This window comes from Kluyvera huaxiensis (assembly GCF_040149365.1).
GTDB lineage: Bacteria > Pseudomonadota > Gammaproteobacteria > Enterobacterales > Enterobacteriaceae > Kluyvera > Kluyvera intermedia_A.
Window position 1 is genome coordinate 1 of sequence record NZ_JBEFLV010000014.1, and the last position, 57671, is coordinate 57671.

Consider the following 57671-nt stretch of genomic DNA (forward strand, 5'->3'; position numbering starts at 1 on the left):
CGGCGAAGGTGAGTTGATGGCTCATGATGTCCCTCTGGGATGCGCTCCGGATGAATATGATGATCTCATATCAGGAACTTGTTCGCACCTTCCCTAAGTATCAGCAAAGCAGCCGAAATGTTGTTTATTACGCCATCCGCAGTGAGCCAATCGCTACAGCGGCTGCGCACGCAACTCAAAGATCCGCTGTTTGTGCGTTCAGGAAAAGGGATTACCCCAACCACCGTTGCCGTTAATTTACATCAGCACCTGTCTAAAAACCTTAATCAACTCGAACAAACGATTAATATGATGGGTGATATCGAACTTGAAAAAAAGTTTGTTATCTACGGACCTGAACTGAATTTTACTCCGCGCCTGGCCAGTTTTATGAATGCAATACTGGCTGAGCCAGACCTGCAGATTGAATACCATGACTTCACTACGACTTCTGACAGCGTAGAGAACCTGCTACACCATCGTAAAGCGGATATCATTTTCACCACCACGCCGGTCCACAATCGTTCGTTTGTGTGCGAGAAGTTTCTCGAAGCGAGGATAATTCTCGTCTGCCGGGAAGATCACCCGCGGCTAGGCAACCACGCCACATTAGATGAAGTGCTAAAAGAAAGATTCACACTTTATGACGTACCTGACTCGGGGATAAAACAGTACCAGTACGATATGGACAGCATCTGGGCAGAGCGTAAATATGCTTTTCGTTCATCATCATTTATATCAATCATTAATGCTATTCACAAAACTGATTTAATAGGCGTTATGCCATACTCTTATTTTACCCTGATGAAGGAGTCACTACACTTAAAAGAAGTCGTACTATCCACTCCGCTACCGCCGACGAGCATCTACACGCTCTACAACCGTGCCTCACTCAATTCCGAATTATTCACGAGAGTAATTGGTAAATTATCAAGCGGCTCTTCTGATATGGATTAATTCAATACAAAGCCGATGCGGAAAAACATTCTGTAAATAATTATTTATGCCCGCAATTCATATTGGCAGTATTGTATAGAATTCAACTTTATTGGTTACAATCGTAAACAAGGATGGCCTACGAATGTCCATGATCAAACTCCCGCTAACCCAGTCGGTACTGGAAGCTACACATGATCGCATCGCCTGGACGTTGGATAATTTCTCTCGTATTTGCGTTTCATTTTCCGGCGGTAAAGATTCTACCGTCATGCTGCATTTAACGGCGCAGCTTGCCCGTGCGCGAAACAAGAAAATCTGCGTACTATTTATTGACTGGGAGGCGCAGTTTTCTTACACCATCACTCATTGTGAAAAATTACGTGAACTGTATAAGGACATTATTGAAGACTTTTATTGGGTCGCTTTGCCGCTGACGACGCAGAACTCACTGACCCAGTTTACGCCTGAGTGGCAATGCTGGGAGCCAGGTGTGAAATGGGTGCGACAGCCGCCAGAAGATGCCATTATCGATCCCAACTTTTTCCCCTTTTACCAGCCAGGCATCACCTTCGAAATATTTGTGCAGAAATTTGCTGAATGGTTTTCCCAGCAGCGACCGGCTGCGGTGATGGTGGGTATTCGCGCCGATGAGTCCTATAATCGTTTTTTGACCATCGCGTCCCAGCGCAAACGTCGTTTTGCCGATGATAAGCCCTGGACCACCGTCGCCCCGGGGAATCACGCATGGTACATCTACCCTATCTACGACTGGAAAACCGCCGACATCTGGACGTGGTTTGCCAAAAGCCAGCAATCCTACAATCCGCTTTACAATCTGATGTTTCAGGCTGGCGTCCCGCTGCGCTATATGCGTATCTGCGAGCCGTTTGGCCCTGAACAACGCCAGGGGCTGTGGCTTTATCACGTCCTGGAACCAGAACGATGGGCGGATATGTGCCAGCGGGTGAGCGGCGTACACAGCGGCGGTATCTATGCCGGGCAAGATAATCAGTTCTACGGGCATCGTAAAATTGAGAAACCACAAAACTATAGCTGGCGAAGCTACGCGCATTTCTTGTTGCAAAGTATGCCGGAAGCCACCGCTGACCACTACCGCAACAAAATTGCCGTCTATCTCCGCTGGTATCAAAAGCAGGGCTGGGAAGATATTCCTGATAGCCAGGAAAAAGATCTGGGTTCAAAGGATGTGCCATCATGGCGACGCATTTGTAAGGTACTGTTAAATAATGACTACTGGTGCAGAATGCTGTCATTTAGCCCCACCAAGTCCAGCCACTATCAACGCTACCGCACACGGATGGAACAAAAACGCCAGCAATGGGGATTATTATGCGACAAGAACTAATAGAGAAAATGCATCACTATCTGCAAACGCTCACGCTTGATGAAAAAATCGACGCGCTAAATCAGTTTCGTCAGGCGCTACATGAAGAGAGCCCGTTTAAAGATCAGCCTGTCGACTGCGTGCTGTGGGTCAAAGATGAGTTGGTTTCGCCCAACAACTACAACCCAAACAACATGGCACCCCAGGAAAAACGCCTGCTAACAAAATCACTGGAAGCGGATGGTTTTACCCAACCCATCGTCGTGGTTAAGAAAAACGACAGGCACTTTGAAATCGTCGATGGCTTTCATCGCCATCTGCTTGCGCATTCAAAAGCGGTGTTGAAAACACGTTTTCACGGCTACCTCCCGGTAACGCAAATGGAGCAATCTAACTGTTCACTGTCAGCGAGAATGGCCGCGACGATTCGCCATAATCGCGCACGCGGGCGTCATCAAATAAACGCGATGTCAGAAATTGTGCGTGAACTCAGCCAGCTCGGCTGGAGCGATGAAAAAATGGGTCTGGAACTGGGGATGGATGCCGACGAAATCCTACGCTTAAAGCAGATAAACGGCCTGTGCGAAATGTTTGGCAATCGCCAGTTCTCACAGGCCTGGACGGTGAAATAACTACAGGCGGCACAGGCGTTCGGCAGCGGCCAATAGCGTTGATTCCTGCTTGGCAAAACACAGTCGAATCAGCTTATGTGGGAATGGATCTGCACAGAATACCGATAGCGGTATCGCCGCCACGCCAACTTCTGTGGTTAGCCACTGGCAGAAGCTCACATCATCCGCAGAGGAAATTGCGCTGTAGTCGGCAAGCAGAAAATAGGTGCCTTCGCAGGGTAGCAGCTGCAATCGGCTCGCGCTTAATGCATCAATAAACAGATCGCGCCGCGCGCGGTAAAAATCAGGCAGTTGCCGATAATGCTCAGGCTCGGCGCGCAGCATATCCGCTAGCGCCAGTTGTGCCGGGGTGTTGACGGCAAAGGTCAGATACTGGTGTACCTTGCGCAGTTCGGCGCTAATTGCCGCAGGCGCAACGCAGTAACCCACCTTCCAGCCGGTCATATGATAGGTTTTACCAAACGACGACACCGCGACCGCTCGCTCGCGAAGCGCCGGGTGCGCCAGCACGCTGGCGTGGCCCTCGTCGGCAAAACAGATGTGCTCATACACTTCGTCACTGAGTACGTAAATCTCCCGCTCGGCGATTGCCTGCCAGAGTGCGTCAAAATCCGCAGACTGCCACACCGTCGCCGACGGATTATGCGGCGTATTGAGAATAACCAGCCGGGTCTTATCACTTAACAGTGCGGTAAACGCCTGCCAGTCGACGCGAAAATGCGGTGGCTGTAGCGCAATACGCTTCACGATGCCGCCAGAAAGTTCGACCGCCGGGGCATAGCTGTCGTAGCTCGGATCAAAACAGATAACCTCATCACCCTCACGCACCAGCGCAGTGATTGCCGCATACAGGGCTTCTGTCGCACCCGCAGTAACTGTGATGTCGCTATTCACGTCCGGAGTATGGCCATATAGCGCCGTCGTTTTCTCGGCGATAGCCTCACGCAGCGCCAGCGCGCCGGTCATCGGCGCATATTGATTCGCACCGCTGGCCACATGATGTGCAAGCCGTTCCTGAAGATAGCTCGGGCCGTCGAAATCCGGGAATCCTTGAGAAAGATTAATCGCCTGATGCTGCTGGGCCAGCGCGCTCATCTGGGTAAAGATGGTCGTACCGAGAGTGGGGAGTTTACTTTGGGGGATGAGTTGCTTTGTTGTCATTTGTTATCTGCCGCTCGTAGAACCAATGTTAACAGCAATATAACACGGTGAGCGGACTTGGCAATCAAGACGTTTAGATGTCCAAATGCATTAACAGCATTTAGCGCCACCCTTGCCACCATAGCGCGCTTCCTGGCGATCGCGGAAAAAGGCTTCGTAGGTCATTGGCGTCTGATCGGGATGGTTAATGCGCATATGTTCGACATAGTTGTCATAGTCCGGCACGCCGATCATCATCTTTGCGGCCTGGCCGAGGTATTTCCCGGCTTTAGAGAGGGTATCGAACATCGTTTTTTCCTTGTTGCATCAACCCGGCCTCGCATCACGAGACCGGGTTACGGATGACATTAATGGGCACGTTTCGCCGCGGCAACCAAATTCTCCGCATCGGCCGGCATCGGCTCATACGGGGTCTCTTTCGCCGTCGGTTTGTCCTCTTTCAGCGCCGCCAGTGCGGTTTTAATTGAGAACACCGCCAGTACCACGACCACCACCATAAAGAACATCGTGAGGCCCGCGTCGAGACGGTTGTTAAACACCAGCTGTGACAGCTGCGATTCAGTGTACTGCGGAGGGATATTACCGCTGTCGATCATCGCCTGGAACTTATTGGCAATCGCCAGGAAGCCCACTTTGGTATCGGCGCTGAACGATTTCTGCCAACCCGCCACCAGCGTACAGATTAGCAACCATGCCGTTGGCACCAGGGCCACCCACGCATAGCGCTGACGTTTCATCTTGAACAGTACCACCGCACAGAGCATCAGCGCCATACCTGCCAGCATCTGGTTAGCAATACCGAACAGCGGCCACAGGGTATTAATGCCGCCCAGCGGGTCAACCACCCCTTGGTGCAGGAAGTAACCCCAGGCCAACACGCACAGCGCCGTCGCCAGTAAGTTGGCTGGCAGCGAGTCGGTACGCTTAAGCCCTGGGCTGATAACGCCCAGCAGATCCTGCAGCATAAAGCGCGCCGCACGGGTACCGGCATCCACCGCCGTCAGGATAAACAGCGCTTCAAACAGAATGGCGAAGTGATACCAGAACGACACGTCCATCAGTCCGCCCAGCGCGCCGTGAAGGATGTAGGCCATCCCTACCGCCAGCGTTGGAGCACCGCCTGCACGGGAGACAATTGACTGCTCCCCCACTTCGTTGGCAATTTGATGCAGCAGATCCGGCGTTACCGCAAATCCCCAGCTACTCACCACCTGAGCGGCAGAAGCCACGACGTCAGCGGTCCCCGCAGGTGCCAGCACTGCCATCGGGCTGTTCATCGCAAAGTAGACGCCCGGGTCGATAATACAGGCAGAAACCAGCGCCATAATGGCGACGAAGGATTCCATTAACATGCCGCCGTAGCCGATAAAGCAGGCCTGGCCTTCGTTCGCCAGCATCTTGGGCGTGGTGCCGGAAGCGATCAGCGCGTGGAAGCCTGACACCGCGCCGCAGGCGATAGTGATAAACAGGAACGGGAACAGGTCGCCGGTCCATACCGGGCCGGTGCCATCGATAAATTTAGTCAACGCAGGCATGGTCAGCGTTGGACGCATAATCAGAATACCAATCGCCAGACCGACGATGGTGCCGATTTTCAAGAAGGTTGAAAGGTAGTCACGCGGTGCCAACAGCAGCCACACCGGCAGCACCGAGGCCACGAAACCGTAGCCCACCAGCATCCAGGTCAACTGTACACCGGTATAGTCGAACCACGGAGCCCAGGTTTCGCTCGCCGCCACCCAACCACCAGAAATAATGGCAAACACCAGCAACACGAGGCCAATCACCGACACTTCACCAATACGCCCCGGACGCAGATAGCGAATGTAGACGCCCATAAACAGCGCCAGCGGGATAGTAAAGGCCACGGTGTAGGTTCCCCACGGGCTGTGGGTCAGCGCTTTCACCACGATCATCGCCAGCACAGCCAGAATGATAACCATAATCATAAAGGTCGCAATCAGCGCAATCACGCCGGCCGTTGGTCCCATCTCTTCTTTGACCAGCTCACCCAACGAGCGTCCGTCGCGGCGAGTAGAAACGAACAGCACCATAAAGTCCTGCACCGCCCCCGCCAGCACCACCCCTGCCAACAGCCAGATCATGCCCGGCAGATAGCCCATCTGCGCCGCCAGCACCGGCCCTACCAGCGGGCCTGCCCCGGCAATCGCCGCAAAGTGGTGGCCAAACAGCACCTTTTTGTCCGTTGGAACATAGTCGAGACCATCGTTATGACGCACAGCGGGCGTCATACGCGTTGGGTCAACCTGCAGCACATTTTTCGCAATGTAGAGACCGTAAAAACGATAGGCAATGAGATACACGCAGACCGCCGCAACGACTATCCACAGCGCGTTTATCTGTTCACCTCGATTGAGGGCGATATAGCCCAGAGCAAAGGCTCCAACAATGGAGAGCAATGCCCATATAAGGTATTTCCCTGAATTGTTCATAGTTATTATCCGTATCAGTAGCAGAGGATGTTACATTTTGTGTCCGTAGCAACACCCCTGATTTAACATCCTTGAAACCGATATGAACAGGAACAAAACCTAACATTTACATCACATTGTTAACGAGATCACTTAACGAGGGAAAATGGCTGAATTAGCGAGGGAAAAAGGGTGAACTGCTCATGATATGAATGAATTGCAGGACAGGACGGATGGCGTAGCGCGTATTCGGCCTTCCCCTCCGTCCCATCCATTTGATGCTTAGCCCAGGACCGCGGTCCCTAAACGACAGGTGCAGCAGCGCCGCCCCTGCTCATCAAACACCACAATCTCCCAGCTCTGGCTCTGACGCCCAAGATGCAGCGGCTGACATACCGCACGAACCTGCCCCTGCGATACCGGGCGATGGTGCGATGCATTAAGTTCAGTCCCCACCACGCACTGGCCGTCGCGGGTCATCAGGAAACCGGCCATCGACCCTAACGTCTCCGCCAGCGCCGCCGACGCGCCGCCGTGCAGCAGGCCAAACGGTTGATGCGTCCGGCTATCAACCGGCATCACCGCTTCCAGGCTATCGTCGCCGATATGGGTATAAACAATCCCCAGATGCGCCACCATAGTGTTATTGCTGGTCGCGTTCAGCTCGTCGAGCGTTAAATGACGTTTCCAGATCATCTTAAGCTCCCAGCGTAGAACCGCCATCCACCACAATATCCTGCAGCGTGATATGGCTAGCGCTGCTGGAGGCGAGGAACAGGATGGTATTGGCTATTTCCTGCGGATGGGCGATTTTACCCAGCGGAATACCCAACTTGAACTGTTCGGCAAAACCACGGATCCGCTGCTGCTCGGCGTCATCACTCACCCACAGCACACGCTGCATATCGGTGTCGGTGGAGCCCGGCGAGACGATATTGCAGCGCACCCCGGAGCTCGCGAGCTCAAGACCGACGGTCAGCGCCAGGCTTTTCAGTGCCGCTTTCGATGCGCCGTAGGCGCTCATGCCGATGCGCGGCGTATGCGCGGCGTCAGAGGCAACGGTGACAATCGCGCCTCCTTGCTGGCGACGAAACTGCGCCATCGTCTGCTGGAATAGGTTGAATGCGCCACCCACGTTCACCGCAAAGGTCTGCTGCCAATCGGCAAGACTCAGTGCATCCGTTGCGCCCATCCGCAAAATACCGGCGGCATTGACCAGCACGTCCAGGCGCTCGGTCTTCGCCAGCACACGCTCGCACACCTGCGCCACCTGCTGCGCATCCGCCACGTCCAGCACTTCGGTGGCAAATGGATAATCATCGCCGTCAAACGCCAGATCGAAGCCAGTGACCGCTGCGCCCGCGTCAACAAACGCCAGCGCGGTAGCGTAGCCGATCCCTTTTCCAGCCCCCGTGACCCATACGGTCTGGCCGTTAAAATCGAACCCGGCCATTATTTCACCTCGCGGGAGAGCATCGCCCACCAGGCATCGATGGTCGGATTTTTCGCCAGCATCACAAAATCGATATCGCCGTACGCTTTCCGCCAGCGAGCGGCCAGCGCCATCATACGTACCGAGTCGAGGCCGTAATCAATCAGATTATCGTCGTCGAACGGCTCGTCAGATTCATCCAGCAGCGGCAGCACCAACGCCCGCAGCGCTTCTTTGCTGGCCGGGATAGACGGTAACAGTTCGTCCGTCATCACTACGCGACCGCTGCGACCAGCCACATATTTCAACGACATCAGGTGCTCATCGCGGCTGAAATCTGCCAGCGCATCGGCGACAAAGAACGGTTTAATATCGCGCATAAAGGCGTCGGTAGCGGTGGTCATGCAGCCAATGTGTGCATACACGCCGGTGATAATGAGCTGGTTGCGGCCGCTCTCTTTGAGCATCTGCTCCAGCGGCGAACGATGAAATGCGCTGTAGCGCCATTTCACCAGTACGGTGTCCGCATCGTCCGGTGCCAGCGCGGCAATTACCCGCTGTTGCTCAGGCGAACGGGTCAATCCCGGTCCCCACATATCGTTTAGCAGCGCACGATCTTCATCGCTCTGCTCTTTTGGCTGCGCGGTGTAGTACACCGGAATGCCGTTCTTTTTGCAGAAATCACGCAGCGCGGCGATGTTGGCGACCACCGTCTCCATCATCTCGCTATCGTCACCCCAGAAGTTGAGGAAATACTCCTGCATATCGTGAATCAACAGCGCCGCACGCGCCGGTTCAAACGCCCAGTCCACCTTGTTTTCGGGAAGATCCAGCGCGGTTGGCAGCGCATAGCCCTGTAGTTTTGGAATCGCCATGTTGTTTTCTCCTTCAGCCCTGCGAGCGGCTGGCCAGCCACTGACGTAATTGTTTTTTATCGACTTTACCGACGTGGGTCAGCGGCAGTTCATCCACACACTCCACTCGGTCCGGCAGTTTAAATTCGGCAACGCCCTGCTCGCGCAGGAAGCGGCGAACCTGGACTGCGCGCAGCGGCTCTTTCACCACCAGATAGGCGCAGCTTTTTTCACCCAGCAGGGTGTCTTCCATACTGACCAGCGCCGCGTACACCACCGATTCATGGCGCAGCAGCAGGTTTTCAATCTCTTCGGCGGCAATTTTCTCGCCGCCGCGGTTAATCTGATCTTTCTCACGCCCTTCCACGGTGATGTAGCCGTCTTTATCGATGGAAATGAGATCGCCGGAGCAGTAAAAACCGTCGGCGTCAAAGGCGCTGGCGTTGTGCTGCGGACTTTTGTAGTAACCACGGAAGGTGTACGGGCCGCGGGTCATCAGTCGACCAACCTCGCCGCGCGGCAGCGGATTGCCATCGGCGTCCGCCACCCAGACCTCATCGTCCGGACACATCGGATAGCCCTGGGTGTTGAGGATTTTTTCTTCGCTGTCATCCAGACGGGTGTAATTCACCAGCCCTTCCGCCATGCCAAACACCTGCTGCAACTGGCAGCCAATTTCGGCAGGAATGCGCGCCGCTAGCGTCGCTGAGAGGCGAGCGCCACCCACCTGTAATAGCGTCAGTGAGCGAAGCTGGGCATTGCTGCCCCACTCGGCAATCGCCTGTAGCCACAGACTAACCGCCGGGGGCACTAGCGCCGCGACGTTAACCTGATGCTGTTCAATCAGCGGGAAGCACTGCGTTGGACTAGGGTCTGCCGCCAGCACCACCGTGCCTTTGGCGAGGAACACACCCAGCGCACCCGGCGAGCTCATGGCGTAGTTATGCGCCGACGGGATCGCACACAGATAACGCGTTTGCGCATCAAAACGGCACACCTCATTACTGCGACGAATGCTGTAGTAATAGTCATTGTGGGTACGCGGAATAAGTTTCGGCGTGCCGGTGCTGCCGCCCGAAAGCTGAAAAAAGGCCACTTCATCGGCGGCGGTCGGCGTCGGGACAAAATCTCCCGCCGGATGCGCTATTGCCGCTTCCAGCGCGTGTTCCTGTGTGTCGTTACGCAGCAACACCACGCGCACGGAGCGGAACTGCTCGCAGAAAGCATTCAAAAACGCATCGTCGCTAAACAGCGCATGGCTGCGGTCGGCAATCAGCGCGGCCGGGGCAATCTGTTCGGCGTAGGCGTTCAGTTCATTACGCTGATGGCTGAACAGCGCATTCACCGGCGCGACGCCGATTTTCAGCAGCGCAAACAGCGTCGTATAAAATTCAGCAATATTGCCCAGTTGCACCAGCGCGGTTTCCCCACGCTTAAGCCCCTGACGCTGCAATGCGGCGGCAAGGTTATCGACAGACTGGTTTAACTGGCGGTAGCTAATCTGGCGTTCGCCATCAATCACCGCAATCGCGTCGCTGTCCGCATGGCGGGTCAGCATTTCGGTCAACGGCAGATCCTGCCAGTAGCCTTTTTCGCGATAGCGCGCCGCGAGCGCGTCCGGCCAGCGGGTAAATTCCACGGTCATAATAGAAGTCGGCTCCTAGTGCAGGCCAAATACGTTTAGCATGGTAGAAAGTTTGACGCCGGTTTCGCGCCATTCAGACTCCGGCGATGAAGCAGGGACAATGCCCGCTCCGGCAAACAGGCGCACGCCGTTATCCTTCACCCGCGCGCAGCGGATAGTGACCACCCACTCGCCGTTGCCTTCGCTGTCGCACCAACCCACGATGCCACCGAACAGGTCGCGTTCGAACGGCTCCAGTTCAGCAATCACCTGTTTGGCCACCTGATGCGGAAAACCGCTCAGCGCTGGCGTTGGGTGCAGAAGACAGGCCAGCGACAGCGCGTTTTCTTCAGCTTTGGCCTGGCCTTCTATTGGCGTAGCGAGGTGCCACAGGGTTGGCGTGTTGACCAACTGCGGGGTTTGCGGCAGCGAGAGTTGCAGGCTGCGCGGTGCCAGAGTCTGTTTCATCGACTGGGTCACCAATTCGTGTTCGTGGCGATCTTTTTCCGACGCCAGCAGACGATTTCCCGCTTCACGATCCAACACGTCATCCGGCTGGCGACGAGCGGAACCCGCCAAAGGCAACGAACTGTAATGGTCGCCCTCTTTACGCAGCAGCAGCTCCGGGCTGGCGCCCAACAGCACGCCGCCGTCGGGCAACGGAACGTGGAAGTTAAAGCTCGCCGGGTTCTGCGCCACCAGGCGCTCCAGCAACGCACCGCTGTCTAGATTCTGATCGGCGGTAATATCAATCAGACGCGAGAGCACCACTTTATCGACCTGCGGCGTCGCCGTCAGCGCAGCCGCTTGCGCGACCATATCGAGGAATATCGGGTGCTCGGGGATCTCCTGACGCGCGGTCACGGTCATCGGCTCGCGTGAAACGCTGTAGCGCGACGACTTCTGTTTCGCTGTCCGCGAAAACGTCTCGCAGCGCTCAGGAATAAACAGTGCGGAAGGCTGGCGGGTATCGAATGGGATCGCACCTACCATCACCGGGTTTTCAATCCCGGCAGATTTTGCCGCAGCAAATGCCGACGCTAACCCTTGCTGGAAGGCACTGTCGGACGCGTCGCCCCCTTCCGCCGGGCAGGTAAAACGAGTGAAGCAGCCAGACGTAGTAAAACTGCGAAACGGCGACATAAAGAAAAAGCTGTCGGCCTGGATCGGGGCCTGATGCTGCTGTTGTTGCGTTTCCGCGGCCAGTGACGTTTCCATATCATTCTCCAAAAACGATAAAGATATTACGAATAATTATCATTTATATTTTGGCTCCGTAACCTAAAAGTAAACGCCTCGTATGTCAACAGGACGAAGCAGCATCTTGTGCTTAATAGCATCGTCGTATGCCCGATGTTGTTCTTCAGCATCGTGGGCAGAACGCTTGCATCGGGACGGGACAATAGTTGAAAATGAGAAGCATTAACCAACCATAACCAGGACTTGTCCGTGAACTTCACCGCCCTGTGGCGTACCGCCGCACTCATCGCAGGCTTTAGCGTTTTGGGATTAACCTCAGCACAGGCCGCCGATTGGCCGCGACAGATTACCGACAGCCACGGCGTCCATACGCTGGAGCACAAACCGACCCGCATCGTCTCGACCAGCGTAACCCTCACCGGATCGCTGCTGGCCATTGACGCACCGGTTGTCGCCAGCGGTGCGACCACGCCAAATAACCGCGTCGCCGATGGCCAGGGTTTCCTGCGCCAATGGGGCGATGTGGCTAAAGCGCGCAAGCTGACCCGCTTGTATATCGGTGAGCCAAGTGCCGAAGCCGTCGCCGCGCAAATGCCGGATCTCATTTTGATTAGCGCTACCGGCGGCGACTCGGCGCTGGCGCTGTACGACCAGCTCTCCACCATCGCCCCGACGCTTATCGTCAACTACGACGATAAAAGCTGGCAGGCGCTGCTAACCCAGCTCGGGCAGATGACCGGCCAGGAGAAACAGGCTGCCGATCGTATTGCCGCCTTCGACAAACAGCTCGCGACGGTGAAACAGCAGATTAAACTGCCGCCGCAGCCGGTGAGCGCGCTGGTCTATACTGCCGCCGCCCACAGCGCAAACCTGTGGACCAGCGAATCCGCTCAGGGTCAGTTCCTTAAGCAGCTCGGCTTCACCCAGGCCGCGCTACCGGCTGGCCTGCATGCCAGCCAGAGTCAGGGCAAGCGCCACGACATCATTCAACTTGGCGGTGAAAATCTGGCGACCGGCCTGAACGGTGAAAGCCTGTTCCTGTTTGCTGGCGATCAAAAGGACGTTGACGCGATCTATGCCAACCCGCTGCTGGCCCATCTGCCGGCGGTGAAAAATAAGCACGTTTACGCGCTGGGCACCGAAACGTTCCGTCTGGATTACTACAGCGCCACCCGAGTGCTGGAACGCCTGTCGGCACTGTTTGGCTAACCGATTATCCGGCCTGCGCGACGCTGTAGGCCGGACAAATCCATCGTAATCAGGCTTCTGTCGACGCCGGTATTTCGCGTCTAAACCGGCGAAGCTCACCCAGCACCAACAGCAAAATCCCACCGACAATTGCTAATCCCCAACCGCTGACGCTGGCGGAAGCCACCGGGGTCAGAATCGCCCCCAGCCCGCCCAGCAGCGCCGCACCAATGGCATCGCCGGTGACGTTCTGCGCCGTCCACAGACCGTTAATACGTCCCAGCATCGCTTCGGGCGTCTGGGTCTGAATCAGGGTGTATTGCAGCAGAGAACTGATGGCGCTCAGCCAACCGAACAGCGCCAGACACACCATTGCCAGCGTCCAATGCGGCATCACGGCAAACAGGCCAATAGCAACAAAAGCCCCGACGGTTGCCAGCAGCATAATCCAGCCTGGACGCTCATTTTGCGCCAGCCGCCCGCTGGTCAGTGCGCCAAAGGCTGCCCCTAGCGGAATTGCCGCATACAGCAGGCCAATCTGCGATGCCGATATCTGCCAGCCCTGTGCCAGCGCCGGATAAAGCACGCGTACGGCGCTGGCCATGGTGACCAGCGCGCCCAGCAGCGCAATACCGCCAATCAGCGGGCTACCGAGCAGAAAACGAAAACCGGCCACCAGCGATTTCAACGGATGTTCACGCGGCTGCGGTGGCGGCGGCAGCTGCGGTAAACGTAGCAGGGTCAGGGTAGTGATAAAGGTGCCCAGCGCCGCCAGCAGGTAGTTCCACGACACGCCTCCAGAAGCCAGCAGCAAACCGCCGACCATCGGTGAAATCACCGAGCCCAGGCGCACGGTGAGCATGGTAATTGCTCCGGCCTGCATCAGGTTTTCACGCCCGACCAGCGCCGGCGTTGCCGCCAGCAGCGCGGTCACGCCCAACGAGGCGAAGAAACCGTCCCACAGCCCCAGCAGATAGATAGCCACCAGCGAAGGTTCCGGCAGCAGCGCGTTCAGCCACAGGCCGATAAAACCTACGCCGCAGGTGCCGCGCGCCAACAGAATCAGTTTACGGCGCTCATAGCGGTCGGCCAGCACGCCGCCGACCATCAGGCCGACAAACATTGCGCCACCGGTCAGCGTCACCGATAGCCCAACCTGCCAGGTCGAATGGGTCATCATTTGGATTTGGACCGGCACGGCTACGCCGAGCAGACCCAGTGAAAGAATGGAGATAAAACGGGCGATAAAGACGGCGCGGAAAGCCGGATGCGTTTTGAGCAGGCTCAGATCAAGGAGCCGGGATTGTCGGTTCATTACAAGGCCTTGTATTTTTTTCATACCCTTTCCAGGGGCGCTCATGCTACCATAAACGAATAAGATAGATAACGATAATCACTATCATTATCACATCAGGGATGTCACCATGTCGTTTTCCACTCCCGTGCTGCGTGCCATAACGTTGCCCGGTTTGTTGATACTGCTGTTTCTCGCCGTTACCCTCAGCTTATTAATTGGCGCTAAACCACTACCGATTTCCGTCGTTGTGGATGCTCTCAGCGGCACCTGTCAAAGCGCCGACTGCATTATCGTGCTCGACGCCCGTCTGCCGCGTACGTTGGCCGGACTGCTCGCCGGTGGCGCACTAGGTCTTGCGGGTGCGCTGATGCAAACTCTCACTCGCAATCCCCTTGCCGACCCGGGTATTCTCGGCGTTAACGCTGGCGCGAGCTTTGCCATCGTCCTCGGGGCGGCGCTGCTCGGTATCTCTTCGCCGCAAGAACAGCTGGTGATGGCCTTTTGCGGCGCGTTGGTCGCCTCGCTCATTGTGGCCTTCACCGGCAGCGCAGGCGGCGGCCAGCTCAGCCCGGTACGCTTAACGCTAGCGGGCGTGGCGCTCGCCGCGGTACTGGAAGGTTTCTCCAACGGTATCGCCCTGCTCAACCCCGATGTTTACGATCAGCTGCGTTTCTGGCAGGCCGGTTCTTTGGATATTCGCACCCTGCAAACGCTGAAAACGGTGCTGGTGCCGGTGCTTATTGCCGGTGCCATAGCGCTGATGATGAGCCGCTCGCTCAATAGCCTGAGCCTCGGTACCGACACCGCTACCGCGCTGGGTAGCAAAGTGGCGCGGACGCAAATTACCGGGCTGCTGGTGATTACCATTTTGTGCGCCAGCGCCACGTCGGTGGTGGGGCCTATCGCCTTTATTGGCCTGATGATGCCGCATATCGCCCGCTGGCTGGTCGGCGCGGATCATCGCTGGTCGCTGCCGGTCACTCTGCTCGCCACCCCGTCGTTGTTGCTGTTCGCCGATATTATTGGCCGCCTGCTGGTGCCCGGTGAACTGCGCGTCTCGGTGGTCAGCGCCTTTATTGGCGCGCCGGTGCTGATTTTCCTTGTTCGTCGTAAGGCGAACGGAGGTGTCCGATGACCACACCTTCCCGCCGTTTAATCATTAGCTGTCTACTGCTACTCGCCGCATGCTTGTTGCTCACGCTGTTGAGTCTGCGTAGCGGCGCGGTGACGCTGGAATTGTCACAAATTTTCGCGGCTCTGTTCGGCAATGCACCCCGCGCTATTACCATGGTAGTGACCGAGTGGCGCTTGCCGCGCGTAATGATGGCGCTGCTGATTGGTGCCGCACTCGGTGTGAGTGGCGCTATCTTCCAGTCGTTGATGCGCAACCCGCTGGGGAGCCCGGACGTGATGGGCTTCAACACCGGCGCGTGGAGCGGCGTGCTGGTGGCGATGGTCTTCTTCGGCCAGAGTCTCACCACCATCACGCTGGCCTCAATGGCCGGTGGCATTGTGACCTCGCTGCTGGTGTGGGCGCTGGCATGGCGAAATGGGATCGACACCTTCCGGCTGATTATTATCGGCATTGGTATCCGCGCGATGCTGATGGCTTTCAACACCTGGCTGCTGCTGCGGGCGTCGCTGGAGACCGCGGTTTCCGCCGGTTTGTGGTTTTCCGGCTCGCTCAACGGGCTAACCTGGGCCAAAATCTGGCCCGCCGCACCGCTGATGGTGATTGCGCTGGCGTTCTCGGCGTTACTGGTACGCCGTCTGCGCCTGCTGGAAATGGGCGATGACAGCGCCTGTGCGCTGGGCGTACGCGTAGAATATTCCCGCCTGCTGCTGATGCTTATTGCGGTGGTGTTAACCGCTGCCGCCACCGCGCTGGCCGGGCCGATTTCGTTTATCGCGCTGGTTGCACCGCACATCGCCCATCGTCTTAGCGGCACTGCCCGCTGGGGGCTGACCCAGGCGGCGCTCTGCGGCGCAGTTTTGCTGGCCGCCGCTGATTTCTGCGCCCAGCAGCTGTTCTTGCCTTATCAACTTCCGGTGGGCGTTGTGACCGTCAGCCTTGGCGGTATCTACCTCATCGTGTTGCTTATTCAGGAGTCTCGCAAAAAATGACCGACCATGTAGCCCGTTTGCGCGGCGACCAGTTAACCCTCGCCTACGGTAAAAAAACCATCGCCGAGTCGCTGAACGTCACCATCCCGGATGGTCATTTCACCGCCATTATCGGCCCGAACGGCTGCGGTAAATCGACGCTCTTGCGCACGCTCAGCCGTCTGATGACGCCGACGCAGGGTCACGTCTACCTTGATGGTCAGGAGATCCAGCATTACGCCAGCAAAGAGGTGGCGCGACGGATTGGCCTGCTGGCACAAAACGCCACCACGCCGGGTGATATTTCGGTTCAGGAATTGGTGGCGCGCGGCCGCTACCCGCACCAGCCGCTGTTTAGCCGCTGGCGTCAGGAAGATGAAGACGCGGTGCAAAACGCCATGCAGGCTACCGGGATTGTTAATCTGGCGAGTCAAAGCGTGGACACCCTTTCCGGCGGGCAGCGACAGCGCGCGTGGATTGCGATGGTGCTGGCGCAGGACACGTCGATTATGCTGCTCGACGAGCCAACCACGTGGCTGGATATCAGCCATCAGATTGATCTACTGGAACTATTGAGCGAACTGAACCGCGAGCGCGGCTTTACGCTGGCCGCCGTGCTGCACGATTTAAATCAGGCCTGCCGCTATGCGACCCATTTAATTGCCCTGCGTGACGGGAAAATTGTGGCGGAAGGTGCGCCAAAAGAGATAGTCACCCCGGAGCTTATTGAAGCGGTGTACGGGCTGCGCTGCATGATTATCGATGACCCGGTGGCGCATACGCCGCTGGTGGTGCCGCTGGGAAGGCGCTGAGATTTTATGACCTGCGAACCTGCCCCCTCACCCTAGCCCTCTCCCCACGGGGGAGAGGGAACGGTACGGAGCATATTGTAAAGTTCAGACTCAGCCTGCCCCTTCCACCATCGGGAAAAGGGAACCGTACGGTGCATATTGTAAAGTTCAGACTCAGCCTGCCCCTCCCACCATCGGGGAAAGGGAACGGTACGGTGCAAATTGTAAAGTTCAGACTCAGCCTGCCCCTCCCACCATCGGGGAAAGGGAACCGTACGGTGCAAATTGTAAAGTTCAGACTCAGCCTGCCCCTCCCACCATCGGGGAGAGGGAACGGTACGGTGCCAATTGTTTCTACTCGCTAAAGCTCAGGCTCAGTCTGCCCCCTCTCCCTTTTTAAGGGAGAGGGTTGGGGTGAGGGTTACTGCACGGTACCCTCACCCGCTCACAGCAACGAACCTACCCCAGTATCTCGCGGATCACCGGACCAATCGCTTCAAATGCCGCTGGCGTGATGATGTCTACGTGCGCGCAGTTCTGGCTGTATACCTCCAGTTCTCCCACCCACGGCCCCCAGGCCACCAGCGGATCGGCCTGACGCGTTTTCTCGGCGACAAACAGCGTCGCCTTACCGTCAAACTGTGCGCTATGTGCAGTGGTGAGCAGACGTACCGCATCGGCGTAGTTACCTTCGATGGCGGTAAACAGTTCGCTGGAAGCTTGCCCCTGCTGTGCGGCAAGGAAGGCTTCACGTTCGCGATCAATCTCGGCCAATACAGCCGGATCGAGACCGTTAGCCTCTTTTTCCGCCCAGTTTTGCGTTTCCGGCGGCCAGGTATCCAACAGACCGAGGAACGCCACCTCTTCGCCTTGCTGGCGCAGACGCGCCGCGATGCCCTGCGCCAGCGTGCCGCCCAGCGAATAACCTAACAGATAATACGGCCCGCGCGGCTGCTCGCGTCGCAGCGTCGCTAGGTGATGTTCGCAAACCTCGTCCAGCGTGGAAGCTGTTTGCATCGGCCCCTGAGGACGCGGCGACTGAATACCGGTAATTGACCAGCGCGGCGACAGATAGCGCGACAGTACGCTGAACTGCCAAGCGAAGCCGGAAGCCGGATGGAAGCAGAACAACGTTGGCCCCGTCCCGCTGCGCAGCGGCAGCAAAGGCTCATAGCCCAGACGCTGCGCCTGTTCATCATCATTGGCATCCAGCAAAACGCTGAGTTTCCCGACCGTTGATGAGACCATCACCTGCCCCGGCGTGACCTGACGCCCCACACTGCGGCTCAGCATTGCCGCCAGCCGCATCGCCAGCAGCGAATGGCCGCCAAGCGCAAAGAAATCGGCGTCGATATCGTTGATATCGCAGCCCAACAGCTCGCTGAAAGCCGATGCAACCAGAATCTCTGTTGCCGATTGCGGCGCGCGACCCGCAGTTTTCTGCGTCAGAGACGGCAGCGGCAACGCTTTACGATCGAGCTTCCCGTTGGCGCTGAGCGGCAATGCGCTTAATTGCAGGATAACCACCGGCACCATATGCGGCGGTAGCTGTTCGCGCAGGCGCGCCAGCAGGGAATCCGTCTCTAAAGGCAGCCCGGAAGCGGACACCACATAGCCCACCAGCTGGCGCGCATCGCCGCCGGTGGCCGCCGCCTGGTTAATCACGCAGGCATGGGTCACCGCCTGCTCGACGTCCGGCAGCGTTTGCATCATCCGGTCAATTTCGCCCAGCTCAATGCGCTGGCCGCGGATTTTCAGCTGGTCGTCGCTGCGGCCTAAATACTCCACCGCACCGTTGTCCAGCCAGCGCGCCACGTCGCCAGTGCGATACATGCGCTCACCGGGGGCAAACGGATCGGCGATAAAGCGGCTGGCGGTCAAATCCGGTCGCCCCAGATAGCCTTGCGCTAGCTGAATGCCGGTCAGATACAGATCGCCTGCCACGCCGAACGGCACCGGCCACATCATCGCATCCAGAATGCGCAGCCCGGTGTTCCACACCGGGAAACCAATAGGCACGCTGTTGCCGGTAACCGCCGCCAGCGCCTCGCCGTAGGCCGGGTACCAGCTCACGTCTACCGCCGCTTCCGTCGGCCCGTATAAGTTATGCAGCGGGACATGCGTTAACTGTTCCCACTCGCGGCACAGCCCGGTTGGCAGCGCTTCACCGCTACAGAACACCTGTTTGAGTGAACGACAGCACGCGGCCGTTTCCGGCGTCAGCGAGGCCACAAACGCCGCCAGCATCGAAGGCACAAAGTGGGTCGTGGTGACGCCATATTCGGCAAAGAAACGCTGCATCGCCAGCGGGTCACGGTGCGCTTCCGGCTCCGCCATCACCAGGCTTGCGCCGGTGATAAACGGCCACCAGAATTCCCACACCGAGACATCAAAACTGCACGGCGTTTTCTGCGCCACCACGTCGTCGGCGGTGAGCGGATAGTGGTCCTGCATCCACAACAGGCGATTGACGATGGCCTCATGGCCCACCATCACCCCTTTCGGGCGTCCGGTGGAGCCGGAGGTAAAGATGATGTAGGCCGTCTGTTCAGGCTTAGCCAGATTCAGCGGCTGCTCGTCCCCCGCCGGTAATGGCGCATTCAGGCACAGGCTTTCGATATTCGGGAAACGGTGCAACTGGTCGTCGGCGGTGATCAGCAGCGAAGGCTGCGCATCCTCCAGCATCATCTGCAAGCGATCGTCCGGGTAGCCGGTATCCAGCGGCAGCCAGGCAGCGCCTGCCTCGACGATAGCGTGTAACGCCAGAGTCAGGAACACGGAACGAGGGAGCGCCACGGCGACGCTGTCACCGGGTTTGACGCCGCGCTGACGCAGCACGTTGGCCAGCGCAACCACCTGCTGGCGCATTTCGCGGTAGGTAAAGCGATACTGTGCATCAGCCAGCGCCACGGCGTCCGGCATTTTCAGCGCCTGCGCTGCCACCAGCGAGCTTAAGGTTGCCGAAGGCAAAACTTTCTCGGTGGCGTTTATCTGCGCCAGGCGCTGATATTCCGTTTCCGATACCAGTTCAGCATCAGCGCAGTTGAGCGCGGGATTGTCGGCGAACTGCTGTAAAAGCGCGGACAAACGGGCGATATGTTGCTGCAATATCGCTTTATCATAACGCTGCTGATTGGCGAGAATTTCCAGCGACAATCCACCGTCTTCATCCGGGAACAGCGCCAGTTCCAGATCGTTGACCGGGCCAGTAGCCAGCGTGTGGGTAGTGAAGTCAACGCCGTCGAAAGCAAGGCGATAATCAAACATTTTAACGTTAAATACCGGGCCAAATAGCGCCTCGTCTCCGGCGGCTTTTCCGGCATCCCGGACGATTTGTTCGGCATCATAACGCTGATGGCGGCGCATTTTCTTCAGTTGACCGGAAAGGCGCGTGGCCAGTTCTGCCAACGTCTCCTGGCCGTTCAGCGTAACTGCCAGCGGCAGCACGTTCAGTACCGGCCCGGTGGCAGTAAGCGCGGCGGAACCCATGCGACGCATAAAGATAAATCCGGCAGCATATTCGCTGCGCCCGCACAGACGTCCCAGCCACAGCGCGGCTAAGGCCAGCGCCAGATCGGCAGGCTGACACTGCGGCGCAGCGGCGCTCAAGCGGGAAAATGCCCGGCGGTCGGCGGTGAGCTTCAGGCGCCAGATTGCCGTGCTCTCGGCTCGCCCCGGCAGCGGTGCGGGGGATAAAGAGGCCGGAGAAGGCAGCACTTGTCGCTGTTCGGCCCAGAAGGCCTTATCGCGCTGGCAGGCCTCGCTATCGCGATAGCGCTGGTACTCCTCCACCACCTCGGCGAACGGCGTGAATACCGATTCTGGCGTCGCGTCGCCTTGCTGCCAGGCCTGATAAATCAGGCTTATCTGGCGGGTGATTGCCGGGAAACTAAAGCCATCAACCAGCAGGTGATGATAGCGCTGATACCAGAACCAGTGGTTGTCTCCCACCTGGAAAAGCTGGTGGCAGAACAGCGGGTTGCCGCTGTCTACGCGGCTGTTCTGTGCGAGATCGGCCTGCATTTTCGCGAGCGCCGCCTGCTGCGGGTCAGCCTGATGGCGTAAGTCAAAAATCGGCGGTTCAGCAATCACCGCACCTTCGTCCACCCACTGCCAGACGTCGCCGTTATCCTCAGTAAAACGCAGGCGCAGCGTGTCGGCCTGCATCATCCCGGCGGCAATGGCGCGTGCCAGCAGCTCACCGTCAATATCCCCTTTCAGTTCAACGTAGTGCGCCACGCTCCAGGCGTTAGGCAGCGTGGAGAGGGCTTCCGCCATCCAGATCCCCGGCTGAGCGGCGGTTAACGGTAAACGGGCGCTCATGACTGGCCTCCGGCGGTGGCAAAATTAGCGGGAAGGAGCGTGTTCCAGTTGGCCGACAGCCAGGCATTGCATGCCTCAAGCGGCTGTGGCTCGCAAATCACCGTCCAGCCAGCGGGCAGCAAGCACTGTTGTGGCCAGAGACTGAACTGTTGTTTAGGGTTTTGCAGAAGATAAAACTGCCCTTGCGCCACGTCGAAGGGGTTACTGACTTGCATACCAAACTCCTGTCGTTAATCCTGCTTTGCGGCCTGAGTATCCCAGAGCGCCATTAGCCCAGCGGTAAGCCCGCCGCGCCAGCAAAGCGCATCATGTCCGCCGTCAACCTGACGCCAGAAAACGGGCTGCTGCATGCGCTGTAATTGCGTCAACAGCGCATGATTGGCGTGAAAAATGATAGGCTCGCGAATTCCGGCTTCCAGCACGATCCGCAGGCCCTGAGGGTTGAGTTCACCGCGTTGAAGCTGTTCCAGAATCTCGCCGGTTTGTCGCCCACCGCGATGCGGCCACCAGTACGATCCCGATTGGCTGAGCACGCAGCCAAAACGCTGCGGCCAGTGCAGACCGGCGTACATCGCCGACAGGCCGCCAAAGCTCTGCCCCGCCACCACCGTGCGCTCAGCGCGGTCGCTAAACGGTGCAATCGCCCGCACCTGCGGCAGCAGCTCCTGCTGTACCGCCAGCCAGAAATCCGCGTTGCACGGCAGCTCCCGGCTGCGATGAGCGTTGTCGATAACATCGATCAGCAGGTAGACCGCCGGAGGGAGTTTTTGCGTTTCGGTCAGTGCGCTAAGCGCTGGCCAGACCGGCATGCTTTCGGCCCAGAATTGACCGTCCAGCAGCACGGCCAGCGGGCGTTCGCCGTCAAACGATTCGCCGGTGCTGAATACCCATACCCGACGCTGATTGCCCAGCCGTTCGCTGCGCCAGGTCATGCACTGCGGTTCAGGCCATTCGGCGGCTGGCGTTGACCAGCCGGGCTGCTCGGGCGCCTGCGGCAGTTCAAATGCCGAAACCGCATGCCCGCGCCCGCCCTTCCAGCTTTGCGAATTCAAAGGATCGGCAATCGCACACGGCAACAGCTTGCGCCAGCCTTCACGCAGCAGCATGCGGTCGGGCTCATCAGCGGTAAAAATTTCCGCAGAAAAATCATCTTCGCGCTCGGAAGGAACAAAGCAGTAGCTGCCGCGCCAGGTTGGCGGGAGGGTCGTTGTCCAGCACCAGGCATCGGTGTGAGGGATACGTTGCAGGGTCTGCGGGGCGGAGTTGTGATGGTGGTCGGTGACGCCGGTGATGTAAATCCAGACCCGCTGAATCGGCGATGTGGTTTCGTTTCCAGCCGGGTCGCGCCACCAGAAAGTCACCTGAAAATCATCGCTAACCTGTTCATATTGAGGGCCTTTTATCATCTCCCACCATGCGTCACTTCCTGTCACTAACTTTCCCACCACGTTAACCCCATGTTTATTGTGGAATTTCTTTTTACACATGAAAATTTATTGATAATATTATTGATAACTATTTGCATTTGCAATAGCGTATTGACGCGCAACTTTCACATGCTTAATACCCTAAATAATTCGCGCTGCATGAAGGCGGCAAGAGAGCGAGTCCCAGGAACGTACATAAGTCCGTGACGGGGGTGAGCGAGCGCAGCCAACGCACCTGCAGCGTGAAGTATGACGGGTATGCATATAACCACGTCGTAGCGTCCCCCTTGGGAATGGATACACACAGCATACGGCGACGAAAAGCAGGACACACAATGAATAATAAAATCAAATCCCTGGCCTTCCTGGTCAACTTGGGTATTTATGGCGTCGCGGCTCCGGCTTTTGCTGCTGAGACCACCACCAAAGACGCTGACGGGGAAACCATGGTGGTCACCGCCGCCGAGCAGAACCTGCAGGCACCGGGCGTTTCAACTATCACCGCCGATGAAATTCGCAAGCGCCCACCGGCACGCGACGTTTCTGAAATCATCCGTACCATGCCGGGCGTTAACCTGACCGGTAACTCCACCAGCGGCCAGCGCGGTAACAACCGCCAGATCGATATTCGCGGTATGGGCCCGGAAAACACCCTGATTCTGATCGACGGCAAGCCGGTCACCAGCCGTAACTCCGTCCGCCAGGGCTGGCGCGGCGAGCGTGATACCCGCGGTGATACCGGCTGGGTGCCGCCGGAAATGATTGAACGCATTGAAGTCCTGCGTGGCCCAGCCGCTGCCCGTTACGGTAACGGCGCGGCGGGCGGCGTGGTCAACATCATCACCAAAAAAGGTGGCGATGAATGGCACGGTTCATGGAATACCTACCTGAACGCGCCTGAACACAAGGAAGAAGGTTCGACCAAACGTACCAACTTTAGCCTGAACGGCCCGCTGGGCGGGGACTTCAGCTTCCGTCTGTTCGGTAATCTCGATAAAACTCAGGCCGATGCGTGGGATATTAACCAGGGCCATCAATCTGAACGTACCGGCGCATACTCCGACACCATGCCAGCCGGTCGTGAAGGTGTTGAAAATAAAGACATTAATGGTCTTGTGCGTTGGGACTTCGCGCCAATGCAGTCGCTGGAGTTCGAAGCAGGCTACAGCCGCCAGGGCAACCTGTATGCGGGTGACACGCAGAACACCAACAACGATAACGCCAGCAGCGGTCTGGTGAAAAAATACTACGGTAAAGAAACCAACCGTATGTATCGTCAGAACTATGCGCTGACCTGGAACGGCGGCTGGGATAACGGCATCACCACCAGCAACTGGGCGCAGTACGAACATACCCGTAACTCTCGTCTGGGTGAAGGTCTGGCCGGCGGCCTGGAAGGATTGTTCAACAGCGACCAGTTTAGCGATACCGATCTGGCCGACGTGATGCTACACAGCGAAATCAGCATTCCATTTGAGCTGTGGGTTAATCAGAACCTGACGCTGGGTACCGAGTGGAACCAGCAGCGTATGAAGGATTCCAGCTCCAACACCCAAACCTTCATGGGCGGCAACATTCCTGGCTATAGCACGGATGCCCGTAGCCCGTATTCTCAGGCAGAGATCTTCTCACTGTTCGCCGAGAACAACATGGAAGTGACCGACAGCACCATGCTGACGCCTGCACTGCGCTTCGATCACCACAGCGTCGTCGGCGACAACTGGAGCCCATCTCTGAACCTGTCTCAAGGGCTGGGTGACGATTTCACGCTGAAAATGGGCATTGCGCGAGCGTATAAAGCGCCAAGCCTGTACCAAACCAACCCGAACTACATCCTGTACAGCAAAGGCCAGGGTTGCTTCGCGACCGGAGCCACCAGTGGTATCGGCTGCTACATGCTGGGTAACGACGACCTGAAAGCAGAAACCAGCATCAACAAAGAGATTGGTCTGGAGTTCAAACGTGATGGTTGGCTGGCCGGCGTGACCTGGTTCCGTAATGATTACCGCAATAAGATCGAAGCGGGCACAACGCCGCTCTACCGTATCACCAAAGGTACAACCAAAACTGATATCTATCAGTGGGAAAACATCCCGAAAGCAGTAGTCGAAGGCCTGGAAGGGACGCTGAACATTCCAGTTAGCGAGACCGTTAACTGGACCAACAACATCACCTACATGCTGCAGAGTAAGAACAAAGAGACCGGCGAACGTCTGTCGATTATTCCGGAGTACACGCTGAACTCAACGCTGAGCTGGCAGGTACATCAGGATGTTTCTCTGCAATCGACCTTCACCTGGTACGGCAAACAGCAGCCGAAGAAATATGATTACCAAGGTAAACCGGTGACTGGTTCGTCCACCAGTGAAGTAAGCCCTTACAGCATTGTTGGTCTGAGCGCGACCTGGGATGTGAACAAAAACCTTAGCCTGACCGGCGGCGTGGATAACGTCTTCGACAAACGTCTGTGGCGTGAGGGTAATGCCCAGACCGTGAGCGATACCAAAACGGGTGCTTATATGGCCGGTGCAGGTGCGAACACCTACAACGAGCCAGGCCGTACCTGGTATATGAGCGTTAACACTCACTTCTGATAAGCTGTATTTCCCTCTCCCGCCCGGGAGAGGGTTCTTCAGGAGCCACATGCTTACTCATCACCGCACCCTCAACGCCATTCAGCGCATCGATTTTAAGCCCGACACCTTTACCCCAGGCGATCTGCTGTGGCTACCGCATCACGCCCAACTGGCAAAATCAGGTAAAAAGCGCCAGACCGAACATCTCGCCGGACGCATTGCCGCCGTTCATGCGCTGCGTGAATTCGGTGAAAAAGGCGTGCCGGGTATTGGCGAGCGTCGTCAGCCACTGTGGCCCGCAGGGCTTTACGGCAGCATCAGCCATAGTGGTAATACGGCGGTGGCAATAGCGTCCACAGCCCCCGTCGGTATCGACATCGAAGCGATTTTTACTCCTCACCTCGCTGATACGCTCGCGCATCAGGTTGCCACGGATAGCGAATTGGCCATACTTCGCGCATGCCCGCAGCCCTTCCCTCTGGCGTTGACGCTCGTCTTTTCGGCAAAAGAGAGTCTCTATAAAGCCTTAGCGGAACACCATCCAACGTTGGCTCATTTTCATGACGCCACCTTCCAGCAGCTTGATGAAAAAAGTATCACCCTGGCGGTTCCCGCCCTCTCACTCACCGCGCGCCTGAGTTGGTTCGCGATTGAACCTCATATCATCCTGACCCTCTACACCCAGCCATAAATATGACCGGAAATCGAAAATACCGAACCAACAACCAGCTATAAACTGATTGCCAGAATAAATAATCAATAAATGTGGTTTCTGTCAGTTTTATCAGCCATAAAAATATAGTTTCCCTCCGCAATTACCCCTATTATTCGTTTGAAACATTCACACAAACAATGAAACAATTGTTATGAGTTAAGGAATCGAATGAATACGCAAACACGGACACGGAATGAAGTGAGCGAAAGCCGCTTGATGAGCGGCTTCCTGAACGCCATCGAAAAAGCGGGCAACCGTCTGCCTGAGCCAGCGATTATCTTTTTCTACTTTTTACTGGCGGTGATGGGGCTATCGGCGGTGCTGTCGATGATGACCTTTGACGTCATCAACCCGATGACCCAGGAAGCGGTCAAAGTTAACAACCTGCTCTCCGCCGAGGCGTTAACCAATACGCTGGCGAATATGGTCACCACCTTCACCGGCTTTGCGCCGCTGGGCATCGTGCTGGTGGCAATGCTGGGCGTGGGGGTGGCTGAAAGCTCCGGTTTTATCAACGTGGCGCTGAAAAAGATGCTGCGCGTGACGCCGAAAAAGCTGCTGACGCCAATGCTGATTTTTGTCGCCATGTTCAGCCACGTGGCAGCCGATGCGGGCTATGTACTGGTCATCCCGCTGGGTGCGATTATCTTTATGTCCGCTGGACGTCACCCGCTGGTGGGGATTGCGGCTGCGTTCTCCGGCGTCTCCGGCGGTTTTGCCGCCAACATGGTGCCAACCGGTAACGATGCGCTGCTGCAAGGTTTTACCCAGGCCGCGGCCCAGCTGCTGGACAGCAGCTATACCGTCAATACCCTGTGCAACCTGTTCTTTGGTATCGCCTCATCAATCATCATTACGCTGGTCGGCTGGTGGGTCACCGAGCGCATCGTCGAGCCACGCGTCAGTAAAATGGCCATCGACGGCGATTTTAAGCACGATGAAGATATGTCCAACGTGACTCCGCAGGAGAGCCGCGCCTTTACTCGCGCCTTGCTGGTGATGCTGCTGGGTCTGGCGGCGCTGGCCGCTGCCGCCTGGCCAGAAGGTTCCATGCTGCGCGGTACCGACGGTTCATTAACTTCCTACAGCGCACCGATTATGAAATCCATCGTGCCGCTGATTTTCCTGATCTTTATCCTGCCGGGTATCGTCTACGGCTTCGCGTCCGGCACCTTTAAAACCGGTAAGGACGTAATTGGCTCAATGAATGATTCCATGAGTAAGATGGGGTCGTACATGGTGATGGCCTTCTTCTGCGCCATGTTTATCAAAGCGTTTAGCGACTCCAACATCGGCACGCTGTTTGCCTTAATGGGGGCTGACGGTCTGAAAGCGCTGGAGCTGCCGGGCCAGGCCACGATTATCGGCATGATTGTACTGACCGCGGTGGTGAACCTGCTGATTGGCTCCGCGTCGGCAAAATGGGCGCTGCTGTCGCCAATTATGGTTCCGATGCTGATGGCAGTTGGGATTTCCCCGGAGCTGACCCAGGCGGCGTTCCGTATCGGTGATTCCTGCACTAACATCATTACCCCGCTGATGGTCTTCTTCCCGCTGATCGTTATCTACTGCCAGCGCTATGTGAAAGGTGCAGGGGTCGGTACGCTGGTATCGATGATGATGCCGTATTCCATCGCTTTCTTCGTGGCGTGGAGCATCCTGCTGCTGGTGTGGTGGGGCGTAGGTTTACCGCTGGGTGTGGCGGCTCCGTATACCTGGAGTCCGAGCTGATATTTCCGTAATGCGAAATTCCGCTCACTTGATGTTTGGCAGAACATGAAACTGTTTGGCTGTTGAGTGCGGTATTCCGTTCACCTTATGTTTTGTAGAATATGAAACAACTTTATCAGTGAACGGGCTAAGGGGGGCGCCGCGCCCCCCTTTGCAATCCCCGCGGCCCCGCAGCGAAATCGGTGCTTCGCACTGCGTTCGCCTCCGAACTCCAGCCTGCGGCACGGCTCAACTCGACGCTACTCGTCCCATCCCTGGGACTCGCCCTTCGGGCCAACGCAAGCGTTGTTCAAAATTGCTCCCGGCAATTTTGTCGTGTCTCGGTTCGCCTCAGTCCGCCATCCCTGGCGGACTGACCTTGTCTTCCATTCTCCGGCTCACCGATTTCAAGCGGGGACTCATCGGTTTCAGCAATATTGGCGTTGGCTTTTAGCTGAAAACTTGCAGCGACTTTAGGTGGCGTCTGAATCGCCGAGGCGTTGCCTGGAGGCCGGGGCAGCCCACAGGGATGTGGGCTGAGGGCGCGGTTTTACAGGGATGTTACCTCGCGCCCGACCCGAAAGCCGGAAGGCATAAGCTGAGGGCACCGCGAAGCGGCGATTCTGCCGCCAGAGCCTGGGGGTGCAGGGGGCGGCGGCGATTGGCCGCCCCCTGCGCGCTCCTTGCGCCACTCAGGTTATAGGGCATGTGATGAACAAGGAGCGCAACCGGCTGAGTAGCTAAACGTAATACCCCTTAGCTGACCAGCACGATAATTAATCGGGCTTTTTGCCCATCACGACTTCGCCAGATGGGCAAAATTCCCCAACACACCGTGCAAAATCCCCAACCCTTTTTGCACCTGCTCTGCGGTAATGGTACACGGCGGCACCACGTGAATACGGTTCTCCACCACAAAGCTCAGCAGCCCGGCTTCGGTTAGCGCCCCTTTGATTTCCGCCATATCGCCTGCCGCCAACGGCGTTTTCTTCGTCTGGTCGCTCACCAACTCCAGCGCCTGGAACACTCCGCGACCGCGCACCTGGCCAACCAGCGGCGATGATGCCGCCAGCGCTTCCAGCCCCTGGCGCAGTACGCCGTTACCAATACTCGCGGCGTTCTCGACAATGCGTTCCTCTTTCATGGTATCCAGCGTGGCAACAATTGCCGCCATCGCCAGCGGATGGCCCGAATAGGTCAAGCCACCGGCAAAGAAGTGATCGTCAAAATAGTGGGCGATCGCCTCGCTGATGATCACCCCGCCAGCTGGAACATATCCGGCGTTGACGCCTTTGGCGAAGGTGATCAGATCCGGCACGATCCCATCTTGTTCAAAGGCAAACCAGCTGCCGGTGCGGCCAAAACCGGCCATCACTTCATCAAGAATCAGGATAATGCCAAACTCATCCGCCAGCGCCCGCACGCCCTTCATATAGCCGTCAGGCGGTACCAGAATCCCGGCGGTACCGGGGATCGACTCCAGCAAAATCGCCGCGATCGATGCCGGGCCTTCGCACTCGATCATCCGCCGCAGATGCGCCAGCGCGCGGGTGCACTCTTCCTGCTCGGTGGTCGCATTAAATTCGCTACGGTAAAGATACGGGTTAAAGAAGTGTACGTGTCCGCGCGAATATTCGTTTGGCACGCGGCGCCAGTCACCGGTGGCGGCAATCGCGCTGCCGGTGTTGCCGTGATAGGAGCGGTAGGCCGACAGCACCTTATCGCGTCCGGTATACAGACGTGCCATGCGAATAGCGTTCTCGTTGGCATCGGCTCCGGCGTTGGTGAAGAACACTTTGCTAAACCCTTCCGGTGCGAGATCAATAATTCGCTTCGCCGCCTCGCCGCGCGCCAGGTTTGCCGTGGCCGGGGCGATCGTCACCAGTGATTCGAGCTGCGCTTTCATCGCTGCCAGCACTTTCGGGTGCTGATATCCCAGGTTGACGTTCACCAGCTGACTGCTGAAATCGAGATAGGTTTTCCCCTCGTAATCCCACAGCTCACAGCCTTTTGCTCCGGCTATCACCAGCGGGTTAAGGTTGCCCTGCATCGTCCAGGAATGAAAAACATACTCTCTGTCCAGTTGGCGTACCGCTTTGTTATTCAACTCTGTCATGGTCATTCCTCGCATACCGTTGGCTGTGACTCATCATGTCGCCGGCGAAAAAGAAAGTGATAGAGCCAGTGTAGTCTTGCCGCCGTGACACCGGTGTCACATCACCACAGGCCGACTGTCTCTCGGCAGGTTGGCCCACGGTTTTTATAGTGGTCTGAACAACCTGCACTGGAGAGCACAATGCAAAATCGTAAAGTGGTGTTTATTACCGGGGCGACCTCCGGATTTGGGGAAGCAGCGGCGCATGTTTTTGCCCGCGCCGGCTGGGCGCTGGTGTTGAGCGGCCGTCGGCTGGCACGTCTTCAGGCTTTACAGGCCGAACTGACGTCATTGGTGCCGGTACATGTGATGGAGCTGGACGTGCGGGATAGCGATGCGGTAGCGGCTGCCGTCGCCGCCCTGCCTGCGGAATTTGCCGATGTGACTGCGCTTATCAACAACGCCGGTCTGGCGCTGGCGCCGCAGCCGGCGCAAAAGGTGGATCTGACCGACTGGCACACCATGATTGATACTAACGTCACCGGCCTGGTCAACGTCACCCACGCTCTGTTACCGACGCTGATTCGCCACGGTGCCGGGGCCAGCATTATTAATATTGGTTCGATTGCAGGTCAGTGGCCGTATCCGGGAAGCCACGTCTATGGCGCGAGTAAGGCGTTTGTGAAGCAGTTTAGCTATAACCTGCGCTGCGACCTTTTAGGCACCGGTGTGCGCGTGACCGACCTCGCACCGGGAATTGCCGAGACGGAATTTACGCTGGTGCGCACCAAAGGCGACCAGGCCGCATCCGATGCGCTCTATCGCGGCACCACGCCGCTGTCGGCGCTGGATATTGCCGAGCAGATGTTTTATATCGCCACGCTGCCGGACCATATGAACATTAACCGCGTTGAAGTGATGCCGGTACGCCAGGCCTGGCAGCCGTTTGCGATTGATAGGGATTAAGTTTGCCACGGACACATCCCCTCACCCTAACCCTCTCCCCAAAGGGGCGAGGGAACCATTCGGCGTTGTGAATTGAGAAAGGTGAGGTTCGCCATACTCCCTCTCCCGCAGGAGAGAGAGCTGCTCAGCGGAGTTTATTGAGACAGTTTTTTTCGATTGAAGATTGATAGGGAGTAGGTTTGCCGCAGACACATCCCCTCACCCTAACCCTCTCCCCAAAGGGGCGAGGGAACCGTTCGCGTTGTGAATTGAGAAAGGTGAGGTTCGTCGTACTCACTCTCCCGCCGGAGAAAGGGCTGCTCAGCGGAGTTTATTGAGACAGTTTTTTTCGATTGAAGATTGATAGGGATTAAGTTTGCCGCAGACGCATCCCCTCACCCTAACCCTCTCCCCAAAGGGGCGAGGGAACCATTCGGCGTTGTGAATTGAGAAAGGTGAGGTTCGTCGTACTCCCTCTCCCTTCCAGGGAGAGGGCCGGGGTGAGGGTCAAACCCGCACATTCTTAGCCCCCCTTAGCGGCTACTTTGCAAAAACTGTTTCACCCTCTCAGACTTCGGCTGGGTAAAGAAAATCTCCGGCGGTGCCTTCTCAATCAAAATCCCTTTCTCCAGAAACACCACTTCATTGGACACCTGACGGGCGAACTCCATCTCATGAGTGACGACCACCATGGTGTAACCCTCCGCCGCCAGCGATTTCATCACGCTCAGCACTTCATTCACGCGCTCGGGATCGAGCGCCGAGGTCGGTTCATCAAACAGCAAAACCTCCGGTGACATCGCCAGCGAGCGGGCAATCGCCACTCGCTGTTTCTGGCCGCCGGAAAGGGTTATCGGATAGGCATCGGCTTTATGATCCATCCCCACTTTGGTCAGCTGCTGGCGGGCAATTTCCCGCGCCTCATCGCGCTTCATCCCCTTCACATGCAGCAGCGCCTCCATCACATTCTGTTCCACAGTCAGGTGCGGCCACAGATTAAAGCTCTGGAACACCATCCCCACCCGCTCGCGGATTTTCGACAAATCGCGATGCGACATTGCTTTCCCCGAGCGGTCATCCACGCCGATACGCTGCCCGCCAATGTGAATTTCCCCACGGTCGGGTTGTTCAAGCCAGTTCATACAGCGCAGCAGCGTCGATTTTCCCGAGCCAGAAGAACCCAGAATGCTAACCACCGTCCCCTTCTCCACCGTCAAATTAATATCGCGCAGCACTTCAACGTTATCGAACTGCTTGGAGACATTTTTGACGCTTACCGCCGTGATATCAGACATGGCTCATTCCTCTTTTGGCGCTATAAACAGTCAACCGTTTCACCAGCAGTTCAAGCACAATGCTGATAGCCCAATACAGCGCGATAGCGACAATAAAGGCATTAAACGGAATGAAATAGGTCGCCTGCACGCTGTTCGCGGCGGCGGTAATTTCCTGCACGGTGATAATGCTCAGAAACGCGGTATCCTTCAGACAGATAATCAGTTGATTACCCAACAGCGGCAGCGCGGAGGAGAAAATATTCGGCAGGACGATTCGGCGAAATATCGTGTAACGAGAGAATCCCTGCACCACGGCAGCCTCAATATAGCCGTTGGAAAATACCCGCCGCTGGCTGCGGAGAATCTCAAAGAAATAGGCCCCGTGATAAATAATGAGCGCCAGTAATCCAGCGGTCCACGCTTCCAGGCTGATGCCCAATTCAGGCAGCCCGTAATACAACAGATAGGCCAGAATCAAAAACGGCACAGCGCGCATCAGATTCACAAAACCCATGATCAGGTTATTAAGCACCCGTTTTTGATATTCGGTGAAATAGCACAGCAGCGTGCCGATAAAAAGCCCACAAACCGCGGCAATAATAAAGAGCTCTAAGGTCGCCAGCAGCCCGGCAATAAAATTATCGTGCTCGGCCCAGATAATTGCCCATTGATTCATCGTTCCTCCCGGGACTTAGCGCGCCAGTCGTTTTGCTTTGCGTTCCGCCATGCTTTGCAACTTCAGCAGCAGGCCAATAATCACCACATACAGCAGCCCGGCTGCGAGGATGGGAGAAAGCGGTTCATAGGTAACGGAAGAGATTCGGTTGGTGACGCGGGTGAGATCCACCACGCCAATCACCGCAATCGCCGGGCTACCTTTGATGAGAAAAGACATCTCATTTACCAGCGCTGGCAGGCTCTCCAGCCACATTTGCGGCAACATGATGTAGCGGAAATAGGGCCAACGACGCATGCCCACCGACTCGGCGGCTTCACGCTGCTCGCGAGGAAAAGTGCGGAACGCGTTGCGCCAGATTTCCGCATTAAACGCAGAAGTGTTGAGCGTCAGCGCGACAATCGCCGCCACCGTTTTATCGAGGTTAATGCCGACAGTCGGCAGCGATAAAAAGAGGAACAGTACCAGCGTCACCAGCGGCGTGGCGCGAGCGAGGCTGATATAGACCACCAGAATCTGGTCGATGACCGGAATTTTCATCATCCGTACAAAAGCGATAACCAGCCCGATAACCACGCCGAAAGCGATGGCAATGGCGGAAATCCAGAGGGTCGTCCATGCGCCTTCAAACAGTAACTGCCATGCGATTGAGTCCATGTAGCCCTCCTTTAGTCAAACGGGCTGCGGTTTCCCGCAGCCATCATTACTGCCCGGCTAACGTGTGGAACTGCGCGGCGCTGGTGATAGGCTCGGTCGGCAGGTCGTCATAGGTTTCGCCAAACCATTTTTTCTGCAACGCCGCCAGTTGCCCGGTTTCGCGCATATGGTTGGTAAATTTGGTCATATAGGCCAACAGCTCCGGCGAGCTTTTCGGCATCGGCCAGGCCATATAACCCGGTCCGGAAACCGCCAGCCCTTTGGCGAAGACTTTTGGCTTGGCTTTCACCAGGTCGTTGACGGAAATCACCACGTTAATCACATAGTCGAGACGCTTATTGGCTAAATCGGCGTAGGCTTCCGGGTAGGACGGATATTCCACCACCGGTCCCAGCTTGCCGCCGGTTTTTTCAATCATCGCTTTCAGTTCAGGTAAACGGGCTAATAACGCGCTGCCCGCCTGGAGACCCACTTTTTTACCGCTTAAATCGGCAATGGTATTTAACGAGGTGTCGCCAGCACGCTTGACGAAATAGTGCTGGGCCGATGCCCATGGAGGAGTGAAATTAAACACGTTGAGACGTTCATCGGTGACAACGGCACCGGTTAAAGCCATATCGTATTGCCCGGTCGAGACCGCCGCTAATAATCCGGTCCACGGTAAAATACTTTGCGTCACGTTAAATTTGGCGTACTCGCGCAGCGCCGCCAGCATATCCTTGTTAAACCCATCGGCATTGCCGTTATTCATAAAGTTAAACGGCGCGTAGTCATCCTCGGTCGCCACTTTTAAGGTCCCGGATTTTTCAATTTCCGGCAGGTCGGCCGCCGCCACCTGCAAAGAAAAGGTCATCGCCATCACGGCGGCCAGATAATACGAACCCATCGTTTTTTTCATCGTGTGACCCCTGTTTAAATGCCCGATACGTGAATTCCAGATGCCCTGGAAGCGTTGCAAGATATGTGCCGACAGCGGCAAAATTGCACAGTCGCTGGTGACGTTTTTACTGTAGGGAGACTTTTTGCATTCTGAATAGAGCCAGTTTTCGCACGCCGTTGTGTCAGACGATTTCAGGCTGGTACAAAAATTGCTGAGTGCTAAGAAAGCGGATACTGGAAGGAGCAGCGTATGATTCGGCACTTACTGCACGTAGATTTTGACCATCATCGCGGTTTGCAAGAGCAGGTTCGGGAGTCACTGGTGAACGCCATTTTAGGCGGTATTTTCCCGGCCGACACGCCGCTGCCCTCGTGTCGCCAGTTGGCAAGCCAGCTTCAGGTTTCGCGCAATACCACCGCGCTGGTATTTGAAAGCCTGGTCAACGAAGGCTACCTGATTAGCCGTCCGCGCAGCGGATACTACCTGCATCCGGACTACGCCACCCCGCGCCTTAGCAGCGCGACGCCTGCACCCATTGCCGGAGAGCATGCACCATCCTGGGGCAAACGGCTCAACATCACCCCAAGCCAGCAGGAGTCCATTTTAAAACCGGCGGGCTGGATGCACTATCGCTACCCGTTTATCTACGGCCAGCCGGATGCCCGTCAGTTCCCACTGGTCAGCTGGCGCTCTGCCGCCAACTGGCTGCACGGCGGTGCGCGCGATCCGTCCTGGGTGGTGGACCATATCGACCAGGATGTCCCCATGCTTATCGAGCAAATCCGTACCCGCGTGCTGCCTAAGCGCGGCATTGTCGCCGCGCCCGATGAAATCCTGATAACCCTGGGATCGCAAAACGCGCTATATCTGCTCACCCGCCTGTTGATGTCACGCCAGACTCGCGTCGGCGTTGAGAATCCCGGTTTTCGCGAGGCCATCAATACCTTCATGCTCGGCGAAAGCCAGATTGTGCCGCACCCGGTCGATGAGCAGGGCATTATCCTCAACGACACACCCTGTGATTATTATTACGTGACCCCGGGGCATCAGGTGCCGACCGGCGTCACCATGAGTAAAGCCCGTCGCAGCCAGCTGCTGGCCTATGCGGCGCAGCATGATGCGGTGATTATTGAAGATGATTACGATTCGGAGAGTAACTTCCAGACCAACCCGCTGCCGGCGCTGAAGGCCAGCGACCGTAGCGGGCGGGTGATTTACGTCAGCAGCCTGTCAAAAGCGCTGTCGCCGGGCCTGCGCCTGGGCTTTATGGTCGCCGACCCGGATTTGATTGATGAAGCGCGGGCGCTACGCCGCCTGGTATACCGACATCCGCCGACCAACATTCAGTATCAAATGGCGCATTTTCTGGCTCAGGGACATTACGAAACCCATCTGCGGCGCTATCGCGACGACTCCGCGCGCCGCTGGGAAATGCTCAACAATGCCCTCTCCTCGCTTTTGCCTGAGTGTCAGCCGCTGCCCGGCAGCGAGCACGCCAACGCCTTCTGGCTGCGCACGCCGGCGCATATCAGCACCCAGCAGTTGACCTGGCGCGCAGCGCATACCGGGGTACTAATTGAACCCGGTGCGCGGCATTTTCTCGATGCCGCGCCGCCGGATAACTTTTTCCGCATGGGCTTTCACGCTATCAACCCCGACGCCATTGCGCCGGGGGTCGATGTGCTGCGCCACCAACTGGCGCAGATGGGTTAGCCCGCCCGGCGGTGCGCCCACTCGCGCAGCCGCTGGAACAGCACGTACAGCGATGGGATAAACAGAATGCCAATCACCGTCGCCACCAGCATGCCGCTGAACACCGTGGTGCCGATGATACGGCGGCTCTGCGCCCCGGCCCCCGTGGAGAACATCATCGGCATGATACCGATAATAAATGACACTGCGGTCATCATCACCGCCCGGAAGCGGCGCGTCGCCCCTTCACGCGCAGCGTCAACAATGGACAGCCCGGACTGACGCCGCTCGCGGGCAAACTCAACGATCAGAATCGCGTTTTTTGCCGCCAGGGCTATCAATAGCACCAGCCCTATCTGCACGTACACATCGTTGGCGTAGCCCGCTATCCACAGCCACAGCAACGCGCCGCCGATGGCGAACAGTACCGAGAGCATCACGCTGGCAGGCAGCGTCCAGCTTTCATACTGGGCGACGAGGAATAACCACGCCATCGCCACCGCCGCTAGCACAATCCAAATAGCCTGATTGCCGGTCTGCTGCTCTTGCCAGGAAAGCCCGCTCCACGCGTAGTCGTAACCCTGCGGCAGGTGCTCGGCCAGCAGCGTTTCCATCGCCGCCATCGCCGTGCGGCTGCTCACCCCTTCCGCCGCAGAACCACTCACCGATACCGACGGGAACTGGTTGTATTGCTGGACAAACGGCGCACCAACGGTTGGCGTGATGCTGACCAGGTTGCTCAGCCGCACCAATTCGCCGTGGTTGCTGCGCACGAACAGTTCGCTGATTTGCTCCGCGCGCTCGCGCCATTGCATCTCGTTTTGCATCACCACGTGGTAGACACGATTGTTAAGACTAAAATCCCCGGCGCGCGCGCCGCCGAAGGCAGTTTGCAGACTGTTGAAAATACGCGATACCGGCACATCCAGACGCGCCGCCTGGTCGCGATCCACCGTCAGCGTTAGCTGTGGAACGTTGCTGCTCCAGGTGGTAAACACCCGGCTCAGCTGCGGATGCTGGTTGGCTTTCATTAAGATCCCACGGGTCACCTGCTCAAGCTCGGCGGAGGATTGCCCGGCCTGCGCCAGAATACGCAGATCAAAGCCCGCCGCGCTGCCAAGCCCAGGCAGAGTCGGCGGCGCAAACAGCATAATGGTCGCTTCCGGCAACGCCTGAAGCTGGCGCTGCAATTCCCCCATCACCGACTCCAGCGGCGCTCGCTGCGACCAGTCTTTCAGCATCAGCGAGATAAAGCCGCTGTTGGAAGCGCTGGTGCCGCTGAGAATGCTAAACCCGGAAACCTGAATCACATCTTCCACCGCCGGGTGTGCGCCCAGAAGCTGTCGCGCCTTCGCCATCACCGCCTCGGTACGTTCAAGCGAGGCCGACTCCGGCAGCTGCACGTTGGCAAAGACGTAGCCCTGGTCTTCCTGCGGTAGAAAACCTTTCGGCATCGACGAGAAGCTCCACGCCACCAGCAGCGCCGCCAGAGATGTCGCCGCCACGGCCACCAGCGGGCGATGATTCATCCATCCCACCAACCGACCATAGCCGTCGCGGGTGGCACCCAGCCCACGGTTAAATCCGCGGAAGAAAGCGGCCGGTTTTGCCGGACGTGGGCGCAGCAGCAGCGCGCAGAGCGCTGGCGTCAAGGTCAGTGCCACGATGCTCGACAGCGTGACCGCCGTGGAGAGCGTGACCGCGAACTGACGGTACAGCTCGCCGACGATCCCCGGCAGCATCGCCACCGGCACAAACACCGCCAGCAGCACCAGCGTGGTAGCAATCACCGGCCCGGCAATCTGCCGTAGCGCCAGCGCGGTGGCTTCGGTACGACTTAATCCTTCCGCCATATGCCCTTCCACGCTTTCGACCACCACGATGGCGTCATCCACCACCATGGTGAGTGCCAGAATAATGGCAAACAGGCTCAGGGTATTGGCGCTGTAGCCGAGCAGGTAGAGCACCGCAAAGGTGCCCACCAGCGAGACCGGAATTGCCAGCGCCACAATCAGCGTCGCGCGCAGGCTTTGCAGGAACAGCGACACCACCGCCACCACCGCCAGCAGGGTCAGGGCCAGCGAAGTACCAATCTCTTTGATGGTCGCCGATACAAAACGGGTGGTATCAAACTTGACCTCCCACTTCAGGTCGGCCGGGAAGCGGGCTTGCAAACGCGTTAGCTCGGCGCGAACGGCACTCGCCACCTGCAGCGCATTGGCGGTCGGGGTGGGATAAATCCCCATATAGGCCGATTCCACGCCGTTTAATTGGGCGCTGGAACTGTAGCTTCGCGCGCCCAGCTCGATGGTCGCCACGTCGGCGAGGCGGACTAATTGCCCCTGCGCACCGCTGCGCACCACAATCTGGCCGAACTGCCCGGCTTCGGTCAGTCGCCCGAGGCCATTGATAGTCAGGGTTTGCTGTTGGCCGTTAAACACCGGCGGCGTACCAATCTGCCCGGCGGCCCCCTGCACGTGCTGCTCGCCCAGCGCTTTAGCAATATCATCGCTGGTGATATTCAGCGCATTCATGCGATCCGGACGCAGCCAGATACGCATGCTGTAGTCGCGCGCGCCAAACATCTGCACCTGGCCGACGCCCGGCAGACGCGCCAGCGCTTCGCGGATCTGCGTGCTGGCATAGTTGCTGACTTCCAGCGGCGGCATCGTCCCCTGCGGCGAATAGAGGCTGACCCCCATCAGCAGATTGCTGGCGCGTTTACGCACCTGCACACCATTTTGCTGCACCGCAGAAGGCAACTGCGCCACCGCCTGGGCGACGCGGTTTTGCACATCAATCGCCGCCATGTCCGGATCGGTTCCCGCCGCGAAAGTCAGATTCAGGCTGTAACTACCGTCGTCGGAGCTGGTCGACTCCATATAAAGCATTTGGTCAACGCCGTTAAGCTGCGTCTCCAGCGGCGCGGCGATGGCCTGCGCCACGTCCTGCGCGCTGGCGCCCGGCCAGCTGGCGCTGACGTTAACCACCGGTGGAGTAATTTGTGGGTACTGCTCCACAGGAATAAGTTTGAGCGCCACGGCCCCGATAAAGGTCATCAGTAGCGCAATCACCATGGCAAAACGCGGACGGCGGATAAAAAACGTCAGCATCCTGTCTCCTTAATTAATTCAGCAGTTGAACGGCTGCGCCGTGGGTCAGACGCTGCGCGCCCTCGGTGACAACGCGCTCGCCGGCGTTTAATCCCTTCGCCACCGCGAAGGACTGTCCCTGCTGGCCGCCCAGTTCAAGACGACGCTGATCGGCGGTGTTCTCCGCCGTTAGCACCCAGCTAAAGTAGCCCTGACCGTCTTGCTGAACCGCCGAGGCGGGGATCATCACGCGGTCATTTGGCGTCTGCGGACGCAGGGTGACATTGACGTTACCGCCCGGCAGCAGCCGGTGCCGTGGGTTGGCAAACTCGGCGCGCACCGCCACGCTTGCCGTACGCGTATCAATCCGGTTATCCACCGAAGTCAGCACGCCGTCTTCACGCTGGCCATCGAGCGTTATCTGCGCCAGCCATGCGGCTTTCAGCGCGCGAATATCGGTATGCTGTCCGGCTTTGCTGTAAAACGCCGATTCATCGAGCGCAAAGCTCACCCGCACCGGATCAAGCTGGACAATTTCCACCAGCACGCCGCTGGCAGGGTTCACCAGGCTGCCAACGTGAAAGGCGCTGTGCCCCACGCGTCCACTCACCGGCGAGGTTATCCGGGTGTAATCGAGGGTGATTTGCTGTGCGCTGACCCGGGCTTTGCCCTGTTCAACGGCGGCGGCGGCCACGTCGCGCTGCATCTGAGCGGTATCAACATCATTACGGCTGATCGACTGGTTAGTTTTCAGGCTCTGGTAGCGCGATAGCAGCTGCTGCGCCTGGCGCAACGATGCCTGAGCGCTTTTCAACTCGGCCTGCGCTAGCGCCAGCGCCGCACGAGGCTGCGCATCATCGAGGGTAAACAGCAGATCGCCTTTGTTAATCTCTTGCCCATCCAGGAAGTGGCGCTTGACGATAGTGCCCTCGGTACGGGCGCGAATATCAACGGCGTGGATGGCCTCCACGCGGCCCGGTAGCTGGCGTTCAGCCGCATGCGGCGCACGTTCAACGGTGACGATACGCACCGGGACCGAAGCAGAAGCGAGCGTGCAGTAAGCCAGCCCGCATGCCATAAGGGCAAAGCGGAGTTTCGTTTTCATCGGGAGTCCTTGCGAGATAAGCGCCCCTCTGCGCGAGGAGAGGGGCGCGTTATTGCTAAGCGGTTTTACGGAAACGGCGGGTCAGGCGTTTTTCAACTTCCACCACCAGGAACATCACGGCACCAATCGCCAGCGTTATCCCCCAGTAGCGCAGCGGCAACGCTTCGGTGCCAAACAACGTCTGCATCAGCGGCAGGTAGATGATTGCCAGCTGCAGCAGAAGCAGCACGCCGGTTACCAGCCAGATGCCTTTGTTCTTCAGCAGGCCGCTATTCAAGGAGAAGCGGTCGCTGCTGCGGCAGTTAATCATGTAGACCCACTGCGCGGTCACCAGCATCTGCAGCAGCACGGTGCGGATAAACTCGGCGCTGTGGCCGCGCGGGGCCAGCCAGGCTTCGAGGATAAACGCGGCGATGGCAATCATCGAGCCGACAAAGGCCACGCGCCAGACGGCGAAGGCATCCATCACGTGCTGGCCGGTTTTACGCGGCGGACGGTTCATCACGTTACGCTCGGCGGCCTCAAAGGCCAGACCGAAGGAGAGCGTGGCGGAAGTCGCCATGTTCATCCACAGAATCAGTACCGGCGTCAGCGGAATAATATTGCCCGCCAGCAGCGCGATAATAATCAACAGCCCCTGAGCCAGGTTGGTCGGCATGATGAACAAAATGGTCTTTTTCAGGTTGTCGTAGACACGACGCCCTTCTTTCACCGAGCTGGCGATGGTGGCAAAGTTGTCATCGGTCAGCACCATGTCGGCGGCCTCTTTGGTCACTTCAGTGCCTTTAATGCCCATGGCAATCCCCACATCCGCCTGACGCAAGGCCGGGGCATCGTTGACGCCATCACCGGTCATACCGACGATTTCACCGCTCTCCTGCAGCGCTTTAACCAGACGCAGCTTATGCTCCGGGCTGGTGCGTGCAAAGATATCGTACTCAACTGCCGCTTTAGCGAGCTCAGCATCATCCATGTGCTCTAGCTGGTAGCCGGTCATCGCTTCGCTGCTGTTGCGGATCCCCAGCATCTGGCCAATGCTCATCGCCGTCTGCGGGTGATCGCCGGTGATCATCTTCACGCGGATCCCTGCATTCTGGCAGGTGTGGATAGCGTCAACCGCTTCCGGACGCGGCGGGTCCATCATCCCGGCAATACCGAGGAAGACCAGGCCTTCCTGCAGGTCGCTATGGTCGAGGGTTTTCTGTCCAGCGTTCGCCGGCTTGGTTGCCGCCGCCACCATGCGCAGCCCCTGGCTGGCAAAGCGCGCCATTTCCGCCTCCCAGTAGCCACGGTCGAATGGCATCACGCCGCGCGAAGTCTGCTGCTGCTGGCACAGGGCAAACAGCACATCCGGCGCACCAGTCACCATCACCGTCTCCTGCTCGCCGAGCAGGAAATGGGTGGCCATGTATTTGTACTGAGAATCAAACGGGATCTTGGCAACCAGTTGGCTACGCAGCGGTTCAAGGTTGGCTTTCGCCGCCAGCACCTTCAGCGCACCTTCGGTTGGGCCACCGGTAATGCCCCAGTGCCCCTGCGCATCCTGGATCAGCTGGCTGTCGTTACACAGGTCGATAGTGCGCAGATAGGTTTCCAGCACGGTATAGGGCTGTACTTTAACCGCGGTGTCACAACCTTCCAGATAGATATTGCCGTGCGGCTCGTAGCTGTTACCGTCCACGCGGTAGCAGCAGTCGGCGGTAATAATCGCCTTCACCGTCATTTCATTCATGGTCAGGGTGCCGGTTTTATCCGAGCACACCACGGTCATCGCCCCCAGGGTTTCAACGGTTGGCAGCTTGCGAATAATCGCCCGCTTACGCGCCATTGCCTGCACGCCCAGCGACAAAATAATGGAGATAATCGCCGGTAAACCCTCAGGCACCGCAGCCACCGCCAGGCTAATCAGCGACAGCAGCAGCTCGCCGAGCGGAATGTCACGCAGCAGCATGCTGAAGACAAACAGCGCCGCCATCATCGCCAGAATAATGGCGAAAATAGCCTTGCCGAGCTTGTCCATCTGCACCAGCAGCGGCGTACGGTGCTTTTCAATGCCCGCCATCATCTGGTTGATGTGGCCCAGTTCGGTCTCCTGACCGGTGGCAACCACTACGCCCTTACCGCCACCGGCGCTCACCGTGGTGCCGGAGAACAGCATATTGGTGCGATCGCCCAGCGATAGCTCGCCGTGCAGCGCATCGGTGTGTTTATCGACGACGGTCGACTCGCCGGTCAGAATGGCCTCTTCCACGCGCAGGTTGTGCGCTTCAATCAGACGCATATCCGCCGGAATACGGTCACCGGCGCGCAGTACCACGATATCGCCCGGCACCAGTTCAGTGGTGGCCACCGTCATGTGGTTACCGTCACGAATCACCTGCGCATCGCTGGAGAGCATATTGCGAATGCTTTTCAGCGATTTCTCCGCATTGCTTTCCTGAATGTGGCCAATCAGGGCGTTAATCACCGTAACGCCGAGGATCACGGCGGTATCAACCCAATGGCCCATCACCGCGGTGAGCGCGGCAGCGGCCAGCAGGACGTAGATCAGGACATCATTAAAGTGGGCGAGGAAACGCAGCCACGCTGGCTTGCCTTTCTTTTCCGGCAGCGCATTCGGGCCATAGATATGCTGACGCTTTTCTGCATCGCTGGCGTTAAGCCCCTCGGGCTGGCTATTCATCTGCGCCAATACGTCCTGCGCAGAAAGCTGGTAGGCGTGCTCTTGCGGGTCACGACCCGCGTGCGGCACATTCTGGGAGTTCATCATTTTTGACAAGTTTGCAGTTCCTTTTAAATTCCTGCTAGCGGAAAGCCTGAATTCATTTCTGGCCAAGGCGACGTCGTTAAATAATATTTTTAAGCAAAAGATATTTATTCGCATATAAAATATCTTGCGCTATAAAATCAAAAACGACATTAAGTTGATTTACTAATACTAATATCACAGAATGTTCTTAAACCCTATCTAAATGGAGGTCGTAATGTTTGGAATCTATCGCGGACGCCGACTGGCGCTGTACATCGCACTAGCCATCGTGGTTGCCACGCTGGTTGGATACAGTACTTATACTTTTGTAAAAATATTATCGTAAGCATGACGTTTATTTACGAAATAATAATTTAATTTAATCCAAAGTATTATTTAACCTTTCTCATGCGATTATTCTCGTAGCGATTGGTTATTTATTACATTGACTAATGGGGATACTTATTAAATTAGAAACATTGCGTTCCATTAAAAATTACCGGACAATAATATCTTTAACTAAAGATTAACATCGCATGAAGCATCCGCTTGAATCTCTGATGACCGCTGCCGGAATTTTATTGATGGCCTTTCTCTCCTGCTTACTGCTGCCAGCGCCTTCGTTGGGGTTGACGCTGGCACAAAAGCTGGTTGAGACCTTCCATTTTATGGATCTGAGCCAGCTCTATACCGTGCTGTTCTGCGTGTGGTTTTTGGCGCTGGGTACCATTGAGTATCTGCTGATGCGCTACGTTTGGCGGCGCTGGTTTTCACTGGCAGATTGAGGACTGGGGACGTTGTCATCGCCCCAGCCTTCTCCCTGGCTGGGCGATAGCGCAAATCAATGCGCTCGTGGACGATGGTTTTCCTTACGGTAGGCTCCCGGCGACTGGTTAAAGGTGCGGGTGAAGATACGCGTAAAGGTCTGTTGGGAATCAAACCCATACTTCAGACAGATATCGTAAACCTTTTGATCGGTGGTACACAGCTCGTCCGCCGCCAGATTTAGCTTACGCGTGCGGATGTAACGACCCAGGCTCTCCCCTTTGTGCTGTAAGAAAATGCGCTGTAGATGCCATTTTGAATACCCCGCCCGGCGGGCAATTTCATCAATGCGCAGCGGTTGATGCAGATTGTTGTCAATCCATTCGACCAGTGTGTCGATCACCTGAGTGGCTAATTCGGTCATACACCCCTCCCCTCGTTTATCTACAACCGGTGGTTATTCCCACCAGGCCCGAAATGTTTGCGTTGCGTCGGCAGGCCAAACCGGCTCGCCCTGCATCGGCGTCAGCAGCCGATACGCTTTGTCTTTAGATGCCTGCGCCAGCCGTTTGTACGGATCGTCCCAGGTATGTTTCGCCAGCACGAAGCGCCCGGCATGGCCTGGCAGCACGCGCTGCGCGTTAAGATCTACCGCCGCCTGCGCGGTCTGCTCCGGCATCATATGGATGTAGCGCCAGTCCTGGTCATACTGACCATCTTCCAGAATGGCGATGTCCACCTTGCCAAACTGTTCACCAATCGCTTTGAAGTGCGGGCCGTAGCCGCTGTCGCCGCTGTAGTAAATCTTCTGCGTCGGCGTGACGAACATAAAGCTGGCCCACAGCGTTTGGTTACGCTTCAGGCCGCGTCCGGAGAAGTGACGGGCGGGCAGCACATGCACGCTCAGCGCATCGCTAATAGCGACGCTTTGCTGCCAGTCGGCTTCGGTTACAACTTCATCTTTCATTCCCCAGTAGCGCAGGTGTGAACCCACGCCCAACGGCACCACGGCGCGTTTGATTTTCGGCATCAGCCCTTTAATGGTGGCGTAGTCGAGGTGGTCGTAGTGATCGTGCGAGATAATCAGCAGATCGATTTCCGGCATATTGGCGGCCTGCCACGGGTAGTTGCCGTCAAACGCCTTGTTCAAAAAGGCGAACGGCGCGGCGTAGCTACTAAAAACCGGATCGATCAGGATGCGCTTGCCAGACAGTTGCAGATACCACGACGAATGACCGAGCCAAATCATGGTGTCGGTTTCGAGCGGCAGACTGGCGAGATCGGTCGGCACCAGCGGCAGCGGCTGCTGCGGGCGGGCGTTCTCACGTTTGACGGTTAAAAACTCCCACAGCGCGACCACCATGTTTTTGTCGCTGCTGAAACCCGGCGTCGGCAGCGTGTTTTGAAACTCCCCGTCACGGTAGTTTGGCGACCGCTCAATCAGGCTTTTCTCAGCGCCCTGCGGGGCTTGTCCGAAACCGGCGTTGAGAACAAAAGGTAAACTTGCTGCACTGGCAATAAGCATGATGGCAACCACACTGATGATAAGACGTTTCATGTCCTGACCCGAGACCGGCTTCATCCAGGAAGCCACACGAAAAAAGTTGATTATGAGTGAGTAGGCACTCATTATAGAAAGGAGTGGAAAAAATCGTCAAGCAATTTTCAAAATTTGACAATCGACGTTGAAGTCCGAGGGCTCAACATGTTTCAATCAGCGTTTTTACAGTCAGAGAGGTAAAGTGTAGTGGCTCGTCCGAAGAGTGAAGATAAAAAACAAGCGTTACTGGAAGCCGCCACCAGCGCCATTGCCCAATCGGGTATTGCCGCGTCGACTGCGATGATCGCGCGCAGTGCAGGGGTTGCTGAAGGCACACTGTTTCGCTATTTCGCCACCAAGGATGACCTGCTGAACGCGCTTTACCTGCACTTAAAAAGCGACCTGTGCCAGGCGATGCTCGCCGGGCTGGTTGAGAACGTCTCGCCAAAAGAGTTTACCCACAATATCTGGAACAGCTATATCGATTGGGGCGTGCGTAATCCCGCCGGACATCACGCTATTCGCCGTATGGCAGTGAGCGAAAAAATCACCGCTGAAACCATCGAACAGGTACGTGCCATGTTCCCGGAGCTGCAAAAGCTCTGCCAACGCTCGGTACGCGCGGTGTTTATGTCCGATGACTTCCGCGCTTTTGGCGACGCGCTCTTCTTATCGCTTGCTGAAGCGACCATTGAATTTGCCAGCCGTGAACCGCTGCGCGCCGATAAATTAAAGGCGCTGGGCTTTGAAGCGATGTGGCTGGCGCTGGCTGAAGGTGACTAATGGACGGTAAAACGCTGCACGAGCGTGCGCACGAGTTCGCGCTCACCCTTCCCTTCTCTGATATCTACTGGCCGTTTGGCCCGGAGTACGACGTTTTCACCGTCGAAGGGAAAATGTTTATGCTGAAAGCCTACCTTCGCGGCGAGCCGATCATCAATCTGAAGGTCGATCCCGAACAGTCGCTGCTGCATCAGGCTATCTACCCGCATATCAAACCCGGCTACCACATGAACAAAAAGCACTGGATTTCGGTCTATCCGGGCGAGGAAATTACCGTCAGTCTGCTTAACAGCCTGATTGAAGATTCGTGGAATCTGGTGGTCAATAAACTGCCTAAGCGCGTCCAACAGCGAGTGCGTCCGGTTTGATTTTACGTTCAATGCGATAAGTGTTATCGCATTGAACACCTTCTCATTTGTGAATCCACGCGGTACCCTTCTGTGATTCAACGCACCGATTGGCGGTGCCTTTCATCATTCAGGAGTGTTTATGGATATCGTATCCGTTGCTTTAGCGCGCTATTCCACCAAGGCTTTCGACGCCAGCAAAAAACTGACCGCTGAGCAGGCAGCCAATCTAAAAACGCTGCTGCGCTATAGCCCGTCCAGCACCAACTCCCAGCCGTGGCACTTTATCGTCGCCAGCACCGATGAAGGCAAAGCGCGCGTGGCGAAATCCGCAGCGGGCGGCTACGTGTTCAACGAACGCAAAATACTGGATGCATCCCACGTGGTAGTCTTCTGCGCGAAAACCGCCATTGACGACGCCTGGCTGGAAAAAGTGGTCGATCAGGAAGATGCCGATGGCCGTTTTGCGACGCCGGAAGCGAAAGCCGCCAACCACAAAGGCCGCACCTTCTTCGCCGACCTGCATCGCAAAGAGCATCACGACGACGACCAGTGGGCAGCCCGTCAGACTTACCTCAACGTGGGCAACTTCCTGCTCGCGATGGGCGCAATGGGCCTCGACGCAGTGCCAATCGAAGGTTTCGATGCCGAAATCATGGATGCTGAATTTGGTCTGAAAGAGAAAGGCTTCACCAGCCTGGTGGTTGTGCCGGTAGGCCATCACAGCGTGGAAGACTTCAACAAAGCGCTGCCAAAATCTCGTCTGCCGGAAGCAACGGTAATCACTGAGATCTGATTGAACTCAATCTCTTCCCGGCCGAGCAAAGCGACGCCGGGAAAGCTCAGTACAGTACGATCTGCGGATGCTTCACGCCGCAGGCGAGCGCATAGCGCGTCAGCGTATCCAGGCTCGCACGAGTCACGTTAGCCTCCATTCGCGATACCGTTGGTGCACTGACACCCATTTTTGCGGCCACCTGCGCACGGGTAAGACCCGCATGGTTGCGCCATTGTGCCAGCATCTCACGCAGCCGTTCACGCCGCTCCTCGGCATTGAATGCCGCCAGCACATCGGGCTGCACCAACATTTCCGTTTTCAGTTCGTCCCAATCAATTATTTTCTTGCTCATCTCTCATCTCCTGTAGCCGCTTTAGCGCCAGACGGATCTCTGCTGGAGGTGTCTTTGGCGTTTTTTTCACAAATACGCGTAGCAAGAAAATCGTCTCATTCCGCTGGAACACATAGATGCCCCGACTTTGAATTCCCCCTAACGTACGGATCTCAAAAAGGCCCGGGGACAGAGGCTTGCTGTCAGGCTCCCGTAAAGCGGTGGGGTTACGCCGGAGTTTCTCGATCTTAGCAATCATTTTGGCCTGAACCGACGCTGGCAGGGCCAGAAGCTCCCCCCTGACATCCGCATGGACCACTATTTTGAACACGATTTTTGCCTCTGAAATATTAGCATATAAGGCAAATTGCATTAAAGGCTAATTCGCCATTCACGCATGATTTTATGCGTACTGGCGATAACGTTCAGATTCAATCATCAATAGCGGAAAACGGATCGTAAAACGGCGCCGGGCCGAGCAGAGCGACGCCGGGAATTTCTCTCCCTACAGCTTTGCCAACACCGCCTCACCCGCTTCATCAACCGGTAAATAGACCAGCAGCCGCGAGCCATTGCGCGGTGCGGAGTACCAGTACATCTGCTGAAGCTGGAAATCTCCGAACTCTGGATGATGGAAAGTTTTAATCTGGTTTTCGACGCCGCGCACCTCATGGCATTTGTGCCATAGCATTTCAAACTCAGCGGAGGCGGCAAAAAAGCGGGCAAGCTTATTTTCCCACGCGGGTTCGCCTCGGTGATCGGCCATCGCGGCACGGAAATACGAGACAAAAGTGGTGAGGACATCGCGGTTAGCCAGCCGACTGCGCCAGCCGGGGTGAGTCAGATACAGGTAGATACAATTTCGGTCGTCTTCCGGAATGGCTGAGAAATCGACGCCCATCAGCCGACAAAAGGCTTCGTTCCACGCCACAATATCGAAATTGGGCTTTTGGATACTGGCCGGCTGCGGCAGCAGGCTGTCGAGCATGCGCCGCGCGCCGGGGCTGATAACTTCACATTGAGGGACATTGGCAGACTCCAGCGGCGTCAGCCCCGCCAGCACGAACAGGTGTCGGGTCTCCAGCGGGCTACACTGGAGCGCTTCGGCCACGGCCTGCATCACCGCCGTCGACGGGTTGACCTCCCGGCCCTGCTCGAGCCAGGTGTACCAGGTCACGCCAACGTCCGCCAGCATCGCCACCTCTTCGCGACGCAAACCCGGCGTACGCCGCCGCCCGCTGCGCGGCAGGCCTAATCGCTGTGGATCGAGGCTTTCCCGACGCGCCCGTAAAAATGTACCGAGCTGCTTACGGCTATCGTCCAACCGCGCGAGGGATGTGTCTATTTCACTGTGGCTGATGAGGCTCATGATATCTCCAGCATGGTAGCGCCAGTACCAGTATAACCAGGAACTGGTACCCGTTTATCTAATCAGCGATGCTACGGCCAATCGCTGAATGACGCAATGGAGTCACCATGAAAACGTCTGTTGTTTCCCCCGGCCGTGCAGGGTTGTTCCTGCTGCTGACCGGGCTGATGTTGCCGCAAATCGACACCTCAATTACCAACGTCGCCCTCGACTCAATCACCGCGTCGCTGCACGCCAGCGCCACGCAACTGGAGCTTATCGTCGCGCTCTACGGCGTTGCGTTCGCTGTGTGTCTGGCGATGGGCAGCAAGCTTGGCGATAACTACGGCCGTCGGCGCCTGTTTATGTGGGGCGTGGCGATTTTTAGCCTGGCTTCGCTGCTGTGCGGCCTGGCTAACTCGATTAGCGCACTGCTGGCCGCGCGAACGTTGCAAGGGGCCGGTGCGGCGCTGATTGTGCCGCAGATCCTCGCGACCCTGCATGTGACGCTGAAAGGAACAGCTCATGCTCGCGCTATCAGTCTGTACGGCGGCATTGGCGGTATTTCGTTTATTGTCGGTCAGATGTTTGGCGGTTGGCTGGTCTCTGCGGATATCGCGGGTCTCGGCTGGCGTAACGCCTTTTTCATCAATGTCCCAATCGGCCTACTGGTGCTCGCCTTGAGTCGCCGCTACGTGCCGGAAACTCGCCGCGATGAACACGCCAGTATCGACTGGCAGGGGACGCTGAGTTTAGGACTCATCCTCTGCTGCCTGTTGTTCCCGATGGCGCTGGGGCCAGAACTGCACTGGCCCTGGTCAATGCGCCTGATGCTGCTGGCGATTATTCCCCTGCTGCTGTGGATGCGCGCCAGCGCATTGCACAAGGAGCGCCACGGTCAACACCCGCTGCTGCCGCCACGGTTATTAAAACTGGCCAGTATCCGCTTTGGGATGGTGATTGCCCTGCTGTTCTTTAGCGCCTGGTCCGGTTTTATGTTCTGCATGGCGCTGACCATGCAGTCCGGCCTGGGCATGGCACCGTGGCAGTCAGGCAATAGCTTTGTCGCCCTCGGCGTCGCCTACTTCCTGTCGGCGCTGTACGCGCCGAAGCTGATAGCTCGCCACAGCATGGGGAAAATTCTGTTAGCCGGTCTGGCAGTACAGATAAGCGGTCTGCTGCTGTTGATGGAAACGTTCCATCACTATGGTCAGGCGACGGGTGCGTTAACGCTGGCGCCGTCAACCGCGCTGATTGGCTACGGCCAGGCGCTGATTGTGAACTGTTTCTATCGGGTTGGTATGCGCGACATTACCGCCAATGACGCCGGGGCGGGCAGCGCCCTGCTCAGCACGCTGCAACAGGCGACGCTGGGTCTCGGCCCGGCGGTGTTTGGCTCACTGCTGCTGGCTCTGATGCGCAGTCACCACGGCAGCTACCCGCAGGCCATGATTGGTTTTCTCGGGGTTGAAGCGGGGATGATGCTGCTGCTGGCGGTTATCGCCATTAGTCTGCGCCATCATTTAAACCGCTCCCCGCAGCTTGCCGCCTCGTCATCTTAAGATCCTGTACTTTCTTGCGTCCCGAAGCGGTGAGGCGGAAGCCGCTTTAGGGATAACGTGCGTCGCCGTTTGCATAATATAGCCAGCCTGTCCATTATAGATGGCTGGCTATATAGGAGACGTTATGCAGGAACTGATTACCCAAATCGAAGAAATGGGCATTGAAATAAACCATACCAATTCGCTAGTAATTATCTTTGGTATTATTTTTCTCACTGCCATCATTGTCCACCTGATACTTCATCGGCTGGTACTTCGCACCTTTGAGAAACGCGCGCAGGCCAGTAGCCATTTATGGCTGCAAATCATCACGCAGAACAAACTGTTTCACCGCCTGGCCTTTACCCTGCAGGGGATTATTGTCAATGTGCAGGCCGTGTTGTGGCTGCAAAAAGGCAGCGATGCGGCACAAATATTAACCACCGTTGCCCAGCTTTGGGTCATGCTGTATGCCCTGCTGTCATTTTTCTCCCTGCTCGACGTTATTTTTAACCTGTCGCAGAAACTTTCGGCAGCATCGCAACTGCCGTTAAAAGGAATATTCCAGGGCGTTAAATTAGTCAGCGCAATTCTGGTTGGTATCCTGATAATTTCCCTGCTGTTGGGGCAATCACCGGCGATTCTAATAAGCGGACTCGGGGCGATGGCAGCGGTATTAATGCTGGTATTTAAAGACCCGATTCTTGGCCTGGTGGCGGGCATTCAGCTTTCTGCCAACGATATGCTCAAGCTCGGCGACTGGCTGGAGATGCCGAAATACGGTGCGGATGGCGCAGTCACTGATATTGGTTTAACCACCGTTAAAGTGCGTAACTGGGATAATACTATCACCACCATTCCAACCTGGTCATTGGTCTCGGACTCGTTTAAAAACTGGAGCGGAATGTCAGCCTCCGGCGGGCGTCGAATTAAGCGCAGCATTAATATCGATACCACCAGCGTTCATTTTCTCGATGAGCAGGAACAGCAGCGCTTAATTCAGGCCCGGCTGTTGAAACCGTATATGGACTCCCGTCATGAGGAAATTACGCTGTGGAACCAGCAGCACGGCAGCGGTGAGTCGGTGCTTAATCTGCGCAAGATGACCAATATCGGGACCTTCCGTGCCTATCTTAATGAATATCTACGTAATAACCCGCGGATTCGCAAAGATATGACGCTGATGGTACGTCAGTTAGCACCGGATAATAACGGCCTGCCGATTGAGATATATGCCTTCACCAACACCGTGGTGTGGGCGGAATATGAGAGTATTCAGGCCGATATCTTTGACCATATTTTCGCGGTGGTGGAAGAGTTTGGGTTGCGGATTCATCAATCGCCAACCGGCAATGATATTCGCGCCCTCTCAGGCGCGTTCGGACAGTCGTAATCAGGCGCTGGCGCGTGAAATAAAGCGCCAGTCGAGCATCACCCTTTCGGTTGGCTCGTCCGGATTTTCAATTTTATTCAGCAGCAGCTCCACCGCTTTGGCACCGATTTCTCGCGAAGGTTGCTCCACGGTGGTGAGCTGCGGCGACACCATTTCCGCAAGCTCGGTGCCATCAAAACCAATCACCGCAATATCCTGCGGCACCTGCAGTCCGGCCTGCTCAATGGCGCGCATAGCCCCCGCCGCCAGCGAGTCGGACACGGCAAAGACCGCATTGGGACGCGGATTCATCGCCAGCAGATTTTTCATCGCCGCCTTCCCCGCCGCCGCGCTAAGATCGTTGGCGTATTCCACGGCGTCAAACTCAAACCCCTGCTGTTGCAGCACCGTGTGATACCCCTGTTCACGCAGGCGGGCATATTTATAGCTCAGATCGTGGTTAATCAGGGCGATACGTTGATGCCCCTGCGCCGCCAGATAGCCGACCGCATGTTCAGCGGCATCGACATCGTTGATCCCCACGCAGGAGACCGCGCCCGCATCGGCGTACTCCGCGCACTGCACCCACGGCGCATCGCCAATCACGGTGGTCAGCTCGGGCAGCTTGCTAAAAGCGTCCATGGTGATGATGCCATCCACCATTTTACCGGTGAGCAGACGCAGGCCGGATTTAGAACGTTCAATATCGGAACCGGAATTGCACAGCAGAATACGGTAGCCGTTTTTCTCGGCGGCTTCTTCGATTCCCTTCACCACCTCGGCGCAAAACGGGTTGGCGATGTTGGACACCATCACCAGGATCATTGAGCTACGCGCCGTACGCAGCTGGCGCGCCAGCAGGTTTGGCTGATAGTTACTCTCTTTTATCGCCTGCAAAACCCGCTCGCGGTTTTTCGCCTTCACCGTGTCGCTGTTGTTTAATACGCGCGATACGGTGGCTACCGAAACGCCCGCCAGCTGGGCGATTTTCTGAATTGACATAGCTACGCTATTCCCTGCAATTAACGCTTTGCGTGCAGGCTATCATAAAAACCGTGCCCGGCGTACCGGGCACAAAGTTATTGTTCCACGCTGACCCAGCGCCGCTGTTGATGGCTTTTAACGATGGCGTCAATGATATACATGACATTTGCTCCTTCGCTAAACGAAGCAAAACGCCGCGCGTTTTCAGCAGGCATTTCACCCGCACGAACGGCCTGATAAAAGTTCAGCATAATGTTCTTAAACGCATCCGGCCAGCCTTCGCTATGGCCGCCGGGAAAATGCGCCTGCCCGGCGACGTCGCGGTTTAACAAACCAGGATCGTCACTGAGTAACTGATTAGCCTGATGACGCTGGCCAATCCACAGCTGCTGCGGCGTTTCCTGATCCCAGGACAGCGAACAGTCGCTGGCATTGATATCAAAATGGAGACGGTTTTTGCGCCCGGCGCTGACCTGCGACACGCTAAAACAGCCTTTGCTACCATCGTCAAAACGGAACAGCACCGAACCGGCATCTTCGGTGGTCACCGGCACATCCTGATACTGCGCATCTGGGCGATGCTCGCTGAAGGTTGCCTCGGCGGCCACGCTGGCTTTGCGCGTCGGCCAGACGATAGAGAGATCCGCCATCACCTCAACAATGCGCCGCCCTGTCACGAACTGCACGGTGTCGCACCAGTGGGAGCCTATATCCGCCACCGCGCGGGAAACGCCGCCCTGCCCGGCATCAACGCGCCAGTTAAAATCGGTTTCCAACAGCATCCAGTCCTGATGATAGCCGCCGTAGGCGGAGAACAGACGCCCGGCGCTGCCGTTGCGAACCATACTCGCCGCCTGCTGCACCATGGCAAACTGGCGATAAACAAAGCTGACGCCGTGCACCACGCCTGCCGCCTGCGCCAGTTGTTCCAGCTCGCGCGCTTCTTCCACGGTCATACACAGCGGCTTTTCAGAAAACACATGCTTTCCGGCGCGTAAAATCTGCCGGTTGACCTGCGCATGAAGGAAATTCGGCGTGCAGTTATGCACCACCTGTAGCCCCGGATAGGCCAGCAGCGCATCGACATCAGCGTAGGCATGGGGGATATTCAGCTGGCGCGCCTTTTCCTGCGCCGCTGCCAGCGACACATCGCACAACGCCACCACTTCGACAAATCCTAGCCGTCTCAGCGCTTCAATGTGGGCCGGGCCAATAAAGCCAGAACCCACGATACCAACCTGAATCATCCGCGCACCTCGCTGCCGGCAGCAAAGTCATCAAACGCCCGTGCGGAAACGGGGATGATATGCCGCTGGATAAATTCACTGCCTTCGCGCGCGCCGGTCTGCGCGTCCTTTAGGCAACACTCCCACTCCATCACCGCCCAGCCGTCAAAATCGTACTGGGTGAGCTTGCTGAAGATCTTTTTGAAATCAATATCGCCGTCGCCCAGTGAACGGAAACGTCCGGCGCGGTTTTGCCAGTTTTGATAGCCCCCGTAGACGCCGCTGCGCCCGTTGCGCTCAAACTCGGCGTCCTTGACGTGGAACGCCCGAATACGCGAGTGGTAGATATCAAGCCACGCCAGATAGTCAATGTTCTGCAAATGCAGGTGGCTTGGGTCATACAGCATATGGCAGCGCGGGTGGTTATCCACCTTCTCCAGAAAACGCTCGAAGGTCACGCCATCGTGCAGATCTTCACCGGGGTGAATTTCGTAGCACAGATCCACGCCGTGCTCATCAAAGCAGTCAAGGATCGGCTGCCAGCGATGCGCCAGCTCATCAAATGCCTCATCGAGTAGCGCCGCGTTGTGCGGCGGCCACGGATAGAAAAACGGCCAGGCTAACGCGCCGGAAAATGTCGCGTGTGCCTTTAGCCCCAGCCGCGCCGAGGCCTGCGCCGCCTGCTTCACGCTTTCCACCGCCCAGCGCTGGCGGGCCGCCGGGTTGCCTCTTACGGCCGCCGGTGCAAAAGCATCAAACGCATTGTCATAGACGGGATTCACGGCAACCAGCTGCCCCTCCAGATGGGTCGAGAGTTCGCTAATCACCAGCCCATGTTCCGCCAGACGCCCGGCGATATCATCGCAGTAGGTCTGGCTGGCCGCCGCCTGCTCGAGATTAAAAATTCCCGGATGGTTACACGGCAGCTGTAGCGCTTTAAACCCCAGCCCCGCCGCCCACTCAGCCAGCCCATCAAGCGTATTAAACGGCGCTTCAGTGCCGATAAACTGGGCGAGAAAAATGCCCGGGCCCTTAATGGTTTTCATACCCCCTCCTTAAAAAAATTACGCCTGCTCTTTTTCGTCGTATTTAAACGAGAGCAGGAAAATGAATGCAATCACCACCGCCGCAACCGCCGGAATCCACCAGAAGTTTACCCACGCCTGCGGCACGCTCTGCCCGGCCACCAGCTGGTTATACAGCGCACCGGAGATTTGTGAGCCCAGCAGCATGCCGATCCCGTAGGTGAACATCACCACCATGCTCTGTGCCTGCCCTTTCACCTTTTCGCCCGCCACGCGGTCGGTATAGATAAAGCCCACCACAAAGAAGAAGTCATAGCACACGCCGTGCAGCAGAATGCCGAGGTACAGCAGGAAACGCGTCTCTTCATTGATGCCCAGCGCAAAGAACATGTAGCGCACGAACCACGCCAGCATGCCGATAAGCAGCATGTATTTCACGCCCAGGCGGCGGAACAGCAGCGGGATAATCAGCATAAAGACGATTTCCGACATCTGGCCAAACGACATCGCGGTGCTGACATCCGCCACGCCCGCGTCCGCAAGGTACGACGCGGTATAGGCATAGTAGGTGCCCAGCGGGACCGAAATCAGCGTCGCGCAGATGGCAAAGACCAGGAAGTGACGGGTTTTCAGTAATGCAAACGCGTCGGCGCAGAACAGATCGCGCAGCTTCAGCGGCTGACCTTTCGCCGGGGCCGGCGTGTGCGGCAGAGTCAGGCTGTAAACCGCCAGCACAACCGAGCACAACGCGGCCAGAGTAAAGATGCCGGTGGTATCAGAAATACCGGTCACACCGATAAAGATCCCGGCAATAATCCAGCCGATGGTGCCGAACACGCGCACGACCGGGAAAGTTTTGTCGATATTGTTCAGGCTGTGGAAAGCAATGTTGTTGGTCAGCGCCAGCGTGGGCATATAGCAAAGGGTGTAGCCAAACAGCAGGCCAATCAGCAGCGCGCCGTTTTCTGCCACCAGCGCCTGTGGGACAAACCACAGGATCACCGCCCCCAGCAGGTGCATCACCGCCATCACCTTTTGCGATGGGAAGAAACGGTCAACCAGCATCCCCAGCACGAACGGCGAGAGAATGGAGGCAATCGGCCCTGCCGAGAAAGCATCGCCAATCAGCAAAGACATGTTGTGCTGGCTCATCACCAGCCCAAGCGTCACCGACCAGCTGCCCCAGATAAAGAACTGCATAAACATCATCAACGACAGACGCGGCACCAACAGCCGGTGCTGTACGCCGCTATTTTCTGAACCTTGCGTTGTAGAGACCATGTTTTCACCCTCAAAGTAATCGATTACAAAAACAGTTCAACCGAAAAGTAATCGATTACAAAAATAAGATCGCGCGGCACAGTATAGATTTGCGAGAACGGTCACGATTAAAAATCGTCCGCCGATCGCGGTAATGAACAGGGAGAGTTAGGATCCTGCCACTGGCGAGAGATCGGGTACAGGCGGTTCAGGAAGGCGAGAAACGGTACGGCGCTAACGGCCGTACCGCATTTCACGAGGATTACGCTTTGCGGCGCAGCGTCTTAAACGCGACAAACAGGAACAGCACCCACACCGGCAGCAGAATCGCCGACAGGCGCATGCCGTCCATGGTGCACATCAGCACAAAAACCATCAGCAGGAAGGCGATGCAGATGTAGTTGCTGGCAGGAGCCCACAGCGCTTTGAATTTCGGCTCGCGGCCCTTACGCCGCATCGCGGCACGGAATTTGAGGTGCGCCATGCAGATCATTATCCAGTTCAGCAAGAGCGTCGCCACCACCAGCGCCATCAGCAGGCCGAAGGCCTTTTGCGGCAGCAGATAGTTCACCAGCACCACCAGCGAAGTGATGGTTCCCGAAAGGATCAGCGAATTCACCGGCACGCCGCGACGGCTGACTTTGGTTAAAAAGCGCGGCGCGTTACCCTGCACGGAGAGGCCGAACAGCATGCGGCTGTTGGAATAGACACCGCTGTTATAGACCGACAGTGACGCCACCAGAATGACGAAGTTCAGCGCCGAAGCCACCAGGTTGCTGTCCAGATTGTGGAAGATCATCACAAACGGGCTACTATCGGATTTGATCTCGACCCACGGATACAGCGCCAGCAGGACGATAAGCGAACCGATATAAAACAGCAGGATACGATAAACCACCTGGTTCACGGCTTTAGGAATAGAGGTTTCCGGATCGCGCGCTTCTGCCGCCGTGATGCCGATAAGCTCAAGCCCGCCGAAGGAGAACATGATAACCGCCAGCGACAGGATAAGCCCCTGCCAGCCGGTGGCGAGGAAGCCATCAAAGCGCCACAGGTTATCGATTCCCGCATGATCGCCGCCTTTGCCGGATGCCAGCATCCAGATACCAAAGCCAATCATGCCGATGATCGCCAGCACTTTAATCAGCGCAAACCAGAATTCCGTTTCGCCGTACAGGCGCACGTTCACGAGGTTGACGGCGTTGATCAGCACAAAGAAGCCTGCGGCCCACACCCAGGTTGGGATGTCCGGCAGCCAATATTGCATATAGATCCCGGCGGCGGTCAGTTCGGCCATGCCTACCAGCACGAACATTACCCAGTAGTTCCAGCCAGACAGAAATCCGGCGAACGGCCCCCAGTATTTATAAGCAAAATGGGCAAACGATCCTGATACCGGCTCTTCAACCACCATCTCGCCCAGCAGGCGCATGATCATAAAAGCGATGATACCGGCGATGGCATAACCGAGAACG

The 57671-nt window shown here is 57.0% G+C and carries 48 protein-coding genes (1 of these 48 running past the window's edge); 18 read left to right on the plus strand and 30 right to left on the minus strand.

Going from position 1 to position 57671, the window contains the following annotated elements; genetic code table 11:
- Window positions 1-78 precede the first annotated feature (78 nt).
- The 3 genes from ABOC97_RS14950 to ABOC97_RS14960 all read left to right on the plus strand — a co-directional run bounded on the left by ABOC97_RS14950 (window position 79) and on the right by ABOC97_RS14960 (window position 2895).
- Window positions 79-936, plus strand: a complete 858-nt coding sequence (locus tag ABOC97_RS14950) for a LysR family transcriptional regulator (protein WP_459253826.1) — start codon at window positions 79-81, stop codon at window positions 934-936.
- A gap of 124 nt (window positions 937-1060) precedes the next feature.
- Window positions 1061-2284 (plus strand): phosphoadenosine phosphosulfate reductase, encoded by a 1224-nt coding sequence (locus tag ABOC97_RS14955; protein ID WP_349599107.1) that lies wholly within the window; start codon window positions 1061-1063, stop codon window positions 2282-2284.
- Window positions 2269-2895: an IbrB-like domain-containing protein gene (locus ABOC97_RS14960; RefSeq protein WP_349599110.1), complete on the plus strand. Its 627-nt coding sequence runs from the start codon at window positions 2269-2271 to the stop codon at window positions 2893-2895. The genes ABOC97_RS14955 and ABOC97_RS14960 overlap by 16 nt, the downstream gene beginning before the upstream one ends.
- On the opposite strand, the gene ABOC97_RS14965 is transcribed toward ABOC97_RS14960, so the two are convergent.
- From ABOC97_RS14965 to entC, 8 genes are all read right to left on the minus strand, one after another.
- Window positions 2896-4056, minus strand: a complete 1161-nt coding sequence (locus ABOC97_RS14965) for a pyridoxal phosphate-dependent aminotransferase (protein ID WP_349599113.1) — start codon at window positions 4054-4056, stop codon at window positions 2896-2898.
- 90 nt (window positions 4057-4146) lie between these two features.
- Window positions 4147-4344: a YbdD/YjiX family protein gene (locus ABOC97_RS14970; RefSeq protein WP_349599115.1), complete on the minus strand. Its 198-nt coding sequence runs from the start codon at window positions 4342-4344 to the stop codon at window positions 4147-4149.
- A 59-nt stretch (window positions 4345-4403) separates the two neighbouring features.
- Window positions 4404-6509, minus strand: a complete 2106-nt coding sequence (cstA, locus tag ABOC97_RS14975; RefSeq protein ID WP_349599118.1) for a pyruvate/proton symporter CstA — start codon at window positions 6507-6509, stop codon at window positions 4404-4406.
- 261 nt (window positions 6510-6770) lie between these two features.
- Window positions 6771-7184, minus strand: coding sequence for a proofreading thioesterase EntH (entH, locus tag ABOC97_RS14980; protein ID WP_349599121.1), 414 nt, complete (start codon window positions 7182-7184; stop codon window positions 6771-6773).
- Window position 7185: 1 nt separating this feature from the next.
- Complete coding sequence (entA, locus tag ABOC97_RS14985) at window positions 7186-7941, minus strand: 2,3-dihydro-2,3-dihydroxybenzoate dehydrogenase EntA (RefSeq protein ID WP_349599124.1); 756 nt, start codon at window positions 7939-7941, stop codon at window positions 7186-7188.
- Entirely contained in the window at window positions 7941-8795 is an 855-nt protein-coding gene (locus tag ABOC97_RS14990; RefSeq protein ID WP_349599127.1) for an isochorismatase, read from the minus strand. Before ABOC97_RS14990 ends, entA begins: the two co-directional genes overlap by 1 nt.
- A gap of 13 nt (window positions 8796-8808) precedes the next feature.
- A complete protein-coding gene (gene entE / locus ABOC97_RS14995; protein WP_349599130.1) occupies window positions 8809-10419 on the minus strand; it encodes a (2,3-dihydroxybenzoyl)adenylate synthase EntE in 1611 nt (536 codons plus the stop codon).
- Between the two features lie 15 nt (window positions 10420-10434).
- On the minus strand, window positions 10435-11616 hold the full coding sequence (gene entC / locus ABOC97_RS15000) for an isochorismate synthase EntC (RefSeq protein ID WP_349599133.1): 1182 nt from the start codon (window positions 11614-11616) through the stop codon (window positions 10435-10437).
- Window positions 11617-11847: 231 nt separating this feature from the next.
- Between entC and fepB the strand changes: the two genes are divergently transcribed.
- Window positions 11848-12807: a Fe2+-enterobactin ABC transporter substrate-binding protein gene (gene fepB, locus ABOC97_RS15005; RefSeq protein WP_349599136.1), complete on the plus strand. Its 960-nt coding sequence runs from the start codon at window positions 11848-11850 to the stop codon at window positions 12805-12807.
- Window positions 12808-12856: 49 nt separating this feature from the next.
- Here the strand turns inward: fepB and entS are convergent, their stop codons facing one another.
- Entirely contained in the window at window positions 12857-14101 is a 1245-nt protein-coding gene (entS, locus tag ABOC97_RS15010; protein WP_349599379.1) for an enterobactin transporter EntS, read from the minus strand.
- Between the two features lie 109 nt (window positions 14102-14210).
- On the opposite strand from entS, the gene fepD reads away from it, so the two are divergent.
- Genes fepD through fepC form a run of 3 tightly spaced genes read left to right on the plus strand, consistent with a single transcriptional unit; the run spans window position 14211 to window position 16998 of the window.
- Complete coding sequence (gene fepD / locus ABOC97_RS15015) at window positions 14211-15218, plus strand: Fe(3+)-siderophore ABC transporter permease (RefSeq protein ID WP_349599139.1); 1008 nt, start codon at window positions 14211-14213, stop codon at window positions 15216-15218.
- Window positions 15215-16207, plus strand: coding sequence for an iron-enterobactin ABC transporter permease (gene fepG, locus ABOC97_RS15020; RefSeq protein ID WP_349599142.1), 993 nt, complete (start codon window positions 15215-15217; stop codon window positions 16205-16207). Before fepD ends, fepG begins: the two co-directional genes overlap by 4 nt.
- The gene (gene fepC / locus ABOC97_RS15025) at window positions 16204-16998 is read left to right on the plus strand and encodes an iron-enterobactin ABC transporter ATP-binding protein (protein ID WP_349599145.1); all 795 of its coding nucleotides are present in this window, start codon (window positions 16204-16206) and stop codon (window positions 16996-16998) included. The genes fepG and fepC overlap by 4 nt, the downstream gene beginning before the upstream one ends.
- A 438-nt stretch (window positions 16999-17436) precedes the next feature.
- Here fepC and entF read toward each other — a convergent pair whose 3' ends face one another.
- The 3 genes from entF to fes are packed head-to-tail and all read right to left on the minus strand — an operon-like array spanning window position 17437 to window position 22787.
- Complete coding sequence (entF, locus tag ABOC97_RS15030) at window positions 17437-21300, minus strand: enterobactin non-ribosomal peptide synthetase EntF (RefSeq protein WP_349599147.1); 3864 nt, start codon at window positions 21298-21300, stop codon at window positions 17437-17439.
- Entirely contained in the window at window positions 21297-21515 is a 219-nt protein-coding gene (locus ABOC97_RS15035; RefSeq protein WP_349599150.1) for an MbtH family protein, read from the minus strand. Before ABOC97_RS15035 ends, entF begins: the two co-directional genes overlap by 4 nt.
- A gap of 15 nt (window positions 21516-21530) precedes the next feature.
- Window positions 21531-22787 carry an enterochelin esterase gene (gene fes / locus ABOC97_RS15040; protein ID WP_349599153.1) on the minus strand — a complete coding sequence of 419 codons (1257 nt, stop codon included), beginning with the start codon at window positions 22785-22787 and terminating at the stop codon, window positions 21531-21533.
- Between the two features lie 275 nt (window positions 22788-23062).
- Here fes and ABOC97_RS15045 point away from each other — a divergent pair, with 275 nt between their 5' ends.
- The 3 genes from ABOC97_RS15045 (at window position 23063) to ABOC97_RS15055 (ending at window position 27749) form a co-directional block, all read left to right on the plus strand.
- Complete coding sequence (locus tag ABOC97_RS15045) at window positions 23063-25321, plus strand: TonB-dependent siderophore receptor (protein WP_349599156.1); 2259 nt, start codon at window positions 23063-23065, stop codon at window positions 25319-25321.
- Between the two features lie 49 nt (window positions 25322-25370).
- Window positions 25371-25994, plus strand: coding sequence for an enterobactin synthase subunit EntD (entD, locus tag ABOC97_RS15050; RefSeq protein ID WP_349599159.1), 624 nt, complete (start codon window positions 25371-25373; stop codon window positions 25992-25994).
- Between the two features lie 192 nt (window positions 25995-26186).
- Window positions 26187-27749 (plus strand): AbgT family transporter, encoded by a 1563-nt coding sequence (locus ABOC97_RS15055; RefSeq protein WP_349599162.1) that lies wholly within the window; start codon window positions 26187-26189, stop codon window positions 27747-27749.
- 775 nt (window positions 27750-28524) lie between these two features.
- On the opposite strand, the gene ABOC97_RS15060 is transcribed toward ABOC97_RS15055, so the two are convergent.
- Window positions 28525-29859, minus strand: coding sequence for an aspartate aminotransferase family protein (locus ABOC97_RS15060; protein ID WP_349599165.1), 1335 nt, complete (start codon window positions 29857-29859; stop codon window positions 28525-28527).
- A 165-nt stretch (window positions 29860-30024) separates the two neighbouring features.
- Between ABOC97_RS15060 and ABOC97_RS15065 the strand changes: the two genes are divergently transcribed.
- The gene (locus tag ABOC97_RS15065) at window positions 30025-30789 is read left to right on the plus strand and encodes an SDR family NAD(P)-dependent oxidoreductase (RefSeq protein WP_349599168.1); all 765 of its coding nucleotides are present in this window, start codon (window positions 30025-30027) and stop codon (window positions 30787-30789) included.
- 512 nt (window positions 30790-31301) lie between these two features.
- Here ABOC97_RS15065 and ABOC97_RS15070 read toward each other — a convergent pair.
- From ABOC97_RS15070 to ABOC97_RS15085, 4 genes are read right to left on the minus strand one after another with little or no spacing between them, the layout of a single operon-like run.
- Window positions 31302-32063, minus strand: a complete 762-nt coding sequence (locus tag ABOC97_RS15070; RefSeq protein WP_052283754.1) for an amino acid ABC transporter ATP-binding protein — start codon at window positions 32061-32063, stop codon at window positions 31302-31304.
- Complete coding sequence (locus tag ABOC97_RS15075) at window positions 32056-32721, minus strand: amino acid ABC transporter permease (RefSeq protein WP_061281911.1); 666 nt, start codon at window positions 32719-32721, stop codon at window positions 32056-32058. Before ABOC97_RS15075 ends, ABOC97_RS15070 begins: the two co-directional genes overlap by 8 nt.
- A 15-nt stretch (window positions 32722-32736) precedes the next feature.
- Entirely contained in the window at window positions 32737-33378 is a 642-nt protein-coding gene (locus ABOC97_RS15080) for an amino acid ABC transporter permease (protein ID WP_349599173.1), read from the minus strand.
- A gap of 46 nt (window positions 33379-33424) precedes the next feature.
- Entirely contained in the window at window positions 33425-34276 is an 852-nt protein-coding gene (locus ABOC97_RS15085; RefSeq protein WP_349599176.1) for a transporter substrate-binding domain-containing protein, read from the minus strand.
- A gap of 231 nt (window positions 34277-34507) precedes the next feature.
- Here ABOC97_RS15085 and pdxR point away from each other — a divergent pair, with 231 nt between their 5' ends.
- Window positions 34508-35971 carry a MocR-like pyridoxine biosynthesis transcription factor PdxR gene (gene pdxR / locus ABOC97_RS15090; protein ID WP_349599178.1) on the plus strand — a complete coding sequence of 488 codons (1464 nt, stop codon included), beginning with the start codon at window positions 34508-34510 and terminating at the stop codon, window positions 35969-35971.
- Here pdxR and ABOC97_RS15095 read toward each other — a convergent pair.
- From ABOC97_RS15095 to ABOC97_RS15105, 3 genes are read right to left on the minus strand one after another with little or no spacing between them, the layout of a single operon-like run.
- On the minus strand, window positions 35968-39063 hold the full coding sequence (locus tag ABOC97_RS15095) for an efflux RND transporter permease subunit (protein WP_349599180.1): 3096 nt from the start codon (window positions 39061-39063) through the stop codon (window positions 35968-35970). The genes pdxR and ABOC97_RS15095 overlap by 4 nt on opposite strands.
- Window positions 39064-39076: 13 nt before the next feature.
- A complete protein-coding gene (locus ABOC97_RS15100; protein WP_349599182.1) occupies window positions 39077-40147 on the minus strand; it encodes an efflux RND transporter periplasmic adaptor subunit in 1071 nt (356 codons plus the stop codon).
- Window positions 40148-40202: 55 nt separating this feature from the next.
- Complete coding sequence (locus tag ABOC97_RS15105) at window positions 40203-42917, minus strand: cation-transporting P-type ATPase (protein ID WP_349599382.1); 2715 nt, start codon at window positions 42915-42917, stop codon at window positions 40203-40205.
- A gap of 515 nt (window positions 42918-43432) precedes the next feature.
- Here ABOC97_RS15105 and ABOC97_RS15110 point away from each other — a divergent pair.
- Window positions 43433-43681: a DUF1158 domain-containing protein gene (locus ABOC97_RS15110; RefSeq protein ID WP_349599185.1), complete on the plus strand. Its 249-nt coding sequence runs from the start codon at window positions 43433-43435 to the stop codon at window positions 43679-43681.
- Window positions 43682-43737: 56 nt separating this feature from the next.
- On the opposite strand, the gene ABOC97_RS15115 is transcribed toward ABOC97_RS15110, so the two are convergent.
- The gene (locus ABOC97_RS15115) at window positions 43738-44085 is read right to left on the minus strand and encodes a RamA family antibiotic efflux transcriptional regulator (RefSeq protein ID WP_052283763.1); all 348 of its coding nucleotides are present in this window, start codon (window positions 44083-44085) and stop codon (window positions 43738-43740) included.
- Window positions 44086-44118: 33 nt separating this feature from the next.
- Window positions 44119-45219, minus strand: a complete 1101-nt coding sequence (locus ABOC97_RS15120; protein ID WP_349599189.1) for an MBL fold metallo-hydrolase — start codon at window positions 45217-45219, stop codon at window positions 44119-44121.
- A 189-nt stretch (window positions 45220-45408) separates the two neighbouring features.
- Here ABOC97_RS15120 and ABOC97_RS15125 point away from each other — a divergent pair, with 189 nt between their 5' ends.
- The 3 genes from ABOC97_RS15125 (at window position 45409) to nfsB (ending at window position 47127) form a co-directional block, all read left to right on the plus strand.
- Window positions 45409-45984 (plus strand): TetR/AcrR family transcriptional regulator, encoded by a 576-nt coding sequence (locus ABOC97_RS15125; protein WP_349599192.1) that lies wholly within the window; start codon window positions 45409-45411, stop codon window positions 45982-45984.
- The gene (locus ABOC97_RS15130) at window positions 45984-46352 is read left to right on the plus strand and encodes an MmcQ/YjbR family DNA-binding protein (RefSeq protein ID WP_349599195.1); all 369 of its coding nucleotides are present in this window, start codon (window positions 45984-45986) and stop codon (window positions 46350-46352) included. Before ABOC97_RS15125 ends, ABOC97_RS15130 begins: the two co-directional genes overlap by 1 nt.
- Before the next feature lie 121 nt (window positions 46353-46473).
- Complete coding sequence (nfsB, locus tag ABOC97_RS15135) at window positions 46474-47127, plus strand: oxygen-insensitive NAD(P)H nitroreductase (protein ID WP_349599197.1); 654 nt, start codon at window positions 46474-46476, stop codon at window positions 47125-47127.
- 46 nt (window positions 47128-47173) lie between these two features.
- On the opposite strand, the gene ABOC97_RS15140 is transcribed toward nfsB, so the two are convergent.
- The 3 genes from ABOC97_RS15140 to ABOC97_RS15150 all read right to left on the minus strand — a co-directional run bounded on the left by ABOC97_RS15140 (window position 47174) and on the right by ABOC97_RS15150 (window position 48809).
- Complete coding sequence (locus ABOC97_RS15140) at window positions 47174-47461, minus strand: helix-turn-helix domain-containing protein (protein WP_459253827.1); 288 nt, start codon at window positions 47459-47461, stop codon at window positions 47174-47176.
- Window positions 47442-47771, minus strand: a complete 330-nt coding sequence (locus ABOC97_RS15145; RefSeq protein ID WP_349599386.1) for a type II toxin-antitoxin system RelE/ParE family toxin — start codon at window positions 47769-47771, stop codon at window positions 47442-47444. Before ABOC97_RS15145 ends, ABOC97_RS15140 begins: the two co-directional genes overlap by 20 nt.
- A 174-nt stretch (window positions 47772-47945) precedes the next feature.
- Window positions 47946-48809 (minus strand): helix-turn-helix transcriptional regulator, encoded by an 864-nt coding sequence (locus ABOC97_RS15150; RefSeq protein ID WP_349599200.1) that lies wholly within the window; start codon window positions 48807-48809, stop codon window positions 47946-47948.
- Between the two features lie 107 nt (window positions 48810-48916).
- On the opposite strand from ABOC97_RS15150, the gene ABOC97_RS15155 reads away from it, so the two are divergent.
- Together ABOC97_RS15155 and ABOC97_RS15160 are read left to right on the plus strand one after the other, a co-directional pair.
- Window positions 48917-50350: an MFS transporter gene (locus ABOC97_RS15155; protein ID WP_349599202.1), complete on the plus strand. Its 1434-nt coding sequence runs from the start codon at window positions 48917-48919 to the stop codon at window positions 50348-50350.
- 124 nt (window positions 50351-50474) lie between these two features.
- Window positions 50475-51722: a mechanosensitive ion channel family protein gene (locus tag ABOC97_RS15160; RefSeq protein ID WP_349599204.1), complete on the plus strand. Its 1248-nt coding sequence runs from the start codon at window positions 50475-50477 to the stop codon at window positions 51720-51722.
- On the opposite strand, the gene ABOC97_RS15165 is transcribed toward ABOC97_RS15160, so the two are convergent.
- The 5 genes from ABOC97_RS15165 to pheP all read right to left on the minus strand — a co-directional run.
- On the minus strand, window positions 51723-52703 hold the full coding sequence (locus ABOC97_RS15165) for a LacI family DNA-binding transcriptional regulator (protein WP_349599207.1): 981 nt from the start codon (window positions 52701-52703) through the stop codon (window positions 51723-51725).
- A 77-nt stretch (window positions 52704-52780) separates the two neighbouring features.
- Window positions 52781-53932 carry a Gfo/Idh/MocA family protein gene (locus ABOC97_RS15170; protein ID WP_349599210.1) on the minus strand — a complete coding sequence of 384 codons (1152 nt, stop codon included), beginning with the start codon at window positions 53930-53932 and terminating at the stop codon, window positions 52781-52783.
- The gene (locus ABOC97_RS15175) at window positions 53929-54957 is read right to left on the minus strand and encodes a sugar phosphate isomerase/epimerase family protein (protein ID WP_349599213.1); all 1029 of its coding nucleotides are present in this window, start codon (window positions 54955-54957) and stop codon (window positions 53929-53931) included. The genes ABOC97_RS15170 and ABOC97_RS15175 overlap by 4 nt, the downstream gene beginning before the upstream one ends.
- Before the next feature lie 18 nt (window positions 54958-54975).
- Window positions 54976-56217, minus strand: a complete 1242-nt coding sequence (locus tag ABOC97_RS15180) for an MFS transporter (protein WP_349599216.1) — start codon at window positions 56215-56217, stop codon at window positions 54976-54978.
- Between the two features lie 241 nt (window positions 56218-56458).
- A protein-coding gene (gene pheP / locus ABOC97_RS15185; RefSeq protein ID WP_234501985.1) for a phenylalanine transporter crosses the window boundary here: on the minus strand, window positions 56459-57671 show its 3' portion. Its footprint extends 179 nt past the window's final position; the window shows 1213 of its 1392 coding nt (coding positions 180-1392); its start codon lies off the right edge, out of view — the gene reads right to left on this strand; its stop codon occupies window positions 56459-56461.

Excerpts from the sequence above, each read along its gene's own strand:
- ABOC97_RS14970 (WP_349599115.1), bottom strand. The coding sequence starts at position 4,344 with ATGTTCGATACCCTCTCTAAAGCCGGGAAATACCTCGGCCAGGCCGCA.
- ABOC97_RS15075 (WP_061281911.1), bottom strand. The coding sequence starts at position 32,721 with ATGAATCAATGGGCAATTATCTGGGCCGAGCACGATAATTTTATTGCC.
- ABOC97_RS15150 (WP_349599200.1), bottom strand. The coding sequence starts at position 48,809 with ATGAGCCTCATCAGCCACAGTGAAATAGACACATCCCTCGCGCGGTTG.
- ABOC97_RS15180 (WP_349599216.1), bottom strand. The coding sequence starts at position 56,217 with ATGGTCTCTACAACGCAAGGTTCAGAAAATAGCGGCGTACAGCACCGG.
- ABOC97_RS15100 (WP_349599182.1), bottom strand. The coding sequence starts at position 40,147 with ATGAAAACGAAACTCCGCTTTGCCCTTATGGCATGCGGGCTGGCTTAC.
- fes (WP_349599153.1), bottom strand. The coding sequence starts at position 22,787 with ATGTGTAAAAAGAAATTCCACAATAAACATGGGGTTAACGTGGTGGGA.
- ABOC97_RS15060 (WP_349599165.1), bottom strand. The coding sequence starts at position 29,859 with ATGCGAGGAATGACCATGACAGAGTTGAATAACAAAGCGGTACGCCAA.
- entA (WP_349599124.1), bottom strand. The coding sequence starts at position 7,941 with ATGGCCGGGTTCGATTTTAACGGCCAGACCGTATGGGTCACGGGGGCT.
- ABOC97_RS14955 (WP_349599107.1), top strand. The coding sequence starts at position 1,061 with ATGTCCATGATCAAACTCCCGCTAACCCAGTCGGTACTGGAAGCTACA.
- entE (WP_349599130.1), bottom strand. The coding sequence starts at position 10,419 with ATGACCGTGGAATTTACCCGCTGGCCGGACGCGCTCGCGGCGCGCTAT.
- ABOC97_RS15070 (WP_052283754.1), bottom strand. The coding sequence starts at position 32,063 with ATGTCTGATATCACGGCGGTAAGCGTCAAAAATGTCTCCAAGCAGTTC.
- ABOC97_RS15045 (WP_349599156.1), top strand. The coding sequence starts at position 23,063 with ATGAATAATAAAATCAAATCCCTGGCCTTCCTGGTCAACTTGGGTATT.
- ABOC97_RS15120 (WP_349599189.1), bottom strand. The coding sequence starts at position 45,219 with ATGAAACGTCTTATCATCAGTGTGGTTGCCATCATGCTTATTGCCAGT.
- entD (WP_349599159.1), top strand. The coding sequence starts at position 25,371 with ATGCTTACTCATCACCGCACCCTCAACGCCATTCAGCGCATCGATTTT.
- entC (WP_349599133.1), bottom strand. The coding sequence starts at position 11,616 with ATGGAAACGTCACTGGCCGCGGAAACGCAACAACAGCAGCATCAGGCC.
- fepG (WP_349599142.1), top strand. The coding sequence starts at position 15,215 with ATGACCACACCTTCCCGCCGTTTAATCATTAGCTGTCTACTGCTACTC.
- ABOC97_RS15080 (WP_349599173.1), bottom strand. The coding sequence starts at position 33,378 with ATGGACTCAATCGCATGGCAGTTACTGTTTGAAGGCGCATGGACGACC.
- ABOC97_RS15165 (WP_349599207.1), bottom strand. The coding sequence starts at position 52,703 with ATGTCAATTCAGAAAATCGCCCAGCTGGCGGGCGTTTCGGTAGCCACC.
- ABOC97_RS15035 (WP_349599150.1), bottom strand. The coding sequence starts at position 21,515 with ATGCAAGTCAGTAACCCCTTCGACGTGGCGCAAGGGCAGTTTTATCTT.
- ABOC97_RS15055 (WP_349599162.1), top strand. The coding sequence starts at position 26,187 with ATGAATACGCAAACACGGACACGGAATGAAGTGAGCGAAAGCCGCTTG.
- ABOC97_RS14965 (WP_349599113.1), bottom strand. The coding sequence starts at position 4,056 with ATGACAACAAAGCAACTCATCCCCCAAAGTAAACTCCCCACTCTCGGT.
- ABOC97_RS15105 (WP_349599382.1), bottom strand. The coding sequence starts at position 42,917 with ATGATGAACTCCCAGAATGTGCCGCACGCGGGTCGTGACCCGCAAGAG.
- ABOC97_RS14960 (WP_349599110.1), top strand. The coding sequence starts at position 2,269 with ATGCGACAAGAACTAATAGAGAAAATGCATCACTATCTGCAAACGCTC.
- ABOC97_RS15065 (WP_349599168.1), top strand. The coding sequence starts at position 30,025 with ATGCAAAATCGTAAAGTGGTGTTTATTACCGGGGCGACCTCCGGATTT.
- ABOC97_RS15175 (WP_349599213.1), bottom strand. The coding sequence starts at position 54,957 with ATGAAAACCATTAAGGGCCCGGGCATTTTTCTCGCCCAGTTTATCGGC.
- ABOC97_RS15140 (WP_459253827.1), bottom strand. The coding sequence starts at position 47,461 with ATGAGCAAGAAAATAATTGATTGGGACGAACTGAAAACGGAAATGTTG.
- ABOC97_RS15130 (WP_349599195.1), top strand. The coding sequence starts at position 45,984 with ATGGACGGTAAAACGCTGCACGAGCGTGCGCACGAGTTCGCGCTCACC.
- entS (WP_349599379.1), bottom strand. The coding sequence starts at position 14,101 with ATGAACCGACAATCCCGGCTCCTTGATCTGAGCCTGCTCAAAACGCAT.
- ABOC97_RS15155 (WP_349599202.1), top strand. The coding sequence starts at position 48,917 with ATGAAAACGTCTGTTGTTTCCCCCGGCCGTGCAGGGTTGTTCCTGCTG.
- ABOC97_RS15170 (WP_349599210.1), bottom strand. The coding sequence starts at position 53,932 with ATGATTCAGGTTGGTATCGTGGGTTCTGGCTTTATTGGCCCGGCCCAC.
- ABOC97_RS14990 (WP_349599127.1), bottom strand. The coding sequence starts at position 8,795 with ATGGCGATTCCAAAACTACAGGGCTATGCGCTGCCAACCGCGCTGGAT.
- ABOC97_RS15115 (WP_052283763.1), bottom strand. The coding sequence starts at position 44,085 with ATGACCGAATTAGCCACTCAGGTGATCGACACACTGGTCGAATGGATT.
- fepC (WP_349599145.1), top strand. The coding sequence starts at position 16,204 with ATGACCGACCATGTAGCCCGTTTGCGCGGCGACCAGTTAACCCTCGCC.
- ABOC97_RS15160 (WP_349599204.1), top strand. The coding sequence starts at position 50,475 with ATGCAGGAACTGATTACCCAAATCGAAGAAATGGGCATTGAAATAAAC.
- pdxR (WP_349599178.1), top strand. The coding sequence starts at position 34,508 with ATGATTCGGCACTTACTGCACGTAGATTTTGACCATCATCGCGGTTTG.
- entF (WP_349599147.1), bottom strand. The coding sequence starts at position 21,300 with ATGAGCGCCCGTTTACCGTTAACCGCCGCTCAGCCGGGGATCTGGATG.
- entH (WP_349599121.1), bottom strand. The coding sequence starts at position 7,184 with ATGATCTGGAAACGTCATTTAACGCTCGACGAGCTGAACGCGACCAGC.
- ABOC97_RS15085 (WP_349599176.1), bottom strand. The coding sequence starts at position 34,276 with ATGAAAAAAACGATGGGTTCGTATTATCTGGCCGCCGTGATGGCGATG.
- ABOC97_RS15095 (WP_349599180.1), bottom strand. The coding sequence starts at position 39,063 with ATGCTGACGTTTTTTATCCGCCGTCCGCGTTTTGCCATGGTGATTGCG.
- cstA (WP_349599118.1), bottom strand. The coding sequence starts at position 6,509 with ATGAACAATTCAGGGAAATACCTTATATGGGCATTGCTCTCCATTGTT.
- fepD (WP_349599139.1), top strand. The coding sequence starts at position 14,211 with ATGTCGTTTTCCACTCCCGTGCTGCGTGCCATAACGTTGCCCGGTTTG.
- ABOC97_RS15110 (WP_349599185.1), top strand. The coding sequence starts at position 43,433 with ATGAAGCATCCGCTTGAATCTCTGATGACCGCTGCCGGAATTTTATTG.
- nfsB (WP_349599197.1), top strand. The coding sequence starts at position 46,474 with ATGGATATCGTATCCGTTGCTTTAGCGCGCTATTCCACCAAGGCTTTC.